Origin of the sequence: Peristeroidobacter soli (assembly GCF_004138485.1) — a bacterium.
In the GTDB taxonomy this organism is placed as follows: domain Bacteria; phylum Pseudomonadota; class Gammaproteobacteria; order Steroidobacterales; family Steroidobacteraceae; genus Steroidobacter; species Steroidobacter soli.
The window spans coordinates 1397443-1455113 of record NZ_ML142848.1; the positions used below are offsets into that span (position 1 = coordinate 1397443).

Sequence of the window (57671 nt, forward strand, 5' to 3'; positions counted from 1 at the left end):
AGTGCGCATCGTCGACTTCGGCACCGCCGCCGGTCCGAGCGCCAACGACTCCCGCATTCCGGCGGGCACGCCGACGTACGCGAGCCCGGAAGTGCTCAGCGGCGAAACCCCCGATCGACGCGACGACGTGTTCAGTTTTGCTTGCGTGGCGTACGAGCTCCTTACCGGCCAGCACCCGTTCGGCCGGCAGTCGTCGTTGCAGGCACGCGACGAGGCGAAGATTCCGCCGCGCGCATGGAACCTGTCGACCTCTCAATGGCTCTCTCTGCTCTCGGCCCTGTCGTGGAAGCGCGAGCAGCGTCCCGCGAGCGTCGAGGAACTGCTGACGCGCCTGACTCCCGAGCAGCCGGTGCTTGCCGCGCCGATGCCAGTCCACGTCGATCCTGAGGAAGTTGTGCCCGCCGAACTACCCGCAGACCTGATGCCCAAGCAGCGCAGCTGGGGATTCTTCGCCTTCATTGCAGCGGCGCTGCTGGTCACATACTTCGCCTTCCAGGCTCACAACACGCCCGACGATGGGCCGACGCCATCGCTCGTCCCGGCAACGACATCCTTGCCGGCCGTGCCAGAGCCGGCGGCAGCCAAACAACCCGAGGCAGTTGAACAGGCGACCTCCGCGCCAGCGCAAGAAGCCACGGACACGACTCCTGCCGACGACGCGAAAACAGCAGCACCTGCTGCCACAGCCAGCAAGCCAAAGCCCGCGGCACCGACCAGCGAGATCTCATTCGAATCTTCCAGCGTCGTGACCAGCGAGTCGTCGGTCGCCGCCGTGTTTCTGATCAAACGCTCGCAACCGTTATCGGGTCGCGCGAGCGTGAGCTGGAAGGCTGTGAGCGGCACGGCGGATGCGGGCATCGATTTCGCGTCCGATGCCTCGGGCACCGTGACGTTCGCCGACGGCCAGGCGCAACGGGCGATCTATGTGCCGCTGCGTAACGACCTGCTGAAGGAAGGCGACGAGACGTTCTACGTGGAGCTGTCCTCGCCCAAAGCCGCCAGGATCGGCAAGATCAGTCGCGCCGAAGCCGTCATTCGCGACGATGATTGAACGCTGCGTGGTTAACTACGAATCGCCACCGCCGCGACCTTCTTGCTCAGCACGTTCACTTTCTTCCCATACATCCTGAACAGAATCCGCATGCCCAGCTCCAGCACGCTGGTCACGGCCAGGCCGACATAATTCAACGGATTCTTCCAGAACACATACAGCTTCAACGCGAACGGTTTGATGTCGCGAAAGCCGCCCAGCTGCAACAGCTGGCCGAGGCTGTATTCCGTGACGATGTAAAAATGATCAATGTTGTGAGCAAGGTTTTCAGCGCCGACGAACGGGTTGGCGCCGTTCATCGCATACACGATCACCCGACCGTTCGGGCGCAGCGCGGCGTGACACAGCTGCAGGAATTCGATGGTCTCTTCGTGAGTGAGATGATTCAGTTCCTGCTCGGGAATGATGACGTCGAACTCCCCCCGGCACTTCTCCAGATAAGGAAACGCTTCGGCCGCCTCGCACGGCAAGTTACGACGACGCGCATGCTCGACCTTGGCCGGATCCGAATCGATGCCTACGACGGCCTTATAGCCGGCCTGAGCTAATACATTGACCAGATAGCCCGGCCCACAACTCACCACCAGAATCCGGGTGCCCTTGTCGGCCGGCAGATGGGACAGGTAGTTGGCCCGGTAATAGGCCGCGAACGAGCTGTAGCCCGCCTCGATGTTGGCAGGCGCCTGCCAATACGAATCGAACGGTTCCAGGCGCGCCGCCAGCACCCGACGTTGTGGCACCGCGCGTTCGGTAACGATGGGCTGAGCACTCATGAGCCAATTTCCCCAGAGACTTCTGACCGCGAGGTCATTCGGCTAAATCGTTGACGGCATCAATAGTTCCCCGAAATTACATGAGTTGGCCGCGGCGCTGGCGGCATGGAACTTGCTCGTTTTCGCGGACAATGCGCATCCTTTTCTGTAACTACGAATATCCACCGCTGGGCGGGGGTGGCGGCGTCGTCATGGCGGCGCTCGCGAGACAGCTGGCCCGTCGGCACGAAGTGACAGTGCTCACGTCCCGAGCCGGCGATCTGCTTTCCGAAGATCGCGACGGCGGCGTGCGCGTGATGCGGGTCCCGGTGTTCTTTCGCCGTGAGCTGGCGGTGGCGAACTTCCCGTCCATGGCGGCGTATCTGCCGACAGGATTTTTCCGTGGCCTGCGCTTCAACAGGAATGACTTCGATGTGATCAACACCCACTTCGTCGTTCCGACCGGTCCGCTCGGCCATGCACTGGCCCGCTGGCACGATGTGCCCAATGTTTTGTCGGTCCATGGCGGCGATCTGTTTGACCCCAGCAAAGGCAGCTCGCCGCATTTGCATGCACCGCTGCGCTCGGCCGTTCGTTGGATGCTTCGCGCCGCTGACGATGTCGTCGGTCAGTCTCGCGACACCGTGCGCCATGTGACGGAGCTCTACGGCGTGCAGCGTCCGGTCGAGCTGATTCCTCTCGGGATCGACCGGCCGCCGCCGGTGAGCGCCGCGGCTCGTCAGGATCTGGGACTGCCGAACGATGCGTTCGTGATGGTCACCATCGGCCGGCTGGTCGCGCGCAAGGCGACAATACAGCTCATCGACAATTTCGCCGCGAGCAATATCGCCAATGCGCATCTGGTGATCGTTGGCGACGGGCCGGATGCGCCTGCCGTCGAGAAGCGCGCGACGGAGCTCGGCGTTCGCAACCGGGTGCACATGCTTGGACAAGTCTCGGACGCGGAGAAATACGCGGCGCTGTCCGTTTCCGATGCATTCGTCACGGCCAGCCAGCATGAAGGCTTCGGCCTGGTGTTCCTGGAAGCCATGGCGTTCGGGCTGCCCGTGCTGTGTTACGACCGCGGCGGACAGACGGACTTCCTGGTCACGGGCGAGACCGGGCAGGTCGTCAAGCTCAACGATCAAGAAGCGTTCGTGCATGCCTTGCTCGAGCTGCAGCAGGACCGCGAAGCACGCGAGCGCCAGGGTCGTCACAACCGGAAACTGGTCGAGAATTATTTCATCGATACCTGCGCCGCCCGTTACGAAGCCATCTTCGAACGCGCTATCGATGGCTCGCGCCGGGCGGCCGGCAAGAAACAGCGCCGCCCGATCAACACTCTCGACGCCGCCTCCAACCAACCCCCAACCGCTAACCGCTAACCGCATGTGTGGCATTGCTGGCATCATCAATTCCGACCCGCAACGGGAGCACGCGCTCAAGCGCATGCTCGGTGCGCTCGAGCATCGCGGCCCGGACGGCGAAGGCATTCATCACGACCCGCATGCGACGCTGGGCCATCGCCGGCTGTCCATCATCGATCTGGCCGGCGGACGACAGCCTCTGTACAACGAAGATCGCTCGCTGGTGCTGGTCTGCAATGGCGAGATCTATAACTACCGCGAGCTGCGTCAGCGTCTGGAGCAGGACGGTCATCGCTTTGCGACGAACAGCGACTGCGAAGTCATTCTCGGTCTGTACGAACGTCACGGCGACCGTCTGGTCGATCACTTGCGCGGCATGTTCGCGTTCGCTTTGTGGGACACGAAGCGCAAGCGGTTGCTGGCCGCGCGCGATCATCTGGGACAGAAGCCTTTCTTCTATAGCGCCGGCGAACAGGGTTTCGCCTTCGCGTCCGAGATCAAGGCGCTGCGAGCGCTGGACCGGCGCCGGCAGCGGATGAATCTCGCGGCGCTGGATCAATATCTCGCCCTGCGGCTCATCGATGCGCCGCTGACCATGTACGAGGGCATTCATAAACTGCCGCCAGGTCATCTGCTGTCGCTCGAATCGGGCGGCACGCCGCAAATCCGTCGTTACTGGCATCTGCAACAGAACCCCAAGCTTGCAGGCACCGAAGAACAGTTGCTCGACGAGTTGCAGGCCAGGCTGCAGGAGACGCTTCGGCTGCACATGGAGAGCGATGTGCCGGTCGGCGCGTTCCTGAGCGGCGGCATGGATTCGAGTCTGCTGGTCGCGATGTTGTCGCGGGACTTGAAGGTCAAGCATCTGCCGACCTTCACCATGGGCCTGAACTATCAGCGTTTCGACGAAGCGCCCGCCGCTCGCGCCGTCGCGAAGCTGTTTGGCACCGAGCACCATGAAGAGCGCGTGCAGCCCGAGATCGCCGCGCATCTACCCGATCTGGTGTGGGCCCTCGATGAGCCGTCGGATCCACTGTCACTGTGCACCTGGCTGCTGGCGAAGTTCACGCGTCGGCACGTCAAGGTCGTGATCGGCGGCGACGGCGGCGACGAATTGTTCGGCGGCTACGATCGTTATTACGGCAATCTGTACGCCGCTCGATACAGCCGATTGCCGGAAACCTTGCGTCGCAAGCTGCTGGCGCCGGCGATGGCGATGATTCCCGAGTCGGGCTGGTACAAGAGCATCGGCCACCAGCTGCGCTGGCTGCATCACTTATCGTTCCATTCGGGCAGCGCGCGTTACGCGGCGAGTCTGAATTACTTCTATTTCGACCCCACGCGCCGCCGCCAGTTGTACTCGCGTGATGTCCAGCACCGCTGGCCGAATCTGGATGCGGAAGCGGCCATCCGCCGGCCGTATGAAGAATCGGAAGGCGGCGATCTGGATCGAATGCTGTACGCCGACAGTCTGGTGCGGCTGCCCAATCATCCGGTGATGATTACCGATCGGATCTGCATGGCTCATGGCCTGGAAGCCCGCAGCCCGTTCATGGATCACGAGCTCGCAAGCTTTGCCGCGCGCTTGCCGTCAGCGATGAAAGTGCGCGGCAGCACCTTGCGTTATATCCAACGCAAACTGGCGGCGCGTTATCTGCCCTCGGAAATTCTGGATCGTCCCAAGCAGGGCTTCTCATCCGCCCTGCCCTATCTGCTCCAGGCCGAATACACGCGCCTGTACCGGTCCTGCCTGAGGCAATCGCAGCTGGTACAGGATCGCGTGCTCGACCGGCAGGCCATCGCGCAACTCGTCGACGAACATCTGGCCAAACGCGCCGATCACGGCAACCGCCTGTGGCTGCTGATCAACGCGGAGATCTGGTATCGCATGTCCATCCTCGGCCAGTCCAAAGAAGACTTGCGTCGCGAGCTCGCCGCCGACGAGCACGGCACTCGTCGCGCCAGCTGATCGCCGCTGTATCAGCAATGAAAACCTGGCTGCGGATCATCGTCACGCTGCTGTTGTGCGCGTTGCTGTTGATCTACGTCGTCGATGTGGACGCGGTGCTCGTGACCTTGGGCAATTCCGATCCGATGTGGACCGGCGTGGCCCTGCTGGCGTTCCTGATCGACCGCGTGCTGATGAGTTACAAGTGGGGGCTGCTGCTGAAGATTCGGGGCTACAGCATCTCTCTCGCACAGAAGCTGATGGTCTACTGTAGTGCCATGATGTGGGGCCTGGCACTGCCGAGCACGGTCGGCGCCGACGGCATTCGGGTCATGCTCGTGCGTCGCTTCGGCGTGCGCGTCGATGACACGCTGGCGACGATCCTGGTCGAGCGCGGCATTGGTTTCGTCGTCGCCTTGATGACCGCGGTCGCCAGCTTGATTCTGCTTCGAGCCATGCTGCCGAATGACACGGCGTACGACTATGCGCTCGCGCTCGGCGTGGCGGGGCTGCTGTTCGGGATCACCATCCTGGTGTTCTCATTTACCGATCACGCACTGAACTCGGTGCTCCGGCTCGTTCCCGCACGCTTCAGGGACAGCAAGGCCATGCGTCTGCTCGAGCGCCTGCATGAGGCATATGCGTCGCTGGCGTCCGATCGTCCCCGGATTGCGGCATTTTCGGTGCTCACCCTGGTCGAACACCTGGTCGTCATTGCTTGCTATGGGTTGGTCGCGCGAGCGCTGGAAGTCCCGTTCAATCCGGTATTCATGTTTGCCGCGGTGCCTCTGGCTATTCTGGTCTCGCGTTTGCCTATCTCTCTTGACGGTATTGGCGTGTACGAGGGCATCTTCATAGCCATCATGGCCCTCGGAGGCGTTAAGCCTGCAGATGCGCTCGCGGTGTCGCTAGCGGCCCGCGCTTTGCAGATCGTTGTATGGTTTCCATGGTGGTTGATGCTCGTGGCCCGCACGGGGGTCCGCCCGCCGGTAGCACCGGTGGCTGCAGCGAGCGAAAGTCCGAATATCAGAACATCGACATGAATGCACATGGCTCTGCGTTGACTGCCAAGCGTCAGCCTGGCACGGACAGTCCGTTGCGCGCGGATTTACGGCGTCGGTATGCGATGACCTCGGGAAGTACCCTGCGCCGGGTGCTGACGTGCGCTCGCGCGCCCGGCGTACATGCGGTGCTGGTGTTGCGCTTCGGGCAATGGAGCCGTCGCCGGCCCAAACTGTTGCGCCTCCTGTTCGACCCCGTTTATATGATTCTGGATTTCTTCATCCAGGCGCTGTGGGGAATCGAGATTCCACGGAGCGCGAAAGTCGGACCGGGTTTATATATCGGTCACTACGGTGGCATCACGGTGTCGTCGATCGCGGTGATCGGCCGCGACTGCAATCTTTCTCAGAACATCACGATCGGCGTGTCCGGTGCCGGCAAGAAACGCGGCGCGCCGACCATCGGTGACAATGTCTATATCGCGCCGGGCGCGCGGCTGGTCGGCAAGATCAACATCGGCCACAACGTGAAGATCGGCGCCAACGCGGTGATTCACAAGGATCTGCCGGACAACGCCATTGCGGTGCTCGACCCGGGCTTCAAGATCATTTCCTACGCCGGCAATCGCCCGGCGCACCAGGCCGAAGAGGAACCGGAGGCCTAGGGAAGCTCCGATTAATCGATTTCCCTGACCTCAGCAATGTTGCAACTGGTTGAAATGCTCCGCCGAGCGAAGTTGCCATCGGCGAAGCATGGCAATTGATCGGATGTTCCCTAGAAAACACCAACCCCAGGCCTTGTCATAGCCTGGGGTTGTTTTCCCCCTGAGCCCTTTTGGGAGCTTCGACTCAGCGGGCGTACGAGTAGTACGCCCCGTCGTCTTGCGCCTCGGATCGGTTCAACACCACCCCCAGCAAATTCATTTCCTGCAACAGCGACTTGGCGCTCTTCAAGGAATCGCGGCTGGTGAGCCCTTCGGCGACCACGAGCAGCATGCCGTCCACTTGCGGCGAAAACGCCAGCACGTCGTCAGAGGCGAGCACGGGCGGCATGTCGAAGATCACCACCCGGCGCGGCGTCTCCGCTTCCAGTGTCTGCACCAGCTCATCCATGCGGGGCGACGCGAGCAGCTCCGACGCGTTCGCGACCGTCTGGAAATTGGGAATGATGGCGAGCCGGTCCATGCCGGCCGGCGAGTACATGATCTGCTCGAACGTCGCATCGCCGAGCAGAAAGTCCGTCAGGCCGCGCTCGCCGAGACTGTTGTTCAGCCCCAGATAGCTGGCCACCTTCGGGCGATGCAGATCCAGGTCGACCAATACCACCCAGGTGTTCGGATCCTGCGCGAATGCCATCGCCAGGTTGATCGAAGTGAGTGTTTTGCCTTCGCCGGGGGTCGCGCCGGTCACCGCGAAGGAATGCCATTGATTGGCTTCCAGCCGCCGTAGCAAACGAGTGCGCAGGATCTTGTAACCACGCAGCGCGCCGGGGTCGGTTATCTGCGGCAGGATGCTGTTGTCATCCAGCACGGCCCGGTCCAACGTCACCGGCTGGAAACGCCGGACATTCGCTGTTTCCGTGGCAGGAGGCGGCACGCGTCGCAGCCGAGGGCGGCCTGACGGCTGCTGCCCCATCGGCGCAGGCCGTTGATAGCGTTCCGCGGTCTTGCGCACTGCCTCTTCGATAATGCTCATTTGCGTGCTCTCGTGACTTTCAAATTCAGGCTACGAACCTAACGACCACGGCGAATATCATGATCGCGATTGCCGCCACCGCCGTAGCAGCATACGCCGGTGTCCCACCCTTGCGCTTCTTGGCACCGGGACGCTTGATGACAGGCACCGAAGCCAGCGGTGCGACGCCCAGAATGTCCTGAATATCGCGCGCACTGCGCACCGTGGAATCGAACAGCTGGGCGAGGATCACCGTGGTGATCGAGGCGATCGTGGCCAGCACCGCTGCGATGATCATGATGGCGATGCGCTGGGGCTTGGCCGGATCGTCGGGAATCTTCGGCGACGACTTCACCTGGAATTTGTCGGCCGTGCCGCCGGCAATCGCCGCCTCGCTCACTTCCGCATCCATCTGACGCTTCAGCAGCTCGTCGTACTTGGCACGCGCGCCGGCGAGATCGCGAGTCACAGCCTGATACTCACGCTCGACTTCGGGCGCCGCGACGATACGTCCTTCCAGACCGCTCAACTTGGTACGCAAATCCATCGCACGCGCCTGCAAAGCGGCCAGCTGCGTGTCGGTGGCGTTCAACTGCGTCTGCAGCTGCATGGCCATCGGTGAATCGGCGGCAGTGCTGACATCGGCGGTTTCACCGGAAGCGATGCGTGCCTCCAGCGACTGGATGTTGCGCTGGATACGCTGCACGTCCGGATGATCTTCGCTGTAGCGCTGGCGCGCTTCGGCGAGGATGGAACGCTGCGTCTGCAATTGGGCCTTCAACGACAGGCCGGCGCCGGAGCCGCCCGCCTTGAGCTGATCGATCTGACGCCGCAGCATGATCAGGTCCGGATGGCTCTGATCGTATTGCACGCTCTTGCGGGCATATTCGTCTTCGAGCGCACGCAGATTGCCGGCCTCGGGACTGGCCGACCGCGCCTGCGCCAGCTGGGAAACCAGGAACACGCGCTCACGACGCAGCGCCTGCATCTGCGACTCGACGTTGTTGATGTCGTTCTCGGTGCGATCCATCACGTTGAGATTCATCTCATTGAGCTCGGGCAGCTTGCCGGAGTTCTTTTGTTTGAACTCGGCCAGCCTGGCCTCGAGCTGGCCGACATGCGTCCGCATGCGCTCGGCTTCACCCGCGAAGAATTTCGCCCGGCCGCCGGCCTGGCGCTGCCGATCGTTGCGATTCTCGGCGAGGAAGGCGTTGACCAGCCATTCCGCGCCTTCCTGGGCACGCTGCGGCTGTTTGTTGTCGTAAGCGACGCTGAACGCCGTCACCACATCGCGTTCGCGACCGGTGTTGGGATCGAGAATCGGCACAGTGACGATGTCGACTTTGATGTCACCGCGCAGCTCCTGAAGCGCGCCGGCGGGATCGTCCGCCTGATCGTCATATAGCTTGTGCTCGGCCAGCAGCTTCGCGAGATTGCGATCGCTCAACACCACCGTGCTCAGGCTGCGCACGTACTGATCCGCGTACGGCGACTCTTCGGGATCCTGCGCCAGCGCATTCGGGTTTTGTTTGACCGCCTGCGCGCCTTCGATCTCGATCTGCCCTTCCGAGCGATACACGTCGGGCAGCGCCAGCGCCAGCGTCGCGCCGATCGCGAGGATGGGCAGGCCCACCATCAGCAACAGCTTGCGTCGTCTGCGCAGGGCGCCCAGATAGTCGCCGATGCCGGAGCTTTCCGGCTCCAGGCCGGGATAGGGAGGAGGCGTCTGCATCTGAGTTGGAGTTACTGACATACAGCTGCTTGGTTTGTTACTGAGCGCGTTTCGGTTCGTACACGATGCCGATCAGGAAGTTGTTGGAGTCGGCATCCGAAGGCTCGTCTTCGTATTCCTGCCACCGATAGTTGTAGCTGCCCACCAGCGACCATTGCCGCATCCAGCGCCACTCGAAGCCCAGTTCGCCAATGGCGTATTTGCGGGTGGGATAAGTGCCGTTCTGGGTTTCCTGGTCCTGGGAGAGGCGAGCCCCGGCGCGCAGGGCAAAGCGTTGCGATACGTCGTGATCGACCCTCAGACGCAACTGATAACGCTCCACCACGGTTCCCGCGGAAACCGGCCCGACGCTGCGGGTCAGGTCCACGAACAAGGTATTACGTTGAGTCGACCACTGACCGCCGGCACCGGCGATGACGTTGGTATCGCTCGGGCCGTTCTCCGGCTTGGTCTGCTGAGCACCTACACGGATATAGGCGCGCGAGTTCTCAGAGTACTGTGTATTCCATTCAACCTCGCCGCCGTAGGCGTCGGTCTTCTCGGTGGTTTCGTACTGGAAACCCAGGGCGCGCACCCACAGCGTCGAACGTTGCGTCGTCAGGAACCCGAATGCCCCGCCCGCGCCGAACTCGCTGAAATCCCGTTGCGCGCCGGGGACTTGATTGTCGAAATTGGCTTCAAGGTAGTGCGCATCCAGGGCCATCCGGTAGCGCTGCGTCAGGTCATACTCGAACGACGGCGCGATCCGGAAGAAGTCGCGGCGGTTGCGAACCAGGAACCGTCCCGAATCGCCCGTGCCGGGCTCTCCGAGGTCGCCGCCCGCGTTCGTGCCCGGCAGCTCGCTGTCCACCACGTCTTCCTGCGAATACAGGAACGGCACATTGATGCGTCGGCGCGGTGTGACATCGGAGAAGCCGCCGTCCAGGTAATAGTCGTTCGAGTCTTCGTCCTTTTCGTTCGGAAAATAGGTTGAGTTGATCCGCGGCGTGATCTCGAAGTTGGTGCGAGGGTCGATCGTTCTGAAAGTCACACCGACGTCCGCCTCGGCACCCGACACTTCAACTTCGCCCCCCGGCTGCTCGAGGTGATAGTTGTCGTTGTAGCGATAGCCCGCCTGCACGCGAGGCGAGACTTCCCAGTTCGCCGCGCCGGCGCTGCACGCAGCTAGCGCCAACGGCAAGCTGGCCCAGTAGCGCCCGGGCAAACGCTTACGGCACAACAACGATATCTCCCGCGATCAGCTCGATGTTGGTTTCGAGCTTCTTGCCGCGAACCACTTCCGGATAACGGAATGCCATCGCGGTCTGTTTATCGCCCTGCCCGCGCAATACGATGATGTCGTTGGTGGCGGCGAACGGCGTCATGCCGCCGGCCATGCTCAACGCCTGCATGATGTTGACGCTGGGGTTGACGATGAATTCGCCGGGCTTGTTGACCTGGCCGAGCACGAAGATCTTGTTGCCCTTGATCTCCTGCACCGACACGGTCACCACCGCGCCGGAGATATATTTGGTGAGCCGGTCGGCCACCAGCTTGTTCAGATCGGCGACGGTCTTGCCGCGGGCATCGACTTCGCCCACCAACGGAAATGAAAAGGCGCCGTCCGGACGCACCAGTACCTGACGCTGCAGGTCGGGCTCTTTCCACACCGAGATCTCCAGTGTGTCGCCGGGCTTGATGACATACGACGCTTGTTGCGCGTGCGCGGCCTGCAGGCCCAGCACACACATCACCAGCGTCGCCCAGACCCCTCGCATTCTCGTCATCGATTCTGCTCCGTAAGTTACGTGCTTGTTACGTTGGCCTAGCCTTTGCAGGTCACGTGCCAACGACGCAGTGTGTCGTTGGATGGCGGCACCGCGGTGTGGATACGAGCATTCAGCGCCGCGTTGTCACTGTGACGATGCAATGACGTGCGTGTGAGAAGAGTTCCTGCAGATTTGTGTCCACATGGGTGGTGTTACGCGCAGGGCGGGGTTGTAAGAACGTCGGGAATGACAGGATGACTGGTGCAAAAGTTACAACTGAACTGACTCAACCGACCGCCGCTTCAGCAGCGCCTGAGACGCCGCGTCCGAGGCTTTCGGTGATCGTGCCGCTGTACAACGAGCAGGAGAGCATTCGGCCGCTGTACGCGGCCATAGTGCAGGCTCTGGGCGATATCGGCTGCACCTTCGAGATGGTGTTCGTCGACGACGGCAGTCGCGACGACACGGCCGAGATTGCCCGACAGATCGCCCGCTTCGACTCGCGACTGCGGCTGGTGAAATTCCGCCGCAACTATGGCCAGACGCCGGCGATGGCCGCGGGCATCGAGCATGCGCGAGGCGAAATCCTGGTCACCATGGACGGCGATCTGCAGAACGATCCGGCCGACATCAAACATTTGCTGGAACAGATCGAGGCCGGCTACGACATCGTGGTCGGCTGGCGTCACAATCGACAGGACAAACTGGTCACGCGCAAGATTCCATCGCGCATCGCCAATGTTTTGATCGGTAAAGTCACCGGCGTGCCCATCCGCGACAATGGCTGCTCGCTCAAGGCATTCCGCGCCGAGCTGATCAAGAGCATTCCGCTCTACTCGGAAATGCATCGTTTCATACCGGCCATGGCGTCGATCGCCGGGCCACGGGTCGCGCAGATTCGGGTGCGCCATCACGCGCGCCGCTACGGCCAGTCCAAATACGGCCTGTCGCGCATCTACAAAGTTCTGCTGGATCTGATGGTCATCAAGACCGTGACCACGTTCGCGTCGCGGCCATTGCGCTGGTTTGCCCTGCTGTCGGTGCCGCTGTTCCTCGGTGCGTTCGGCCTGCTCTCGCACACGTTCATCACGCTGCTCACCGACCGGGGGCAACTGTCGCTGCCACTGGCCGGCACCGGAATTATTTTTTTGGCGTCGGGCACGATCCTTTTGTGCAGTGGCGCGTTAGCTGAGCTGATCTATTCGCGCGGCGACATCCGCGACAACGAGTTTTTCAGATTGACACAAACCATCCAGCGCCACCGGGGCGACGTTGCCAAGGCGCGGCCCACGCAACCAGTGACGACACTCTCATGAGCACTCAGCCCCTGACACCCTCACTGCCGTCCATTTCCGTCATCGTGCCCGTGTGCGGGCGCCGTTCGGAGCTGCGGCCCCTCTATTCGCAATACAAGGCCGGCATCGAAGCCATCGGCCTGCCGTACGAGTTCATCTTCGTCGTCGACGGCACCCGCACCGATGCCAGCCGCGCGCTGGAGGAACTGCTCAACGATGGCGAGGACCTCACCGTCATCAGCCTGACCCGCAGCTTCGGCGAAGCGGCCGCGCTGATGGCCGGCTTCGAGCGCGCCCAGGGCAGCGTGATCGTCACCTTGCCCGCCTATCACCAGATCGAGGCGCAGGACATTCCCACCCTGGTCGCGGCGCTCAGCGCCTCCGACATGGCGATCGGCTATCGCTCGCCGCGCTATGGGAACGCGTTCGATCGCATGCGTCGCAGCGCTTTCCACGGCCTGGTGAATTTCGTCACCGGCGCCCGCCTGCAGGATCTGGGCTGCGGCGCGCGTGCCATGCGCCGCCAGGTGTTCGAGGAAATGGATCTATACGGCGATCAGCATCGCTTCATGGCCATTCTCGCCACGCGCCTGGGATTCCGGGTCAGTGAAGTGGCCATGCGTCAGTCGCCGCTGGATCGCCTGCAGCGTGCCTACCGCCCCAAACAATATGCGCACCATGTGCTGGATCTGTTCAGCATCTTCTTCCTGGTGCGTTTCACCAAACGCCCGCTGCGGTTCTTCGGCATGCTGGGTGCCGCGACCTTCGGCATCGGCGCGGCGATCATCGCGTTCCTGAGCGTGCAGCGACTGTTCTTCGACGAGAAGCTCGCCGACCGGCCCGCGCTGTTGCTGGGTGCGCTGCTGGTCGTGCTGGGCATGCAAGTGTTCGCGCTCGGCCTGCTGGGCGAGCTGATCATCTTCACTCATGCGCGCGGCATGAAGGACTATCGGGTGCAGGAAGTGATTCAGTATCCCGATCAAAATCCCGGCACGGTGACTTCGTCCGTCGAGGTCACCGACGTGGAGGCCGGCGAGGGTCGCAGCAGAGAGATCCGGCACACCGAGCCGCCGGCAATGACCGCCTGAGTCTGCGTCGACGCGCCGGTTCGCTCCGGCGCCTCGCCCGTGGCGATGGTCAGTTTCACATCGTTCAGGACGCCCGCCGGCAGCTGCCCCGCTTCGGCCGTCGAATAAATCATGGTCACTTCCGACAAGCGCCGGATCGCGTTCGCCGCCTGAGTGCCGGTCAGGAAGTGCTGGGCGTGATGGATCAGAATGCAATGGGGCCGCCCGGCGCGATCATGCAGCGCCTGCAGCTGTAGCAACAACGCGTCGACGAACACCGGCCGCGTCTCGGGCGGCAAGGCCGCGAGATTGATTTCGATGCTATGACTCGGTGCTTCGAGCGCGGTCAGCACGTCCGTGAGCCTGGGAGCATCGTGAGCGTTACCCCAACTGCTCATGTCGGCGAACGAGGTGCGTGGCGACGCGACCGGCACATTCCGATCCGCACCGATCACACAGCATTGGTAGCCCTGCTGCATCAACTGCTCCAGCAGGCGGTTGCAGATCACAGTGCGGGCAACTTCGTCCGGCCCGCTGACGAGTACCGAGTCCTGACAGGGCGAAAGCAGGATCTCGCGGTCATCCTCACTCTTCCCCAGCACCACTCGCCGCCTTGGCACCGCCGCCGCGAGATCGGTCGCTATCAGCTCGCGCGCCAGCTCGAGAAAACCGTCGCAGTAGTCGCCTTCGGTCACCCGATCCGCTGCTTGCTTGATCGACTCGGCGGCATTGTTCACGACCACCGCGTGCTCGGCCGACGCCAGCAACGGCAGATCGTTCTCGGCGTTGCCGATCGCCACCAGGTTGTGACGGGAAACGCCCAGCTCACGCAGCGCCTCGTTCATGCCCGAGGCCTTGTCGATGCCGGGCGGCAGGATGAGCAGCGTGTCGTCGTTGGTCACCAGCTCGTAGTCCATGTGCAGCTTGAGCTTGCGCAACGCCTCGCGCGCCGCCTCGAAATATTTCGCAGCCGTGCTGATGATGGAGCTGCCGACGGCCAGCGGCGCGATCTGCCGGCGACGCAGCTCCTGCAACAGGATCTCCGGCGGCGCCTGGCCGAGAATCTCGGATTGCCGGGTCGCCGTTCGATGCAGAACCGCGCCGTTCTCGGCGACGATGTAATCGAACAGACGCGCTTCGGGGAAGACTTCCAGCACGCGGCGCAGCTCGCGACCGGTCACCAGAATCAGTTTTCGGCCGGTTGCCGACAGCTCACGCAAGACGTCGATGCAACGCTCGTCGCAGCGCCCATCGCGAGCCAGCGTTCCATCAAAGCCTGCGGCTAGCACCACGTAGCGAATGACCGTCGCCCTCAAATGAACAGCGTTTCGTAAGCCGCCAGCAGGCGCGGCACCTCATGTTCCCAGGCCAGCGAATTCTTGACCCGCTCGCGGCCCCACTCGCCCATCTGCTTGCGGCGGGGTTCGTCATCCAGCAAGGTCACGATCTGCCGGGCCATGTCGATGGGATCATTGCGCCTGGCATACAGCGACGCCTGCTGAGCCGACACGCGGCCCTCGGTCAGGTCGTACTGGACGATGGGCTTGCCCAGCGCCATGTACTCCATGATCTTGTTCATGGTGGATTTGTCGTTCATCTCGTTGGCGACATCGGGATTCACGCACACGTCCGCGGTGTTGAGCATGGCGAGCAACTCGGCATCGGGAACGCGACCGGTGAAGGTCACGTACTCGGCGATCTGCAGCTCCTGCGCGAGCTTACGCATCGCGTCCAGTTCCGTGCCGCCGCCCACCAGACCGAAATGAACATCCGTGCGCTTCATCTCGTGCACGATGTGATGGGCCGCGGTCAACAAACCGTCGATGCCTTCCTGACGTCCCATCACGCCCACATAGCCCACTAGATATTTCCGGCCTTGCTTGAGCTGCGGCTGCGGCTGCAACACTTTCAGGCGCCGCAAATCGGGGCCACTGCGCACCACGAACACTTTGCCCGGCTGCCGGCCGCCCCGCTCGATCGCGATCTTCTTGTACGACTCGTTGGTGGCGACACACACGTCGGCGGTGCGAAAGGTCCAGCGCTCCAGCGCCAGCATCAATTTGTAGAACACGTCGCGACGCTGGAATTTCGCCTCGTACAGCTCGGGATTGATGTCGTGGTGATCGAACAGGAATTTCTTGCCGAACAGCTTGTAGAAAGCGCCGATCAGAAAAATCATGTCGGGCGGATTGCAGCCGTGGATCACGTCGAAGCCGCGGCTGAAGCAGATCTTCAGCGACAGCAGAAACTCGGCCGCCAGCGCCCAGCTGTACTCCAGCGCGTAACCGAGCGCGCCATCGGCCTCGAACGGCATGGAGTGTCGATAGATGGCCACGCCGTCGAGTTCCTCGAAGCTCTTCTCGTAGCCCTTGCCCTTGGGACAGATGATCGACACCTGATAGCCATGTGCCTGCAAGGTACGAGCTTCCTGCCACACCCGCCGATCGAACGGCAGCGGCAGGTTCTCGACGATGATCAGCACACGACGGCGGCGGGCCAGCGCGACGTCGGCGCTCATGACCCGGGTCTGTTCTTCGCCATTCGACATGACCCGGTTACCAGCACACGCCCTGATACGCGGAACTGTAATTGTCGCGATCAGGCAGCACGGCGATATCCAGCAGGAGCTGATCGGGCCGCGTATGAGCCCGCAGCGCCGCCAGCACCTCGGGCGTCTTCATGGCCACGACCAGCACATCCGAGTCGCGCACCAGCGCATCGAGATCCGTGGTCATCAGCGAGGCGATATGAGGAATACTCTCTTCGATGAAGCGCCGGTTCGCACCGATCAGCCGGGCCACGTTGACCTGCGGATCGAAGATGCACAGCGGCAGGCCTTTGCCGATGAAGCGCTCGGCCATTACCACCATGGGACTCTCGCGCAGATCGTCGGTCCCGGACTTGAAGCTCAGACCGATCATGCCCACCGAACGGCGCCCGCTCGCCAGCACCCGATCCACAGCGTGATCAATATGTGCGGCATTGCTCGGCAGCAGGCTGTTGAGCATGGGCAGTTCGACATCGTTGTTCTTCGCCAGATACAGCAGCGCCTTCAAGTCCTTCGGCAGGCACGAGCCGCCGAACGCAAAACCCGGCCGCAGATAGGCGGATGAAATGTTGAGCTGCCGGTCCATGCACAGCAGCTTCATCACTTCATGCGGATCGACACCGGCCGACTGCGAGACGCGGCCGATCTCGTTGGCGAAGGTCACTTTCAAGGCGTGGAAAGCATTGCACGCATACTTGAGCATCTCCGCCGTGCGCACCGAGGTGTGCATGAACTCGCAAGGCAGGTGGCCGAAAATGCCACGCAACGCCTCGACGGCGTACTCGTCGTCCGCGCCCACGACCGTCAACGGCGGATTGTCGTAGTCATTGATCGACGTGCCTTCGCGAAGGAACTCCGGCTGAAAACACAGACTGAAATCGCGACCCGCCTGCAATCCCGAGGCAGCTTCGATGGCAGGCTTGATCACTTCGTCGAGCGTGCCGGGCTTCACCGTCGAACGGATCACGATGACGTGGCGCGTCGATTTCTCAGGCAGCACCGAGCCGATCTGCTCGGCGATGCGAGTGATGGCCCCAAGATCCTGATTGCCGTTCTGACGCGATGGCGTGCCCACGCAGACGAATGAAATGTCCGTGGCGAGGATGGCATCGCGCACCGAGTCGGTCACGCTCACCGCGCCGCCGCGCATCACGGCACGCGTCAATTCCTGGATCCCGGTCTCGACGATGGGCGCCTGGCCTCGACGCAGCAGCTCGAGCTTGCCCGGATCGATATCGACACCAAACATCTCGTGACCGTCACGCGCCAGACACGCCAGCGATACGGCGCCGACGTAACCCAGGCCGAAAATACTGATTCGACGCGGCGAGCCCGGTGCAATGTCTTCGTCCTGCGCGCTCTCCCGCAGCCAGCCACGGCGGGTCCGCGCATCGGCGCTCACGCTATCGATCTGCAACGCCATCATTTGTCTCCATGTTGGAAGTACCGAGCGACGCGTCGAAGCGTCGTCCAGTTCCCCTGAAGAATGGCAAGTTCTATGCCGCCGTTCCCTGCGACGCAGTGAGAATTTTTTTGTCGACCTCGAAGTGGGTCCGGATACGGAAATCCCAGGCTTTTGCGGCAGATGCTGCGTCAACCAATTCGACACCCAAAATTTCCTACAGTCATGGGGTCGAAAAAACTTTATTACAAAGGAACTCGACCATCGCTGGAAGAATTTGCATCTCACTAACGCGATGACAATCATGTCTGGGCCTGACTGGGGAGAGATTACACAGTGGACGCACCGATCACACTGCACGAAAACGGCCTGGGCAATCTTCTCGGACGATCGCCTGCCATGCATCAAGTGTTCGGCTTGATCAAACGGGTGGCGCCTACCGAAGCCACCGTGATGATCATGGGTGAAAGCGGTGTCGGCAAAGAGCTGGTCGCCGAATGCATCCACAACTTGAGCAATCGCGCGCAGGGTCCGCTGGTCGCCATCAACTGCGGCTCCATTCCCGGATCGTTGATCGAAGCCGAATTGTTCGGTTACGAGAAAGGCAGCTTCACCGGCGCATCCCGCTCACACGCCGGTGTGTTCGAGCGCGCCACGGGCGGCACGCTGTTTCTCGATGAAGTTACGGAGATGCCGCTGGACATGCAGACGCGTCTGCTCCGCGTGCTCGAGACCGGACGTTTCTATCGGGTCGGCGGTACGCAGGAGATCAAAACTGACATTCGTGTCGTCGCGGCGACCAATCGCAACGTCACCGAAGCAGTCGCCAATCGCCAGCTGCGCGAGGACTTGATGTATCGACTCGCTGTGTTCCCGCTACACATTCCGCCTCTGCGCGAGCGTCCGGGCGATGTGCCGCTGCTCGCTCAATACTTCTTGAGCACGCTCAATCGCGGCAGCGATGTGACCAAGTCGTTCTCGCCGTCCTTCCTGGACGCGCTCGGCTCGCGTCGCTGGCCCGGCAACGTGCGTGAGTTGAAGAACTCTGTCGAACGCAGCTTCATCCTCGCCGATGAAGTGCTGGATGTGGATCTGTCCGTCACGATGCCGGCGCCTACTCCGGAACCGCTCGAGGCCGCACGTCCGGCCGGCGTGCACGTGCCGCTCGGCTCGCGCCTGGACGAAGCCGAACGCTCGCTGATCGAAGTCACATTGGATTATTGCGAAGGCGACAAACGTCGCGCCGCGGCCGTGCTCGGCTGCAGCCTCAAGACGCTCTACAACAAGTTGAACAGCTACGCGCGGGAACGCGCCGAGAGCGAACAGAACCTCGGCCGTCATCATCTGCCCGGCGTCGGCGCGAGCGTGCCGTTGGCAAGCTAAACGTTTTGAGTTGAGACCAGCGCCAGATCCGCACCTGGCAGACCTGCCATCGGCCCTCTTCGGAGGGCCGATGTCGTATCAGCCCGCGGCGACGGGCGCGAGCACGACGATGCGGTCGCGGCTGGAGACGACCGAGCCGCCCGGCTTCTCGATGGTGACTGCAAACATCGCCGGATTGCGGACCTGCAGCTTGGCGGTGATGGGAATGATCACTTCGCCTTGCCCCGGTGGAATATCGAATACGCCACCGTCGATCGGATAGCGATCGTCGCGCGTGCCGTCGAAGATCCACAGCTGATATTGCAGCTCGTCGGTGTTGTTCGCCTGCAGGCCACGGAATCGCAAATAACCATTCTGGGTCCGCTGGTCCCACACCACGTCGCCAGTGACGCCGCTCGCTGCGGGATCCTGCGTGGTCTGCCAGGTCCGGGTCATCACACCTTGCTGAGCGAGCAGCTCTTGCCGCTCCTGTTCCAAAGTGCTGGCAACAGGAATCTCCGTCATCGGATCGCCGCCGGACTGCAGACGCGGCCACCAGCCAGCGAGCGCAATCAACACGCTTGCAGCGGCTGCGAACCAACCGGCTTTGCTGGCCCAGGATGAAGAAGACTTGCTCGGTGCCGGCGCCTTCGATACAGGCGCTGCACTGACAGCCGGCGCCGCCGTGGTCGAGCGCGTCCGACCGGCGATGCTGATGACTCGGGGCTGTGCCGAGCTCTGGCGCGGTGCTGGTTCCGGCATCGAAGCCGCCACCGTATCCGCCTGAGCCATCAAACGTTCGCGCAAGCTGTACGGCATTTCTTCGGGCGCGTTGTTCTCCACGTCGCTCGCGAGCAGCAACGAAGCAGCGGTGTATTCGAACCGGCCGGCATCCACATATCTCTCTTCGGAGAGCAGTTGTTTCAGCTCGGCGCGCTCGGAGGAATTCAAACCGTCCACAGCCCGCTGCACCAACAGCTCCACCAGCCGCGGGTTCTGCATGACTGAGTTGCTCATGAGCGCACCCCGTCGGAGGCAGCGTTCTGAATTCCCATCAACTCACGCACCTGAATCAATCCTCGCCGCATCATGGTCTTCACTGTACCGAGCGGCATTTGCAGCACATCGGCAATTTCCGAATGACTCAACCCCTGCAGAATTCCCAGCTCCAGCACCTGTCTTTGTTCAGGTCGTAACTGCATCACCGCGCGGGCCGCCGCCGAAGCTTCGGCACACACTTCGGCGCTGTTGCCTGGATCGGCCCAGCCCAGCGAATCGATATCGTCGGTGGATTCGGTGCGCGCCTGATGCGAGGCGCGGCGCATGCGGTCGATCAGACGACGGCGCGCGATGGTGGCGACAAAGACTTTCTCCGAGCCCTGATTGGGATCGAAGCGGCCGGCGCTGCGCCAGACATCGGTGAAGATTTCCTGCACGGCATCTTCGGCATCGGCGCGGGTGCGCGTCAGACGTCGAGCGATGGACCAGACGAGACTGCCGAACTGATCGATGCACTCGTGCACGGCACGCGCATCTCCTTGTGCGACTCGAGCGAGTACTGAGTCCGTCATTCGCGGGCGGCTCTGAGCTGAGGTGGTTCGCGTCGCATCGTCATTGGTCAGTGCGATTAGCGAAGAATAGGGAGCCGGAAGTATAGCGGAGACTGTCACGTCAGTTCGCCAGCCCGTTGATAAAGGTGAATGGAAAGGTCAGGTGCTCGCCACGACTTATTCGCGAGCACTCGGTCGATGGGATTCATTGACATCCGCGTCCGCCAACCACGTCACGTTTTTGCTGTGAGGGTTCAGCTTCATGGGGTGCTTGTGGTGGCGCGGAAAGGATCCTAGACTCTGTACCAGACGTTTGTCTGGTACCGCCCTGGCCAGGGCTCCACCGCCGACCGCCATGTCCGATCTCACCCGTAAACAATTGGAAGTATTGGCTTTTATCCGTCGCTTCATGGAACGCGACGGGTTGCCGCCAACCCGTGGGGAAATCGCCGAGGGGCTGGGGCTCAAGAATCGTCAGGGCATCGACCAGCATTTGCGCGCGCTGGAGAATAAAGGCGCGCTCGAGCTGGTGCCCGGCATTTCACGAGGCATTCGTTTGCGCGAGGAGCCGATCATCCCGCCTCCCGCCGCGATCACAAGGTCATCACCATCGAGCCTGCCGTTGTTAGGGCGCATCGCTGCGGGTGCGCCCATTCTGGCGAGCTCACATATAGAAGAGCATGTCGCTGTCGATGCCTCGCTGTTCAAGCCGCACGCCGATTTCCTGTTGCGCGTCCGGGGCGACAGCATGAAGGACGCCGACATCCTCGATCAGGATCTGCTGGCGGTTCATCGGACATCGCAAGCCAGCAGCGGCCAGATCGTGGTGGCGCGCCTGGTCGACGAGGACGAGGCGACGGTGAAGTACTACCGCCGGCAAGGTCACCTCGTGACGCTGGAACCCGCCAACGCGGCGTACCGGCCGATCGAGATCGATTTGCGTGAACAGGAATTGTCCATTGAAGGACTGGCAGTGGGGGTGATTCGCACCTCGCTGCCTCGTGTTCGATGAGCTGGAGGAGCGAAACATGGACCTAGAAATATTTTAGTGGCGCATTCGCCATGAGCGCGTCTGGTGCCGCAACAGTCACGAGCTCAGCTCGTGCAGAGAAACTGGAGCAACTGGCGCGGCTGTGTCGTAACGGCCGCGAAGGCCCGCCGCCACGCGTCGAGCCCAGCGGTTCGGTCAATCTCGACGCCGTGTTACCTGGCGGCGGCTGGCAATCGGGCACCATCGTCGAATTGATGCCCATGAGCGATGGCATCGGCGAGCTGCGCCTGCTGATGCCGGCATTGGCTAAGATCACGCACAGCGAGCGTCACGTGGCCATGATCGCGCCCCCTTATATTCCGTTCGCTCCAGCCCTGCTTCGCCATGGGCTGCGGCTGGAGCATTTTTGGATCATTCGCGCCCAGAGTGCCGCCGATATCCTATGGTCCGCCGAACAAACATTGCGCTGTAAATCGTTTGGCGCGGTGCTGGCGTGGCCATCCGCGATTCGCGATCGTGAAGTGCGGCGGCTGCAACTCGCGGCGGAAGCGGGCAATAGCATTGGGTTTGTTTATCGATCACCCAATGCGGCTCGCGAATCCTCGCCTGCCGCGGTCCGGCTGCGGCTGCAGGCGGACGCTGTCGGGCAACTGAACATCGATATCGTCAAATGCCGGGGCGCGCGAGCCGGCATGTCCGTGGGCATCGCTCCCGAACTGGCCACTGCCAGTGCGGAATGATGATTTCCCATGCTGTGGCTCTGTATCACCCTACCCCAGTTGCCTCTCGAGGCTTTGCAATGTGAGCACAGCGAGAAAGCCACGGTCGTAACGGTGTTGGAAGGCAGCGTTCGTTCTGTCGTTACCTGCAATCCGGCCGCCGAGCGTGTCGGCTTGAAACCGGCGATGAACTTCACGACCGCGCTGGCAATCCTGCCCGAGGTGATTGCCATGGAACGCCGGCTCACCGCCGAACAGTCAGCGCTGGAACGCCTGGCAACCTGGGCTTATCAATTCAGCGGCACGGTGATTCTCGGCGATATCTTCTCCGACCTGCAGCGCGCGCGAACCACTGCACTGTGGCTGGAAATCGGCGCGAGCCTGCGTTTGTTCGGCGGCTTCCGCAAGCTCATCGAGCACTTGGAAGCCGAGCTGGGCAAGTTGTCCTATAGCTATCAACTCGGTATCGCACCAACGCTGGAAGGCGCCGCGCTGCTGGCTCGCACCGGCGTGCGCGTCGCCATCACCACCGTGGCGGCACTGCGCGCTCGTATCGAAGCCGTGTCGGTGAGCTGGCTGAATCTGGATCCCTGGATTCCTCAGCAGTTGCAGACTGTTGGCGTCCGCACCGTCGGATTGATGGTGGCCTTGCCTCGCGACGGCGTGGCGAAACGTTTCGGCCCCGAGGTGTGCAATTACCTCGACCGCCTCACCGGCGCCGCGCCCGATCCGCGTCCCACTTATCGATTGCCGCCGCAGTATCACGCGCGTTTCGAATTCGAAGCGGAGCTTCACAACACCGAAGCGCTGCTGTTTCCGTTACGACGCATGCTGCGTGAGTTCGTCGGCTTCTTGCGGGCCCGTGACACCGGCGTTCAAAAGTTCACGCTGCGCTTCATTCATCGCGACGCTGTCGCGACCGTTATCACCGTCGGCCTGTCGATGCCCGACCGTAGCAGCGAACGTTTCCTGACCCTGGCGCGGGAGCGGCTCGAACATACGGCGTTGCCTTCGGGATCGGTTGCACTGGAACTGTCGACCGATGAGTTCGCCATGCCCACCGGGCTCCATATCGACATGCTCAGCGGCGCGACCGAGCAGAGCGAGGAGCTGGGTTACACCATCGACCGCATCGCTGCCCGCCTGGGAGAAAATCAGGTTCACGGCGTGCAGGCGGTCGCCGAGCATCGCCCGGAAGACAGCTGGTCGCACGCAGCGCCTGAAGACAAGCGTCAGCACCTGGATTTTCCCGACCGCCCGTTGTGGCTGCTGCCCGAACCCAAACCGCTGCAGATGAGCGGCATGCCGTCGCTGACCGGCGCCGAGCGCATCGAAAGCGGCTGGTGGGATGGCGGCGACATCCGCCGCGATTACTTCATCGCCCGCACTCAGCAGGGCGCCGCGCTGTGGATCTTCAAGGATCTGCGCGATGGCAGCTGGCATCTGCATGGGTTCTGGTCATGAGCCGGTACGCGGAGCTTCATTGCGTCAGCAACTTTTCGTTCTTGCGGGGGGCGTCGCATCCGGGCGAGCTGATTTATCAAGCTCACAACCTCGGTTATTCGGCGCTGGCGATTACGGATGAGTGCTCGATGGCCGGTGTGGTGCGCGCCTACGAAGCGGCACGCAAGATCGACTTCAAGCTGATCATCGGCTCGGAGTTTCGTACCGTCGAAGGAACCCATCTGGTGTTGCTCGCCCCGTCTCAGCGAGCCTATGCGCAGATCTGTCAGCTGATCAGCCTGGCGCGGGCCGAAGCAAAGAAAGGCACCTATCGATTGACCCGCAGTCAGTGCTCGTTGACCGACCTCAGCGAATGCCTGGCGCTCTGGGTGGCGCCACGCAACCCGGACAAGTCACTGGCGGGCTGGCTGAGAAATCTGTTTCCCGATCGATGCTGGATCGCCGTCGAGCTGCATCGACGGCCGGACGATGCCGAGCATCTCGCCACAGTAAAAGATCTCGGCGCCCGCATGAATATCCCCCTGGTCGCCAGTGGCGATGTCCACATGCATCTGGAGAAGCGACGCGCGTTGCAGGACACGATGACCGCCATTCGGCATGGCTGTACGGTGGCGACCGCCGGCCACAAGCTGTTTCCTAATGGCGAGCGGCATTTGCGCCCCTTGCCTGTGCTGGCCGATCTCTACCCGGCAGAGCTGCTGGAAGAAAGCGCCCGCATCGCCGCTCGCTGCCACTTCTCCCTCGGCAGCCTGCACTATCGATATCCTAGAGAAATCGTTCCGGAAGGATTCAGCGCGAGCCAGCACCTGCGCAACCTCGTCGAGCTCGGTGTGCGCAAGCGCTGGGCGAAAGGCGCGCCGGACAAAATTCGAGAAGTCATCGAGAAGGAGCTGGGGCTCATTGCACGGCTGGAATACGAGCATTTCTTTCTGACCGTGCATGAAATCGTCGAATACGCACGCGCCGCTGTCGACGACGATGGCAAGCCGAAGAAGCCCATTCTTTGCCAAGGCCGCGGCTCAGCCGCGAACTCGGTCGTTTGTTACGCGCTGGGCATCACGGAGGTGAAACCCGAGCAGATTTCGGTGCTGTTCGAGCGCTTCATCAGTGAAGAGCGCGGCGAACCGCCCGACATCGATGTCGATTTCGAGCATGAGCGGCGTGAGGAAGTCATTCAGCACGTCTTCCGGAAATACTCACGGAAACGCGCGGCCATTGCAGCCACTGTCATCAGCTATCAGCCGCGCAGCGCGATTCGCGATGTGGGCAAGGCGCTCGGCCTGCCAGAAGACATGCTGGGTCGCCTCGCCAAACAGCACGCCTGGTGGGACAACCCAGAGCGCATGAAAGCGAACATGGCCGCGCAGGGAATGCATCTGGATGGAGAAGTCGCGAAGCGACTGATTGCGCTCGTACAGCAGTTGCTGAACTTTCCCCGGCATCTGTCCCAGCATGTCGGTGGTTTTGTCATTGCCGAGCAGCCGATCAGCGAGCTGGTGCCCATCGAAAACGCGGCCATGCCCGATCGCACCATCCTTCAATGGGACAAGAACGATCTGGAGACCTTGAAGCTGCTGAAGGTCGATGTGCTCGCGCTGGGCATGCTGACAGCCATGCAGAAGACGTTCGACATGTTGCACGCGGTGGGCACCGGGCCGACGCGGATGGATCAAGTCCCGGTGGAAGACCCGGTGACGTACGACATGATCTGCAAGGCCGATACCATCGGCGTGTTTCAGATCGAATCGCGCGCGCAGATGAGCATGCTGCCGCGACTGAAGCCGAGGAAGTACTACGACCTGGTGATCGAGGTCGCCATCGTTCGTCCCGGTCCGATCAAGGGCGGCATGGTGCATCCGTATCTGCAGCGCCGGGAGATGAAGCCGGAAGACGTTCCTTATCCGAGTGAGGCGCTCCGTCCAATTCTCGAAAAGACTCGCGGCGTGCCCATCTTCCAGGAGCAGGTCATGCAGATCGCAGTGACCGCGGCCGGCTTCTCTCCTGGCGAAGCCGATGAGCTGCGTCGTTCGATGGGCGCGTGGGAACGCAGCGGGAACATGGCCATGTACCGCGAGAAGCTGATGCAGGGAATGTACGCGAGACATTACACCAATGAATTCGCTCAGCAGATCTACCAGCAGATCGAAGGCTTCGGCGAATACGGCTTCCCCGAATCTCACTCGGCATCGTTCGCGCTGCTCACCTATTTCTCGAGCTGGCTGAAGTGTCACCGGCCCGCGGCGTTCATCGCCGGGCTCATCAACAGTCAGCCGATGGGCTTCTATCAGCCGGCGCAATTGCTCGAGCAGGCGAAGCGGCAGCAGGTGAAAGTGCTGCCGGTCGATGTGACGGTGAGCGATTACGACTGCACGCTCGAACTCGATGGCATACGTACGCTTCCCGACGGAAGCAAGGGCCCGTGGTTTGCGATTCGCCTCGGCATGCGATTGATCAAAGGCCTGCGTCAGGAGGACGCGTTGAACGTGGTCGCCGCGCGCACGATCGCGCCATTCACTTCAGTGGAAGACGTCGCTTATCGCGCCCGATTGAAGTCGCGCGCCGCGAAGGCGCTCGCGACCAGCGGTGCGTTTCGCAGTTTGAGTGAACATCGAAATCAGGCGTTGTGGAGTGCGCTCGGGATCGAGAGTCTGCCTGGCGCGTTGGCGGGACATGCGGCAGCGGAAGCCAACCCGCAGTTGCCGATACCCACCGAGTGGGAAGAGATTCAGCGCGACTATCGACAGATGGGATTGAGCACGGGTCGCCATCCGATGGCATTCCTTCGAGCGAAGCTGCGTGCCTCAGGAATTGCGACTCGACGAGAGCTCGACTCGATGCGCAACGGGCGAACGGTGCGCGTGGGCGGCCTGGTCACGCATCTTCAGCATCCGCAAACCGCGAACGGCGTGATCTTCGCGTCGCTGGAAGACGAGACCGGTATCAACAACATCATCCTCTGGCCGGCGGTCTTCGAGCTGTATCGACAACGCATCCTGCAGTCGAACTTCATGGTCGTGACGGGGGAATTGCAAAGCATGGAGTCGGTCGTGCACGTGGTGGCGACCGAGGTGGAGGACTATTCCCACTGGGTGAGAACGTTGCCGCGCAAGTCGCGCGACTTCCACTGAGAAAAGAAACGAAGGGTCTTATCTAGCTGGCGGCGCGCAGCTGATTGAAGTGCTGAGCGGCCATGTCCTTGCGAAGGACTTTGGTGGCTTCGGCACGCTGACGCCTGGAAGCGTTCACGGCGGCCTTGGCGACTTTCACATCGATGACCTGGGCTTTGACCAGCCGGCGGCGTTCGAGCGTGTTCATTGTTGGCAACCCCTGATTACTGAGCAGCAATTGGTAGGTTGTAGCGATTACAAGTCTGAAAAGTGATGAGCAAAAAGCCCCGCCGGATTACTCCGGCGGGGCTTGTCGCTTATTTAAGAGCCTGGCAGTGACCTACTCTTGCATGCCCGCAGGGCACACTACCATCGGCGCACAGCATTTTCACTTCCGAGTTCGATATGGGATCGGGTGGTTCCTGCTTGCTATTGCCGCCAGGCAAACTGGCTCACGTCGTGGTCGACATTGCTATCGGCCACAGTGAATTCGGAGTTGTTTCGACACACAGTGTCAGCGAACAAGATTCAAAGAATCAATGTCACTTCGATGATCAACAAGCGCCATAACACGCCCAAGCTGATTGGGTGTTATATGGTCAAGCCTCACGGGCAATTAGTACTGGTTAGCTCAATGCATTGCTGCACTTACACACCCAGCCTATCAACGTCGTAGTCTTCGACGGCCCTTTAGGGGAATCGAGTTCCCAGGGAAACCTAATCTTGGGGGGGGCTTCGCGCTTAGATGCTTTCAGCGCTTATCCCGTCCGTATATAGCTACCCGGCAGTGCCACTGGCGTGACAACCGGAACACCAGAGATACGTCCATCCCGGTCCTCTCGTACTAAGGACAGCTCACCCTCAAGTTTCCAACGCCCACGGCAGATAGGGACCGAACTGTCTCACGACGTTCTGAACCCAGCTCGCGTACCACTTTAAATGGCGAACAGCCATACCCTTGGGACCTGCTACAGCCCCAGGATGTGATGAGCCGACATCGAGGTGCCAAACTCCTCCGTCGATGTGGACTCTTGGGAGGAATAAGCCTGTTATCCCCGGAGTACCTTTTATCCGTTGAGCGATGGCCCTTCCATACAGAACCACCGGATCACTAAGACCTACTTTCGTACCTGCTCGACCTGTCCGTCTCGCAGTTAAGCACGCTTATGCCTTTGCACTCTAGAGCGCGATGACCGACCGCGCTGAGCGTACCTTTGCACTCCTCCGTTACTCTTTGGGAGGAGACCGCCCCAGTCAAACTACCCACCATACACTGTCCCCAATCCGGATTACGGACCAAGGTTAGAACTTCGAACATCCCAGGGTGGTATTTCAAGGTTGGCTCCACCCGAGCTAGCGCCCAGGTTTCATAGCCTCCCACCTATCCTACACAGGAAGGTTCAAAGTTCAGTGTAAAGCTGTAGTGAAGGTTCACGGGGTCTTTCCGTCTTGCCGCGGGAACGCCGCATCTTCACAGCGATTTCAACTTCACTGAGTCTCGGGTTGAGACAGTGTGGCCAGCGTTACGCCATTCGTGCAGGTCGGAACTTACCCGACAAGGAATTTCGCTACCTTAGGACCGTTATAGTTACGGCCGCCGTTTACCGGGGCTTCGATCAAGAGCTTCGCCTTGCGGCTAACCCCATCAATTAACCTTCCGGCACCGGGCAGGCGTCAGACCCTATACTTCCACTTGCGTGTTCGCAGAGTCCTGTGTTTTTGATAAACAGTCGCAGCCACCGATTACCTGCGACCTTCAACAGCTTCTGGAGTAAATCCATACACCGTCGAAGGCATACCTTCTTCCGAAGTTACGGTATCAATTTGCAGAGTTCCTTAACCCGAGTTCTCTCAAGCGCCTTGGCAGATTATCTGCTCGCCCACCAGTGTCGGTTTACGGTACGGTCCAATGTGATCTGAAGCTTAGAGGCTTTTCCTGGAAGCGGGGCGTTACTCACTTCGGCTCGCGTGGAGCCTCGTCATCACACCTCGGAGTTATGAGCTGCCGGATTTGCCTGGCAACTCCTCCTACATGCTTAAACAGGGAACCAACCCCTGCTGAGCTAGCCTTCTCCGTCACCCCATCGCAATCACACCGGGCACAGGAATGTTGACCTGTTTTCCATCGGCTACACCTTTCGGTCTCGTCTTAGGAACCGGCTCACCCTGCTCCGATTAACGTTGAGCAGGAAACCTTGGGCTTTCGGCGTGCGGGTTTTTCACCCGCATTAACGTTACTCATGTCAGCATTCGCACTTCTGATACCTCCAGCACACCTCACAGTGCACCTTCGCAGGCGTACAGAACGCTCCCCTACCACCTCACTTGCGTGAGATCCGCAGCTTCGGCTCATGGCTTGAGCCCCGTTAAATCTTCCGCGCGGGCCGACTAGACCAGTGAGCTATTACGCTTTCTTTAAAGGATGGCTGCTTCTAAGCCAACCTCCTGGCTGTCTATGCCTTCCCACATCGTTCACCACTTAGCCATGAATTCGGGGCCTTAGCTGGCGGTCTGGGTTATTTCCCTCTTCACGACGGACGTTAGCACCCGCCGTGTGTCTCCCACCGGTTCACTTCCTGGTATTCGGAGTTTGCATAGGTTTGCTAAGTCGGGATGACCCGCTAGCCTAAACAGTGCTCTACCCCCAGGAGTGCTCGATGAGGCACTACCTAAATAGCTTTCGGGGAGAACCAGCTATCGCCGGCCTTGATTAGCCTTTCACTCCTATCCACAGCTCATCGACATACTATTGCAACAGTAGTTCGTTCGGACCTCCAGTGAGTATTACCTCACCTTCATCCTGGCCATGGATAGATCGACCGGCTTCGGGTCTATTCCCAGCGACTGATTCGCCCTATTCGGACTCGGTTTCCCTACGGCTCCCCTATACGGTTAGCCTCGCCACTGAAAATAACTCGCTGACCCATTATACAAAAGGTACGCCATCACCCTTGCGGGCTCTGACTGCTTGTACGTATGCGGTTTCAGGTTCTATTTCACTCCCCTCTCCGGGGTTCTTTTCGCCTTTCCCTCACGGTACTGGTTCACTATCGGTCGATAGAGAGTATTTAGCCTTGGAGGATGGTCCCCCCATGTTCAGGCAGGATTGCACGTGTCCCGCCCTACTCTTTGTTGGTCATCGACTTTGCCTTTCGTGTACGGGGCTATCACCCGCTATGGCCGGACTTTCCAGACCGTTCCACTAAGCTCGATCGACTGGTTCCAACTGGGCTGTTCCGCGTTCGCTCGCCACTACTTACGGAATCTCGGTTGATTTCTTTTCCTCTGGGTACTGAGATGTTTCAATTCCCCAGGTTAGCTCTTGCAACCTATGTATTCAGTTGCAAGTACTGCCGAAGCAGTCGGTTTCCCGATTCGGAGATCTGCGGGTGAGTTTGTTTGCCAACTAACCGCAGCTTTTCGCAGGCTACCACGTCCTTCATCGCCTTCTATCGCCTAGGCATCCACCACATACGCTTATTCACTTGACCATATAACCCCAATGAGCCTGGTGTTATACGTTGCTGATTCTCGAATGCGACATGATTCTTGAACTCTTGAGATTTCCAAACGTCGCTTATTTCTAAGCGTCGTTCGGATCCATCATGATTTCGCTGAATCTGATGCGTCAAAACAACTTCCGAATTTTTAAAGAGCACCGTAACAAGTGCCGTTAAGACACTTGCGACGTAAAGCCACGCATATACCCAGCGGATATATGAGTCGCTTCACGCACTGGTGAAACATTCCCGAGGCATTCATGATTTTCATCATGAAAGTAGACAATTGGTGGAGCCAGTCGGGATCGAACCGACGACCCCCTGCTTGCAAAGCAGGTGCTCTCCCAGCTGAGCTATGGCCCCTGATTAGCCTTCTAAAGACTGGTGGGTCTGGGAGGATTTGAACCTCCGACCTCACCCTTATCAGGGGTGCGCTCTAACCAACTGAGCTACAGACCCGGATAGTGATAAAGACCGGGCCAGTCTCACGGGAACCGATTCTTACTGAACAGATAACTTGTGCTGGGAACTCGCGGCAGCTGTATAGCTGAAGCAGAGTCATTTAAAGGAGGTGATCCAGCCGCACGTTCCCGTACGGCTACCTTGTTACGACTTCACCCCAGTCATTGACCACACCGTGGTAAGCGCCCTCCTTGCGGTTAGGCTACCTACTTCTGGTGCAATCAACTCCCATGGTGTGACGGGCGGTGTGTACAAGACCCGGGAACGTATTCACCGTGACATCGCTGATTCACGATTACTAGCGATTCCGACTTCACGCAGCCGAGTTGCAGACTGCGATCCGGACTACGACCAGCTTTTTGGGATTGGCTCCCCCTCGCGGGTTGGCAACCCTTTGTACTGGCCATTGTAGCACGTGTGTAGCCCTGGTCATAAGGGCCATGATGACTTGACGTCATCCCCACCTTCCTCCGGTTTGTCACCGGCGGTCCCCTTAGAGTTCCCACCTAAATGCTGGCAACTAAGGGCAAGGGTTGCGCTCGTTGCGGGACTTAACCCAACATCTCACGACACGAGCTGACGACAGCCATGCAGCACCTGTCTCCAGGTTCCCGAAGGCACTCCCACATCTCTGCAGGATTCCTAGGATGTCAAGACCAGGTAAGGTTCTTCGCGTTGCATCGAATTAAACCACATGCTCCACCGCTTGTGCGGGTCCCCGTCAATTCCTTTGAGTTTCAACCTTGCGGCCGTACTCCCCAGGCGGAGAACTTAACGCGTTAGCTACGACACCGAAGGGCAGACCCCTCCGACATCCAGTTCTCATCGTTTATGGCGTGGACTACCAGGGTATCTAATCCTGTTTGCTCCCCACGCTTTCGCACATGAGCGTCAGTATTGGTCCAGGAAGTCGCTTTCGCCACTGATGTTCCTTCAGATATCTACGCATTTCACCGCTACACCTGAAATTCCACTTCCCTCTCCCATACTCTAGCTAGACAGTCTCGACTGCAGTTCCCAGGTTAAGCCCGGGGATTTCACAATCGACTTGAAAAGCCGCCTACGCGCGCTTTACGCCCAGTAATTCCGATTAACGCTCGCACCCTCTGTATTACCGCGGCTGCTGGCACAGAGTTAGCCGGTGCTTCTTTAGTTGGTTACGTCAAGGTCGCGATGTGTTAAACCGCAACTTTTCTTCCCAACCGAAAGGGCTTTACAACCCGCAGGCCTTCTTCACCCACGCGGCGTCGCTGGATCAGGGTTTCCCCCATTGTCCAATATTCCCCACTGCTGCCTCCCGTAGGAGTCCGGACCGTGTCTCAGTTCCGGTGTGACTGGTCGTCCTCTCAGACCAGTTACGGATCGTCGCCTTGGTAGGCCGTTACCCTACCAACTAGCTAATCCGACTTGGGCTCATCTGTTAGCGCCAGGCCTTGCGGTCCCCGGCTTTCCACCGTAGTGCGTATGCGGTATTAGCACGAGTTTCCCCGTGTTGTCCCCCACTAACAGGCAGATTCCCAAGCGTTACTCACCCGTCCGCCGCTCGTCAGCATGTATTGCTACACCTGCTACCGCTCGACTTGCATGTGTTAGGCACGCCGCCAGCGTTCAATCTGAGCCAGGATCAAACTCTTCACTTAAAGGCTTTGAGACCTTCAATTTAACGAAGAGGTTATCCAAAAAAGCTTTACTGGCTAATTTTGGAAACTCATCGTCGAAGTTGGCTTCGCCAACGAACCGACGCGAGTCCCCACACAAGTTATCTGTTTCAGTTTTTAAAGAGCGTCGCCTTCTGGAGGCGGCTGCCGTTGCGCGGTGGCTAGGCAGAAGCGGAACTCTAAGCTGCTTCGTTCGTTTCGTCAACCCCTCGATTTTTTATTTCGAGGTGTCGGCGTCCTTCCGAACCAGCTTCCTCGCAACCAGTTTTGCAACCGGCGTCCGCTGCGAGGGGGCGCATCTTACTGTCTCGTTTTCTGCCGTCAACCCCTTCGAATTTTTTATTTTCGAGGTGTCGACGAGCGCTTCGATCCAGCTCCTTCGCAGGCTGTTTTTCAACCAGCACCCGTTGCGAAGGCGGCGCATCTTACTGTCTCGTTTTCTGTCGTCAAGCCCCTCGAATTTTTTATTTTCGAGGCGTTGGCGACCGGTCGAATTCAGCGTCTTCGCAGCCCGTCTTTCAACCGGCGCCCGCTGCGAAGGGGGCGCATCTTACTGTTTGGTTACAGGGCGTCAACACCCTGCGTGGAATTTTTTTCCGGTGCGTTTCGCCCGTGGAAAACATGGTTATTTCTTCGCCACGTCGAAACCTTATTTCGCGGCCGTCGCGTGAATTTGCAAGAGCAAACGGGTGGCTCGAAGAATTTTTTTTCGATCGCGACAGTGCCCTTGCCGTACTCCCAAGGGCACTCGAATCTGCCAAGGCGAATCGCCCGGCTTATGTCGCAGCCCGCACGACCTCGATATAGGCGAAGCCGCGTTTGCCGACCTGGAACAGACGCGCCGCCCCCGGCTCGAGCTGCAGCTTGATGTCCTCGACGCGTTCGCCGTCGATGCGAACGGCGCCGCCCTGGATGAGTCGATTCGCGGCCGAGGTGCTCTCGGCGAGCCCCGCTTGCTTGATGGCCGCAGCCACGCCAATGCTCGCCCCATCGATCGTGACCGTCCTGGTTTCGATGTTTTCGGGAATCTCCCGACGCTGACTGCGAGAAGTGAAGTTCTGTCGCGCTTGTTCGGCAGCCGCGGCCCCGGCAAAGCGCGTGGTGATCTCCATCGCCAGCTCGAATTTGACCTCCATCGGATTGCGGCCCTCGGCGATCTGCTGCTTGAAGCTCGCCAGATCCGCATTGGGACGGAACGACAGCAGCTCGAAGTAGCGCCACATCAGCTCGTCCGAGATCGACATCAGCTTGCCGAACATGCCGTCGGCGTCTTCGTTCACGCCGATATAGTTGCCGAGCGACTTCGACATCTTGTTGACGCCGTCGAGCCCCTCGAGCAACGGCATGGTGAGCACGACCTGCGGCTCCTGGCCGAATGCCTCCTGCAGCTGGCGCCCCATCAGCAGGTTGAACTTCTGATCGGTGCCGCCGAGCTCGACATCGGCCTTGAGCGCGACCGAGTCGTAGCCCTGCACCAGCGGATACAGGAACTCGTGAATGGCGATGGGCTGGCCGCCCTTGTAGCGCTTGCTGAAGTCGTCGCGCTCCAGCATGCGGGCCACCGTGCTCTTGGCCGCCAGCTGAATCATGCCGGCCGAGCCGAGCTGACTCATCCAGCGGGAATTGAAATCGACCGTGGTCCGGTGCGGATCCAGGATCTTGAAAATCTGGTCCTGATAGGTCTTGGCGTTGGCCTGCACGTCCTCGGGCGTCAGGGGCGGCCGGGTGGCGTTGCGGCCGGATGGATCACCGATCAATCCGGTGAAATCTCCGATCAAGAAAATCACCTCGTGGCCGAAATCCTGAAAGCGGCGCATTTTGTTGATCAGCACCGTGTGCCCGAGATGCAGATCGGGCGCGGTGGGATCGAAACCGGCCTTGATCCGCAGCGGCTGGCCCCGTTTCAGCTTGGTCAGCAGCTCCGACTCCAGCAGAATTTCGTTGGCTCCACGCTTGAGCTCGGACAATTGTTCTTCGGCGGAAAGCATCGGATTTCCAGCGTGCCGCGAAGGGCACGGTAATGATGGTTGAATGGGATGGTTAGGATTGTTTCGCGTCTGAACGATCGTGAACAGGACCCAAAGCTCAGGTTGATGGGTTGATCAGTAGTTGACGCAGGCGCTGTGATTCTTCAAATTCGCGACTTGGTTCATTTACTTTAACTTATTTACGCAAGCTCATGCGCGAGTCCAGGCAATCGGCACAACTCGGATTTCGTAAGGGATTTCAAGCCAATCCCACCGCCGCGCCGACCGCCCGGACCGCGTTCGATTACAAGCCGCAAGCGTCTCGCCGCGGCAATCATGCGCGCTGGTTCATCTCGGGTCTGGCGCTGCCGCTGATCGGCGGCCTCATTGCGTACGGCCTGGCGACTCGCGACGGTTCGTTTTTTTCGCCGCGCCCGGCGAGCGTCGATCTGGACAACCTGCCGCCGATGGAAATCGCCGATGTGGCGATCCCGGCCGAGGAAATGCCCTCTTCGCTGCTCGGGGACACGGTCGAGTACGTGGTCCGTCGCAACGACACCATGGATCGCATCTTCCGGCAGCTGAAGCTGAACCTCACCGACCTCGCCACGATTCGCGACATGCCGAGCGTGCAGGCGCAGCTCGATCAGCTGCGCGTCGGCGACATCATCACGCTGGTTCATGACGAAGGCCTGGTGCAGTCGTTGACCCGCCGCATCAGCGAGACCGCGATTCTTTCGGTGACGCGCGCCAACGAAGGCTTCAATGCCGAGGTGATCGAGACGCCGCTGGACATTCAGCAGGTGCAGGCCGAAGGCACCATCGATTCGTCGCTGTTCGTCGCGGCCCGCGCCGCCGGCGTCAGCCCCGAGCTGATCCTGCAGATGGCCAACGACATCTTCGGCTGGGACATCGACTTCGCGCTCGATATCCAGCCGGGCGACAAGTTCAACCTGGTGTACGAGCAGAAGTATCGCGACGGCAAGTTCATCGGCAACGGCCGCATCCTGGCCGCCGACTTCGTCAACAACGGCACTTTGCATCGCGCGGTCTGGTTCGAGTCCAAGGACGCCAAGGTCGCCGATTATTTCCGTCCCGACGGTCGCAGCGTGCGTCGCGCCTTCCTGCGCGCACCGCTGGAGTTCACGCGCATCAGCTCGAACTTCAATCCGGCCCGTCGTCATCCCATCCTGAACACCATTCGCGCCCACAAAGGCGTGGATTACGCAGCTTCGACCGGCACGATCATCAAAGCGGCGGGCGACGGCAAAGTCGCTTTCGTCGGCACCAAGGGCGGCTACGGTCGCGTGGTGATTCTCGAGCACGGCGGCGGCGTCTCGACGCTGTACGGACACATGTCCCGCTTCGCCAGCATTCGTAACGGTCAGCGCGTTCGCCAGGGCTCGACCATCGGCTACGTCGGCAGCTCCGGCGCCGCGACCGGCCCGCATCTGCACTACGAATACCTCGTGAACGGCGTCCACAAGAATCCGCGCACGGTTCTGCTGCCGGAAGCCGCGCCGATCTCCGACGGCTATCGCGCCGAGTTCCTGTCCACGTCCGGCCTGCTGTTCGCGAAGCTGGATCGCGGCGGCGCCGCGACGGTCACCACGGCCGCGCTCACTCGCTGAGATTTCCAGACCAGATCGCGACTTTTGCAGTCGCGATCGCGCGACATGGCGCGCGTGTAACACAAGCCCCGGGGCGCCCGTAGTATTCTCGATGTCCCCCAAGTAACGGGACCTCGGCGACCGCGGCTATGCTGGATGTGAATCTCAAGGCTCCCGAGCACTACATCAATCGGGAACTGTCCTTTCTCAACTTCAACCAGCGCGTGCTCGCGCAAGCTCACGACGAGCGCCTGCCCTTGCTGGAGCGGATCCGGTTCCTCGGCATCTCCTGCTCCAATCTGGATGAATTCTTCGAGATCCGGGTCGCCAGCCTCAAGCAGCGCCAGGAGCTCGGCTCACTGACCGGCGGCCCTGACGGCATGACCGTACCCGAGCAACTGGTCGCGATTCACGAGCGCGCCGCCGCTCTGGTGAAGGATCAGTACGAACTGCTCCACGAGCTGGTGTTTCCAGACCTGGCCACGCAGGGCATCCAGTTCGTCAACGCCAAGACGCTGACTCCGGCGCAGCGCAAATGGGTCGGCGATTACTTCGCCAAGGAAGTCGAACCGGTGCTGACGCCGCTCGGCCTCGATCCCGCCCGCCCCTTCCCGCGCATTCAGAACAAGAGCTTGAACTTCATCGTGCGCCTGTCCGGCAAGGATGCGTTCGGTCGCGACGCCGAGCTCGCGGTCGTGCAAGTGCCGCGCTCGTTGCCTCGAATCATTCGCCTGCCGCCGACCACAGGCGAGCCGGGCAAGACGTACTTCGTGTTCCTGTCGGCGGTGATTTCGAGCTTCGTCGCGCAGCTGTTCAGCGGCATGAAGGTGGAAGGCACCTGGCAATTCCGCGTCACACGCAACAGCGATCTGTTCGTCGACGACGAAGAGGTGGACAACCTGTTGCGCGCCATCGAAGGCGAGCTCGCGCAACGGCGTTACGGCGCGGCCGTGCGGCTGGAAACGTCGATCGACTGCCCGGAAGACATCAGCAACTTCCTGCTGCGTCATTTCGCGCTCAAGCGCGACGATCTGTATCAGGTCAACGGCCCGGTGAATCTCAACCGGCTGATGGCCATCTACGATCTGGTCGACCGGCCGGATCTGAAATTTCCGCCTTACACCCCATGCATTCCGAAGCGGCTGGTGGCGAAGGAGGACATCTTCGCGGTCATGCGCGAAGGCGAGGTGCTGCTACACCATCCGTTCGAGTCCTTCGCACCGGTCATCGACTTTCTGCGCCAGGCCGCCGCCGATCCGGACGTGCTGGCGATCAAGCAGACACTGTATCGCACCGGCCCGCAATCGCCAGTCGTCGATGCGCTGGTGGACGCGGCCCGCGCGGGCAAGGAAGTCACCGTCATCATCGAGCTGATGGCGCGTTTCGACGAAGCGGCCAACATCCAGCTCGCGACTCGTCTGCAGGAAGCCGGAGCGCACGTCATGTACGGCGTCGTCGGTTACAAGACGCACGCGAAGCTGATCATGGTGGTCCGTCGCGAGCGTGGAAAACTGCGTCGCTACTGTCATTGCGGCACGGGCAACTACCATCCCAACACCGCGCGCGTGTACACCGACTACGGTCTCTTCACCTGCGATGAGGCAGTCGGCGAGGACCTGCACGAACTGTTCTTGCAGCTGACGAGCCCCACGCGCGTCGCGTCGATGCAGAAAATCCTGCAATCGCCGTTCACGCTGCACGAAGGCCTGCTCGAAAAGACCCGCCGCGAGATGGCGTTCGCGCGCGAGGGCAAGCCGGCGCGCATCATTGCCAAGATGAATGCGCTCATCGAGCCGCAAATCATTCAGACGCTCTACTCGGCCGCGATGGCCGGCGTGAAGATCGATCTGATCGTGCGCGGCATCTGCGCGCTGCGCCCGGGGCTGCCGGGCATCTCCGAGAACATCACGGTGCGCTCGGTGATCGGCCGCTTCCTCGAACACTCGCGCGTCTACTACTTCCACAACGACGGCAGTCCGGAAATCTTCTGCGCCAGCGCCGACTGGATGGAGCGCAACTTCTTCCGTCGCATCGAAGTGTGTTTCCCGATCGAGCGCAAACAGCATCGCGATCGGATCGTCGAGGATCTGCAGACTTATCTGGCGGATAACGAGCAGGCGTGGGTGCTACGGCCGGACGGCCAGTACGAGCGCGCCAATGCGAACGGCGCGCCGACCGTGATCGCGCAACAAGTACTGATGCAGCGGTATACGGACTGCAACGATTAGCGCGAGCGGCTAGCTGACGCGAAGGCGGATGCCGGCCGCCTTCAGATACTCGATCTCGTTCTCGAGATCGGCCGCGGTCAACGGATGGGAATCGAGCCAGCCCCTGGGGAAGGTGATTTCCATGGCTCGCGCGCGCGGCAGTAGCACGATGTTCGGCAACACCTCAGCGCTACGTCCCCGATGTAGCAGCACCGCGAGCCGCAGAATCAGGATCAAGAATTGCGCCTTGATGTGCCAGGGCGGCATCAATTCCTGGAGCGTGTCGAGCTGCAGCTTGCGACGGTGCGCGCCGACAATGTACGCGAGGATCCTCTGCTCTTCCTGCGGGAAGCCTGGCATATCCGCGTACTCCAGCAGATACGCGCCATGCTTCTGGTAGTGCGAATGCGAGACATCGAGACCGATCTCGTGCAAGCGCGCGGCACACGACAGCGCCATTTCCGCGAACGGATCGTCGAGCTCCCATGCCGTCTGGGTCTGACGTAAGAAGTCGAGCGCAGTGGCTTCGACGCGTGCGGCCTGCGCGAGATCGACGTGATAGCGCCCTTGCATGGCGCGCACGCTGCGCAGACGCGCGTCTTCGTCGGTGAAACGACCGACCAAGTCGTACAGCAAGCCCTCGCGCAATGCGCCGTCGGCCGCCTTCATCGTCTTGATGTCCAGCACGCTGAGCACTTCCGCGAGAATGGCCAAGCCGCCAGGGAACACCGGCAAACGCTCGTCCGTCAGCCCGGGCAGCCGCAGCTTCGACAGCTCTCCTGCGCGCAGCATCTGCTCGATCAGCACTTCGATGCCTGCGGGAGTAATGATTCCGTCGCCGTTGGAACGCGCACGCAGAACGTCGCTCACCGAGCGAATCGTGCCCGAGGAGCCGACCGCATGATCCCAGCCGTAGCTCTTGAAGGTCGTCTGCACCGGCTCCAGCTCGAGTCGCGCGGCGAGCCGGGCCCGCTTCATGCGCTTCTCGGTGATCACGCCGTCGCTGAAGATGCGCGAACTCATGCTCACGCAGCCCATGTGCAGACTCTCAAGCTTCTTCGGCTGCTGGCCTTCGCCGATGATGATCTCGGTGCTGCCGCCGCCGATGTCGGCGACCAGGCGTCGTCCGGGCTCGCTGGGCATGGTGTTCGCGACGCCGAGATAAATCAGGCGCGCTTCTTCGATGCCGGAGATGACTTCGATGGGATGACCGAGCGCGGAGCGCGCGCGATCCAGGAAAGCGCCTTTGCGCTTGGCCTTGCGCAGAGTGTTGGTGCCAACGACGCGCACGCTCTCGGCCTTCATGTCGCGCAGTCGCTGGCCGAATCGCTCCAGGCACGCGAGCGCGACGTCGATGGCCTCGCGCTTCAGGCGGCCTTGCTCGTCGAGACCGGCGCCGAGGCGCACGCTTTCGCGCAAACGGTCCTGGATGATGAGCTGCCCGTGCATGTGACGGGCGACGACCATGTGAAAACTATTCGACCCCAGATCGACGGCCGCAATGACGTCGGGAATTTTGCGCGCCATTGCAGAACCCATCCCACCTGAAGTTGAAAAAACTTTGCCGGCGGAATGTTAATCGATGAAGCATCCAACTGCAGCGGCAACTTCGCCGCGGCCGGACGCTTACATGTTGAACGACGAGCCGCAGCCGCAGGTGGTGCTGGCGTTCGGATTGCGAATGACGAACTGCGCGCCTTCGATGTCTTCCTTGTAGTCGATCTCGGCGCCGGCGAGGTACTGAATGCTCATCGGATCGATCAGCAGCGTCACGCCGCCGTTCGCGACTTGGGTGTCGCCTTCTTCCAGGTTCTCGTCGAATGTGAAGCCGTATTGGAAGCCCGAGCAGCCGCCCCCCTGCACGAACACGCGCAGCTTCAGGTTGGGATTCGACTCTTCACGGATCAGCTCGCTGACCTTGGCGGCCGCGGCGTCGGTGAAGACCAGGCTGGGCGCCCCGAGGCCCGGAGCGAAACTGGAAACAGCGGATTCAGTGTTCATGGGGCCACATTGAGGGCATCGGGGACTGAATCAAGTGTAGCGCAGGCATCGCCAGGAACGTGAAAATGCCGCCAAACCTTTGAGCTATAAGGCCCTCAGCCCGCGGAATCAGCGGTCGCATCGCCCGGTGCCGGCTTGATTTCAGGCTCGGCCTTGCCATTGCGACGGGGTTCGTGGATCAGCTTGCCGGTGATCTCCGCACCCATCTCCATCTCGATCAGCGCGTAATACACGTTGCCGGTGACCCGGGCGGTGGCACCGAGCTCGACGCGCTCGTGCGCCAGGATGTCGCCTTTCACGGTGCCGTTGAGAATCACATTCGGCACGGCCACCGAGCCTTCGACCACGCCACTGTCGCTGACACTGAGCGTCGCGCCGGAGTCGGCGGGCGCATCGACATTGCCTTTCACGTGGCCGTCGACATGGAAGCCGCCGGCGAACTGCACGTCGCCGATGATGCGCGTGCCGGCGCCGATCAGCGTATCGATGCGATGGGGTTTGGGTTTACTACGGTTGAACATGAAGTTTGTCTCAAGTAGCCGTCCCTGGAGCCTCGGCCAGCCAGTACCTCCGTGTACTGTCGTTCGCGCGGTTCGAGGCGACGTTAAGTCGCCTCGAAAAGACACCCGCGCTCACCCCTCGGCCTGCACTTGCCAAGGATACGATTCTCGCACAGGGTCCATGCGCGCCGTGCGCACCTCGACCGTGACCGCCCGCGGCTCGAAGCCGTCCGGCAGCACGATGTCCTGTTCGAGATTCTGAAAATAGCGGAATTGAAACGGCAGCTGGCCGTCCGCGCGGCCGGTCTCGGCGGCCTGCGACAGCGGCAACTGCACCGGCTTGTTGTCGCGCACGCCTTCGAGCTGCACCACCACCGAGCCCGACACCACGTTCTCCTGACGCATCGACTGCACCAGCACCAGCCGCAGCCGGAAATGGTGCTCGGCCGCGCCCGGCAGCACCTGGAAGCGTTGAATGCGCAAGCCACCGATGCCGTCTTCCGGCGACACGATGCCGCGATAGAAGGTCAGCTGCTCGCGATGCTTCAGAACCTGCGCCTGCAGGTCGGCAAGATTCTTTTCGACATCCGCATAGGCCTTGTTCTCGACCTTGCGATCCAACTCCGCGGCGGCCACCGCCACGCGCAGTTTCTCGTTCTCGTCCTGGAGCGTCTCGATCTTGGCGTTCAGCTCGCGACGCTGCTGAATCTCGGCGAACTTGCTGTAACCGCCCTCGAACCGGCCCCATTCATACATCAGGTAGAACGCGATCAGCCCGCCCAGCACACCCCCGATGAGCACGGCTCGCCGCCGCCAGGTCGGATGCTGGCGGATGACGAAGGCGCCGGTGCGCAGGGGGACGAAATCGGGCATTACGGCTCGGCGTTGCGAATTTGACGGAAGCTGGTGAAATTAGAGCACAGCCGCCGCGCCTCGATTGAGAAGCGCCGCAAAGAATCCCGTCCCCGCCCGCACTCGCGAGCGCGCGATTGCGGCGATCACGCAAAGCGCGCTGAGGCCAAGGCCGATGCGCAGCGGCGGCGTCGGTCCCACCATTTATGAAAAAAGGTCGTTCATGCTCTGGCTCAAGGCGTTGCACATTATTTTCGTAATCACCTGGTTCGCCGGGTTGTTCTATCTGCCGCGACTATTCGTGTATCACGCGGCACTTGGAGGCAGCGATCCGGCGGGCGCGGAACGATTCAAGATCATGGAACGCCGGCTTTTCACCATGATGACGATCGGCGCGGTGCTCGCGATCCTGTTCGGGGGAGCGACGCTGGGGAAGGTGCCGGGCTTCATGCAGATGGGCTGGATGCACGCCAAGCTCACCCTGGTGGCCGGGCTCATCGGGTATCACGTCTGGTGCTACCGCCTGCTGACTGCATTTCGCGACAACCGGAACCGGCATTCAGAGCGCTGGTACCGCGGCTTCAACGAGGTGCCGACCCTGTTCCTGTTCGGCATCGTCATCCTGGTCGTCGTTAAGCCGTTCTAATTGGTCGCCTTGTCGAGAGCGGCTTTTTGCTGACGCTGGGCCAGACTGCGTAAATATTTTTCTTCCTGAGACCACTCAGGCAGCGCCGGCGGGTCCTGCGGGAAGGCGGTGCGCGCGAGCTCATCGAGGGCGCGGGCATAGACGGCACGCTTGAAGTAGATGACCTCGCGCACCGGCGTCCAGTAATCCACCCAACGCCAGCTCTCGAACTCCGGCTCGCCATTGGAGACCAGGTCGAAGCGGTCCTCGGTGCCGGTGAACCTGAGCAGGAACCAGCGCTGTTTCTGCCCGATACAAGGCGGGTGGCTGTTCTTGCGCACGTATTGCTTGGGCAAGCGATAGCGCAGCCAGTTGCGGGTGCCCGCGATCAGCTTCACGTCGTGGGGATCGAGCCCCACCTCTTCCTTGAGCTCGCGGTACAAGGCCTCTTCGGGGGTTTCGCGCTGTTGGACGCCGCCTTGGGGGAATTGCCAGCCGCGGCCGCCGGTCCGGCCGCCGAGGAAGACCTGGCGATCCTCGCGCATCAAGACGATTCCGACATTGGCGCGAAAGCCGTCTGCATCGATGAAATCGGTCATGGAACTGAGAAAAAATCGGATTCAGGCGATTGTTCCACAGCCCCCCGCCGATTCACCAGCTCATCTCAAGCAGCCGTCCCTGGATCGACGTCGGCCGTTACATCCGTGTACCGGCGTTCGCGCGGTTCGAAGCGACGTTAAGTCGCTTCGAAAAGACATCCGCGCTCACCATCAGTCCCGGGCGAAAGCCACCACATGGTCGGGCTCGATACGAATGCCGATGCGCTCACCGACCGCGTGGTCGTGATGGCTCGGTACCAGCGACAAAAGCTGCACACCGCTCGCGAGTTTCAACGTATAAAGGAACTCCGCTCCTCGGAACGCGCGCTGACAGACCTCCGCGCGCAGCTCGCTGGCGTCGTCGTGAATGACATCGTCGGGACGTAGCAACAGGTCGACCTGCCGGCCGGTCTGCCACTGCCCGTTGCCATTCGCACGAACCACGCCGAGCTCGGTACGCACCGAGCCGGCGGCAACGATCTCGCCCGGAATGAAAACGCCCTGACCGATGAAATCGGCGACGAAGCGCGTCTCGGGTCGATGATAGAGCTCATACGGCGTGTCCCACTGCTCGAGCTTGCCGTCCTTCATCACGCCCACGACATCGGCGACCGCGAAGGCTTCCTGCTGATCGTGAGTCACGAGCAAAGCCGTCGTGTTCAGCGTCTTCAACACGGACCGCACTTCGACACTCAGGCGCTCACGCAGCTCGACGTCGAGACTGGAGAACGGTTCATCGAGCAACACGATCGCAGGTTCCGGCGCCAACGCTCGCGCCAACGCCACGCGCTGTTGTTGCCCGCCGGACAACTGATGGGGGTAATGGCTCCGGTGCTCCGCCAGGCCGACGGTTTCCAATATCTCTTCGGCACGCCGCTTGCGCTTGCTTCGATCCAGACGGTGCAGGCCGAACGCGACGTTGTCGAGCACCGTCAGATGCGGAAACAACGCGTAGTCCTGAAACACCATGCCGATCTGCCGGCTTTCCGGCGGCGAATTGAATTCCTTGGAAGCGAGCACGCGACCGTGCGCGCGAATCTCGCCGGCATCGACCGGCTCGAACCCCGCGATACAACGCAACGCCGTCGTCTTGCCACAGCCACTCGGCCCCAGCAAACAACCGATCGAGCCCTTCGCCAGGCGCATCGACAAGCCATTCACGGCGGAGCGCTCGCCGAAGCGACGGACGATGTTTTCCAGCTCAAGCCACATGCGCACCTCTGCGGGTCAGCATGGCGGCGGGGATGAGTCCGACGAGCACGATGGCGACCGCCGGCAACGCGGCGCGCTCCCACTCACCCTCGGAGGTCATCTCCCACACGCGCACCGCCAGCGTGTCCCAGCCCGGCGGACGCGTGATCAACGTGATCGGCATTTCCTTCATCGCGTCGACGAACACCAAGGTCGCCGCCGTCGCGAGACTGGTTCGCAGCAGCGGCACGTGAACTTTACGAATCAGATCGGTGCCGACCACGCCGAGACTGGCAGCGGCTTCGTCGATACTGCGAGTCACTCGCTGCAAACCGCTCTCGACCGGATTGAATCCCACCGTGAGAAAGCGAGCGAGATACGCGATGAGCACGGCGAGCAACGTGCCCTGGAGCAACAGCACCGGCGCCGACTCACCCAGCCACGCGCGCAACCAGCTCTGCAGCTGATTGTTCAACAACACCAGCGGCACAGCGATGCCAACAGCGAGCACGGTTCCCGGAATGGCATAACCCAACGTCGCGAGTCGCACGAGCACGCGGATCGACGTCGTCGATCTACGTCGCTCGATGTATGCGAGCGCCAGGCTCGCAGCCACGATGACGATCGCCGCGCTTGCCGCGAGCATCAGACTGCGCGCGATGAATCCCCAGTAGCGGCTGTCGATGTCGCCAACGTTTTTGATGGACCAGATCAACAGCTGCAACAGCGGCAACGCGAAGGCGAGCGCCAACACCAGCGTCGCGGCGACGAATGCGCCCCATCTCGCGACGGGCCCAAGGTTCATGCGCGTTGCTTCACGCGTCATATCGCGACTACTCGAAAAACGCGCGCCCGCTCGCGAACCACGCTCGAGTGCGAACGCCGCGATCACAAACAGCAGCAGCACACCGGCCAGCTCCAACGCTGCGCTCACGGAGAACATGCCGAACCATGCGCGATAAATCGCGGTCGTGAACGTGTTGTAGTTGAACACCGAGACGGCGCCGAAGTCGGCCAATGTTTCCATACAGACCAACGCGATGCCGGCCGCGATCCAGGGACGCGCCATCGGCAGAGCCACTTTCCACGTCGCCGCGCCTCGCCCGATTCCCAACATCTGCGCCGCTTCGAGCGCGCGCCGGCCTTGAGTGAGAAACGCCGTCCTCGCCAACAGATAAACGTACGGATACAACGCGAGCGACAGCACGATGATCACGCCGCCCGTCGAGCGGATCTTCGGCACCCAGGCGGAAGTGCCGGTCAACGCGCGCAACCAGCTCTGCAGCGGACCGGAGAAATCGAGAAAGCCCACCGCGACGAACGCCAGCACATAGGTGGGAATGGCCAGCGGCAACAACAGTGCCCAATCGAAAAAGCGCCGGCCGGGAAACTCACAAATCGACGTGAGCCACGCGAGCGCCGTGCCGACGATGCCGCTCAACAGCGCGACACCGATCAGCAACTTGATCGTGTTGACGGTGACTTCGGGCAGCACATAACGCGACAGGTGCGCCCAGACTTCGGCTTCAGGCGAGATCGTCGCGTGCGCAATGACCAGCAGAGGCACGAGCGCGGGCAAGCACAGCACGACCGCGAGCACCATGCTCCACGGGTCGCGCCACGCGCGCCGCGTTTCGGGCTGCATCATTTAAAACTCGGGATCGGGCATTACGCTGCGCCGTCCTGCTCCGCGTAAGCCCAGGGTGTCCATCCATGGCCACCCGCTCGGCGGAGCGAAGCAGCGCTTCGCTGAAAGCCACCGCCAAGCCCTGCCACGACCCTCGTGCGAGCTAGCAAAAAGACGCGACTTTGCTGCTCGCCGCCGCTCGTGGCGGCGGGGTACGTCCCTATACCCGGGTGACACTCGGAACCCAATGTTCATACTTGCAACTGGTCAGCGATAGCCCACCCGATCCATCAACTTCACCGCCGTGGCCTGCAGCTCGCCCGCCTGCGCCACGTTCATCGGACTGCGCTTGAAATCGCCCCATGCCTTCACGATCGGATCGGGCTCGATGCCGGGGCTGGCGGGATATTCCAGATTCTGACCCGCGAAGAACGACTGCGCCTCAGGCTGCGACAACCATTCGAGGAATTTCTTCGCCTGCTCGCCGCGCGGCGCGTGCGCCGTGACACCGGCGCCAGAAATATTCACGTGAACGCCCTGCCCCGCCTGATCGGCCCAGAACAGCTTGATCGGCAGATCCGGCTTATCGCGCAACAGTCGGCCGAAGTAATAGGTGTTCACCAGACCCACGTCGCACTGACCGGCGGCGATGGCTTCCATCAGCAACGTATCGTTGGAGAACGGCTCGGCGGCCAGATTCGCCACCCAGCCACGCACGATCTCTTCGGTCTTGGGCTCGCCGAACTCGGCGATCAGCATCGCGACCAGCGATTGGTTGTAAACCTTCTTCGACGTGCGCAGGCACAGCTTGCCCTTCCAACGCTCGCCGCCGAGTGACGCATAGTCGCTCAACTCTTCCGGCTTCACACGCTCTGTGCTGTAAACGATGGTGCGCGCGCGGATCGAAAAGCCGAACCAGCGGCCCTGCGGATCGCGCAGGCTCTCGGGAATGTTTGCGTTGAGCACTGCCGAATTCACCGGCTGCATCAGGCCGAGATCGGCGGCATGCCACAGCTCACCGGCGTCCACGGTCATCAGAATGTCCGCCTGTGAATTCGCGCCCTCGGCGTTCAAGCGCTCGATCAGCGGACCGGCGTCGTCGGTGACGAAGCGGATCTTCTGGCCGGTCTCGGCGGAGTAGCGATCGAAGATGGGCTTGATCAGTTGCTCGTTGCGAGCCGAATACACGACCAGCTCGGAGGGTTGCTTGGCACAGCCGACGAGTCCTGCCGCGAGCATCAGCGCGCCGAGCATTGGCGCAAACACACCGAACCTTACTGCCATGACCCGCGGAACCTCGATGCAATCAATGCGAATGAATCGCATTTAATCACGTTTTGGAGTTGGGACCCACCCCCTAACCCCTCCCGTGCACGCGCGGGGGAACTGGTTTTTTATTTTTTGGCCGGCGGGGATCGAAGAATCGGCTCAGCCGCAGGGCTTATCGGGCATCTCTTCGCCGTTGGCGAGCGCGGCCCGGTTGCGGCCGGCCTGTTTCGCCCGGTACAGCGCGGCATCGGCATCGGCCAGCAGCCGCTCGGCAGCCGCCTTGAGGTCGGCCTCGTCGCGCGAGACCGTGATCCACGCGACGCCGATGGACACGGTCATATTCAACGCCACCCCGGACGGCAGGATCAGCGGGGTCTCGCATACGGACGTGCGGATGCGCTCCGCCAGGCACGCCGCCTGCTTCGTAGCGATCGCCGGTGCCAGCACCACGAACTCGTCGCCGCCGAACCGGGCCGCGGCATCGCTGCCGCGGATGTGCGCATCGACTCGCTGCGCGGCCTCGCGCAAAGCCATGTCGCCGGCGAGGTGGCCGTGCTGATCGTTGATCTGTTTGAAGCGGTCCAGGTCGATGACCAGACACGTGAGACTGGTGCCTTGGCGCTGCGCGCGGGCCAGCTCTTCTTTGAGCCGCGCGTTGAGATAACGGCGGTTGTGCCAGCCGGTGAGAAAGTCGGTCAGCCCGCTGCGGACCAGGCGCGCGCGGTTGATCGTGTTCTCGATCGCGAACGATGCGATCACGCCGAGGTGCGCGAGGAAGTCGGTCGCGAGATGCCGTGAGAAACGTTTCTCGTCGACGCTGCCGAAGTTGAGGCTGCCGAGCAGACGATCCTGCCGGCGCAACGGAATCAGCGCGGCGCTCTTCAGACCCGGCGTGCCGGGGAACAGCAGCTGATGATCGCAGCCCATATAGGGCCCGAGCCACGGCCGGTGAAATGAATTGAACTGCGGCGCCATGCCCGCGAGGCTGTCCGTGAACAACACCTGCGGAAAGTCTTCCAGCTTCACATTGTCGGCGATCAGCAGATGACGGATCTCGTGCTGAGGATCCAGCAACAGCAACGTCACGGACTCGAGCGCGTACGATGCTTTCAGCCCTTTGCAGATAGCGTCGAACAGCTGCGACATGTTCTCGGCCTTGAGCAGTTCGAGTTCGCGCTCCTGACTCCGCCGCAGCAGCTTTTCATTGGTCGCAGCCTCGTCCATGAGCGCGGCGATTCGCCCGCGCAATTCGCGGATCTCTCCTTGGAGATCCCGGGCCGACATCTATGTGTGCCTCACTGACAGAGAGCTAATCATTCCGCACACGGCCCGCCAGATACTCGCGGCCCTGCTGCATCATGGCGGTGAACTCCGGCGCGTCGCCGGTCGACACCGAGTGCCACAACTTCTCCACGGCTTTGCGTAACGCCAGCAGCGATTCGCGGCCATAGTCGTTCAGATGCTGGATTTCGAAATATAGATCGGGACTCTCGGCCGCCACGCGGGTCGCGACATCGACCTGCGCGTCGTAGGTCGTGCTGGACAGTTGCGCGAGGCGCGGCGCCGCTTCCCCGCTCTCGGCGAGCGCGGTGAAGAACGATATGTTCAACGCATGCGACAGACCCAGCACGTAAGCGATCAAGCGGTCGTGCTCATCGAGACCCATGACTGCTTGTTGGGCCATGGTCGAGCCAAACAGTTCCTGCGCCGCGGTCACCGCTTCCTTGTTGCCCACATCGATGAAGATGACGTGCCGGCCCGACAACAGCTCGGTATCCGGGCCGAACATGGGGTGCACGGACGTGACTTTCACGCCGGCGCTTTTCAATGCATCGATGCCTTGTCGCAGCGGAGTCTTGAGCGAGCCGATGTCGAAGACGATGCCGCGCGGCTTGCGCTCGGCCAGTTCCTGCAACACCACGTTCGCTATCTTGAGCGGTGTGGCGACCACGATCAGATCGTAGTCGAGCGCACTTTCGCGCCAATCCGCGATGTACGCATATGCCGCGTTGTCCGGGCGGCGCGCCGGATCGGCCACGGTCACGGTGTATCCCTGCGAGGCCATGAAATCGCTGAACCAGCGGCCCATCTTGCCGGTACCGCCGATGATCAGCGCGGTCTTACCGCCGCCGCGACCGCCGGCGACAACGCGAATGCGCTCCTGCGTGGTGAGCGAGCCACGGATCAACAGCCGCATGACCTGTTCCGCCAGCGCCGGAGAAATGCCGAGGGACTCGGCCGTGGCACGGGCGCGCATCACGACCTCGCGCTCGCGGGTGTAATCGCGCGTTCCCTTGCCTTCGGCCTGTTTGGCCTCGGCGACCTCGCGGCTGAGCCGCTGGCGCTCGGCGACAAGCGCGAGCATCTGCCGGTCCAGCTCGGACAGACGTTCGCGAATTTCTTGCAGATTCATGGGGATTTGGATCCGGCGCACGTCAGGGTGCTGACGCCTTTTACCAACCCGCGAGCGCGCGCTGCAAGTTAGCGCCTCATAAAATCGGTGCGCGGAATGGCATAATTGCGACATGGCCGCCGACGAACTGCTTCCCGAACCCCTGCCCGCCGATCCTTTGCCCATGTTTGCGACATGGTTCAGCGATGCGCGGGCGCGCAACGTGCAACCAAACCCGGACGCGATGGTGGTCGCGACGGTGGGCGAAAACAGTGCACCCTCGGCGCGCGTCGTCCTGTGCAAGCGACTGGTCCCGGACCAGGGCTTCGTGGTGTTCTTCACCAACTACGATTCGCGCAAAGGCCGCGAGCTGGAGGAGCATCCCCGCGCCGCGGCGGTGTTTCACTGGGACACGATGCATCGGCAAGTCCGGCTGGAAGGGCCGATCGTGCTGTCGCCGGCCCCGGAGAGCGATCAATATTTCGCCAGCCGCGCGTTCGAAAGCCGTGTCGGTGCTTGGGCCAGCCGCCAAAGTGAACCGCTTGCGTCGCGCGATGCGCTGGCCGCGCAGGTTCAAGCAGTGAAAGAGCGACTGGGCCTGCAGAAGGCGACCGAAGGCGAAGTGCCGCGGCCACCGCACTGGGGTGGCGTCCGACTGTGGATCGATTCGATCGAACTATGGGCGGAAGGCGCCGGCCGCATCCACGAGCGCGCGCGCTGGACGCGGCCGCTCACGAAGAAAGATGAGTTTTCGTTCAGCGCCGGTCCCTGGACCGGGACGCGGCTGAATCCCTGAGCCCGCCACTGTCGTCCGGCCCTTCGGGCCGGCGACCAGCCGAACCTCGCTTGCGCGACTTAGCGCCGTGCCCTTCCAAGCCGGCCGCGGCAACTCAACCTCTGACGCGGCCACAACGCCGTGCCCTTCCAAGCCGGCCGCGGCAACTCAACCTCTGACGCGGCCACAACGCCGTGCCCTTCCAAGCCGGCCGCGGCAATTCAACCTCTGACGCGGCGACAACGCCGTGCCCTTCCGAGCCGGCCGCGGCAACTCAACTTCTGACGCGGCCACAACGCCGTGCCCTTCCGGGCCGGCAGCGCTAATACAGGTCTCAACGCGACTCTAGACGCCGCGCCCCTTTCCGGGCCAGCGAGCCGGGTCAAAACAAACGATGTGGCTGCGTTATTTGACGACCTTCAAGGTCGGTTTGGAACGCTTGGGCTGCTCCGGGCTGCCGGCCGGGGTTTCCGTCGGCGCAGTCGGTGGCGTCGGCGGCGGCGCGTCGGCTTCCGAGAAAATCATTCCCTGCCCCGTCTCGCGCGCATAGATACCGAGTACCGCCGCAATCGGCACCATCACGTCGTGCGTAACCGCGCCGAATCTGGCTCGGAACCGGACCAGGTCATTCCCCAGGCTGAGGTTGCTGGTCGCACTGTTGCTCACGTTCAGGATGATCTTGCCTCCCTGAACGTACTGGCGCGGCACTTCCACGCCTTGTAACGAAGCATCGACGACTATGTGGGGAGTCTGATCGCTGTCACTGATCCATTCGTGCATGGCACGCAATAAATAGGGACGACGCGATCGAACTGGAGCATCTGCCATGAGTACCGCCGCGGGCTTTAAGCGCGCATTTCCTGCTCGGCGCGCGACAGACTGTGCCGGAACGCAGGCCGAGAGAACAACAGGTTGGCGTACTTGGTAATGGGTTGCGCCTGCGCTGGCAAGTCGATTTCCCAATACAACAGGCGCCACAGGATGGGAGCGATGGTGGCATCCACCAACGAGAATTCGTCCGACAGGAAGTACGGCTTGGCCTTGAACACGTCGGTGCTGGCCAGAATGCTGTCGCGGAGGATTTTGCGCGCCTTCTGGCCGTTCTTGCGATCCGAGGGGTCGTCGATCTGCTGCGCGAGGCTGTACCAGTCCCGCTCGATCCGATACAGCGCCAGCCGGAATTGCGCGCGGGCCACCGGATCCACGGGCATCAGCGGCGGATGCGGGAAGCGCTCGTCCAGGTATTCGATGATGACGCGGGAGTCGTAGAGCACCAGATCACGGTCCACCAGAGTGGGGACCGTGTGGTATGGGTTCAGGTCGAGCAGGTCCTCGGGCAGGTTACCGCCCTGCACGTCGATGGTCTCGACATGAATGCTCTTCTCAGCAAGGACGATCCTGGTGCGGTGGCTCCAGGGATCGTCGGCGCGCGAGAAGAGCGTCATCATGGCAGTACGCTCCAGACAGCTCTGACCGAACGCGCCGTAGCACCCACGCGGGGCGCTACTTGACGTCCTTCCAGAACTCCTTCTTCAGGAAGTAGGCGAACAGAAAGAAGACTATCAGGAATGCCAGCACGCGCATGCCCAGATTGCGCCGTTCGATCTGCATCGGTTCGGCGATGTAGTCGAGGAAATTGACCGTGTCGCGGACGAATTGGTCGTACTCCTGCGGCGAAAGGCTGCCTGGTTTCGCCAGTTCGAATTCCTTGAACTTCTTGTGGACCGTGTTGTGTTCCGCATCGCTCTCGCCATCATAGACCGCCTGCTGCAAACCTTGCAGCTCCCACAGCACGTGCGGCATGGCGGTGCCCGGCAGGATCAGGTTGTTGGTACCCGTCGGCCTGCTCGGATCCAGATAGAACGACTTCAGGAAGGAGTAGATGTAGTCGGCCCCACGGCTGCGCGCAATGAGGGACAGGTCCGGCGGCGTGGTCCCGAACCAATGATTGGCATCTTCCGGCTTCATGCCGATCTTGATGGTGTCGTGGATTCGCTCACCCACGAACATCAGGTTGTCAGTCACTTGCTTTTCGCTCAGTGACAGGTCTTTCGCCAGACGGCTGTAGCGGACGTACTTCGCTGAATGGCAGCCACTGCAATAGTTCACGTAGTTGCGGGCGCCGCGCTGGAGCGAGGCGACATTGGCAACGTCGTTGCGCGCCAGTTGCATGGCCGAGTTATGGCCTTCCGCCGCCGCGCCGACCGCGGACCACGTCAGAGCGGACAGGCCCACCACACCCAGAACCAGCTTATGGAAACTCTTCTTCATCATGGCTTCGGCTAGATGCTTAGTGGGCATGGTAGGTCACGCGTTCCGGCACAGGCTTGGTCTGGTCGATCCTCGTGTACCAGGGCATGAGCAGGAAGAACGCGAAGTAAACGACCGCGAAGAAGCGCGCCGCCAGGGTGTACTCCGGAGTCGCCGGCTTCAGGCCGAGGTAGCCGAGCGCGATGAAGCTCACGGCGAACGCGCCGAGGAAGCCGCGCCACAGCCAGCCGCGATAGCGCACCGACTTGACCTTGGAGCGGTCCAGCCACGGCAGGAACACGAACAACACCACGGCCGCGCCCATCAGCGCGACACCCATCAGCTTGTTCGGAACCGCGCGCAAGATCGCGTAGAACGGCGTGAAGTACCACACCGGCGCGATGTGCTCTGGCGTCTGCAGCGGGTTGGCCGGATCGAAGTTGGCGTGCTCCAGGAAGTAGCCGCCCATTTCCGGCGCGAAGAACAGCACCAGCGCGAACACCATCGCGAACACGACGAAGCCCACCAGGTCCTTCACGGTGTAATACGGATGGAACGGAATGCCGTCCACCGGATGACCGTCCGGGCCCTTCAGCTTCTTGATCTCGACACCGTCAGGATTGTTCGAGCCCACTTCGTGGAGAGCGAGGATGTGTGCGATCACCAGGAACACCAGCGCCAGCGGCAACGCGATGACGTGCAGCGCGAAGAAGCGGTTCAGCGTGATGTCGGAGATGTAGTAGTCGCCGCGGATCCACTCGACCAGCGACTCACCGATGCCGGGAATCGCGCCGAACAGCGACACGATCACCTGCGCGCCCCAGTAGGACATGTTGCCCCAAGGCAGCAGGTAGCCGAAGAACGCCTCGGCCATCAGACACAGATAAATCAGCATGCCGAAGATCCACACCAGCTCGCGCGGATTCTTGTACGAGCCGTACATGAGGCCGCGGAACATGTGCAGATAGACGACGATGAAGAACGCCGATGCGCCGGTGGAATGCATGTAGCGGATCAGCCAGCCCCACTCCACGTCGCGCATGATGTACTCGACCGACGCGAACGCGTCCGCGGCCGAGGGCTTGTAGTTCATCGTCAGGAAGATGCCCGTGACGATTTGCAGTACCAGCACGACCAGCGCGAGCGAGCCGAAGTAGTACCAGAAGTTGAAGTTCTTCGGCGCGTAGTACTCGCTGACGTGTTCCTTCCACGTGCGAGTCAGCGGGAAGCGCGCGTCGATCCAGTCGACGAGCTGACCCATCTTGCCCTTCTCCGGCATGGTGGCGCTCATTATGCAACCTCCGCGTCAACGCCGATCTGCACCACGCCGTCGGTAATGAAACGGTATGGCGGCACTTTGAGATTCAACGGCGCGGGCACGTCCTTGAACACGCGGCCGGCCAGGTCGAACTTCGAGCCGTGGCACGGGCAGTAGAAGCCACCCGGCCAGTCGGCGCCGAGCTCGGCGTCCGCGGGCTGGAAGCGGCTCATCGGCGCGCAACCCAGATGCGTGCACACGCCGACCAGCACCAGATATTCGGGCTTCAGCGAGCGCACTTCGTTCTGGGCGTACTTGGGCTGGTCGGACTGCTCCGACTTCGGGTCGCGCAGGCGCTCCGCGAGCGTGGGATCCTCGAGCTGCTTCATCATCTCGGGCGAGCGACGCACGATGAAGATGGCCTGGCCGCGCCAGTTCACCTTGACCATGGAGCCGGACTCGAGCTTGCTGATGTCCTGTTCGACCGGCGCGCCCAGCGCCTGCGCGCGAGCACTCGGCTTCCAGGACGCGAGGAACGGGACAGCGGTCATGGCGGCACCGGCTATGCCAGTGACGGTTGTCGCGACCAGCAGGAAATGGCGCCGGCCGCCATCCACCCCATCTTTATCTACTTCTGACATCCACAATCTCCGCGAGGCATCTGTCGCACGCGCAACCTCACCCGAGCCCTTGAAGCCCAGCGAGGTTTCAAACGTTCAAGGAATTCCGCATTATACACATATCGCTCAGCGCACTTTGAAGCGCCCCCGGTCATCACCGGTACTCTTATTCGAGCCGTATCCGTGCCCACCGTGCCGCAGACCCTGTTGTTCCTGCTGAAATGGACCTTGGTGGGCCTGGCCATCGCCGCCGTACTGCTGCTGGTCCGACCGGCGCAGACCGTGCCATCGGCCGCGCCCGTCACGCATGAATCCCCTGCTTCGCCCGTGGCTTTCACGCCGCGCGAGGGCGAATTGCGCCGGTCTTTTGCCGATGCGGTCAGCCGGGCCGGACCGGCCGTAGTTAACATTTACACGGCGCGCGTGGTCGCGAACGCGCCGGGCACGGCCACCAATGGTCGCCCGCTGTTACGACAGAATCCGGCCCAGGTCCGGCAGCGCGTGGAAGGCAGCCTCGGCTCGGGCGTCATTGTCGATTCCGACGGCCATCTGATCACCAACGACCACGTGGTCCACGGCGCGGATCAGATCCGCGTGCAGCTGGCCGACGGCCGCGTGGCCACGCCGACTATCGTAGGCACCGATCCGGATACCGATCTCGCGGTCCTGCGCGTGGATCTGGAGAACCCGCCGGTCATGCCCATGGGCCGCTCCAATGTCCTGCGCGCGGGCGATGTGGTGCTCGCGATCGGCAATCCGTTCGGGCTCAGTCAGACAGTGACCCAAGGCATCGTCAGTGCCACGGGCCGGGGTCGACTGGGCGTCACCGATTTCGAGGATTTCATTCAGACCGACGCGGCCATCAATTTCGGCAATTCCGGTGGCGCGCTGATCAACACGGACGGCGAATTGATCGGCATCAACACCGCGGTGCTCGCGCAGACGCTGGGCACGGACGGCATCAGCTTTGCGATTCCCGTGAACATGGTGCGCGGGGTGATGGATGAAATCATCGCGCACGGCCGCGTGCGGCGTGGGTGGCTGGGCGTGTCTTCGGAAGAGCTTCCTCGGACAACAGCGGCGGCGCTGGGCATCGATCCGCCAGTGGCCTTGCGCATCAGTTCAGTGGATCCGCTCGGCCCGGCCGCCAAGGTCGGCATGCGAGTGGATGATCTGGTGACTCACCTGAACGGTCAGCAGATCGTGAATGCGCAGGAGGCCTTGAATCGTGTAGCCGCGATGTCGCCCGGCTCGGTGCTGGAAATCCGCGGCCGGCGGGGGCGCTCGCCGCTGTCCATTGAAGCGACGCTCGAAGAACGGCCGCCTCGCGGGTCGCGCTGAAGAGGCGTCGGTTCTTGCACGGCGCCGAGGGGGTATTCCTCCTCCCGGCACCGCGCTCGCCCGTCGCGCATTGCGCTCCGAGGCGCACGTCCCTGGTGTGCGCTGATACGAAAACACGTCCCTGTATTTCGAATCTGCCGGGAGGAGGAATACCCCCTCGGCGCCGCGCTGATCGCGCGATGTAATGGCCACCGTAAGAGGGGAGTTGATAGCCACGGCGCATGCTTGTCCGGGCCGGGTGAAAGGGTGAAATTAACCTCCATTCTCTTCCGAGCCCGCGAACGGTGAAGTCAACCTCCACTTCTTTCGAGCCGGCGAACGGTGAAGTCAACCTCCACCTCTTCCGAGCCGGCGAACGGTGAAGGCAACCTCCACCTCTTCCGAGCCGGCGAACGGTGAAGGCAAACCTCCACCTCTTTTCCGGGCCCGCGCCGTGGCGAACGAAAAAACTGTGGCTGCGTCAGGCGATGCGCTTGATTTGCGCGCCGATCTGCTCGAGCTTCTCTTCGATGCGCTCGTAACCACGATCAATGTGGTAGATGCGGTGAATCTCCGTCGCGCCCTGCGCGACGAGCGCAGCTAACACGAGGCTGGCCGAGGCGCGCAGATCTGTGGCCATCACGGGGGCCGCCGTCAGGCGCTCGACGCCGCGGATGATCGCGGTATTGCCTTCGATTCGAATGTCCGCGCCGAGACGCCGCATCTCCAACATGTGCATGAAGCGGTTCTCGAAAATCGTCTCCACCACCGTCGCCACGCCCTCCGCGACCGTATTCAACGCCGCGAACTGCGCCTGCATATCCGTCGGGAACGCGGGATAAGGTGCGGTCCGCAGATCGACCGACTTCGGCCGGCGGCCGCGCATATCCAAATCGATCCAGGTGTCGCCGATTTCGATGTGCGCGCCGGCCTCACGCAGCTTCAACAACACCGCGTCGAGGTGATCCGGCCGCGTGCCTTTGATCTTCACATGACCGCCGGTGATCGCGCCGGCCACGAGATACGTGCCAGTCTCGATGCGATCCGGCAGCACGTCGTAGCTCGCGCCATTCAAGCGCTCGACGCCGGTGACGGTAATGACATCCGTACCCGCGCCGCTGATCTTCGCGCCCATGGCGCTGAGGAAATTCGCGAGGTCGACGACCTCGGGCTCGCGCGCGGCGTTTTCGATGACGGTCTGCCCTTCCGCCAGGGTCGCGGCCATGAGCAGGTTCTCGGTCCCCGTGACCGTCACGGTCTCGCACACGATGCGCGCGCCTCGGAGGCGATCGGCCTTGGCGCGGATGTAACCATTTTCGATCTGGATGTCCGCGCCCATCGCGCGCAGACCATCGACGTGGATATTCACCGGACGCGCGCCGATGGCGCAGCCACCGGGCAGCGACACATCGGCCTTGCCGAAGCGGGCCAGCAGCGGCCCCAGCACGACGATCGACGCGCGCATCGTACGCACCAGCTCATAAGGCGCGACGAAAGCATTGGCGGTGGACGCATCGACCTCGACCCGCATGCGGTCGTCGATGGTCACGCTCACTCCCATGCGACCGAGCAGCTCGATCATGGTCGTCACGTCCTGGAGATGCGGCACGTTGCCCACCGACACCGGCCCCTCGGCCAGCAGGGTCGCGGCCAGAATCGGCAGCGCGGCGTTCTTCGCGCCGGAGATCCGAACTTCGCCGTGAAGCGGCTCGCCGCCCTGAATCAGCAGCTTGTCCATGGAATTACTTCTGTTGCTGATTATTCTGTTCGGAGGGCGCGAACGCCTGGATGCTGAGCGCGTGGATTTCACGGCCCATCAGCTGTCCGAGCGTCGCGTACACCAGCTGATGGCGCTGGATCATGCGACGGCCCTCGAACTGCGCGGCCACGATCACCGCTTCAAAATGAGTGTCGTCGTCGGATGCGACGCGCACTTGCGCACCGGGCAATCCGGTCTGGATCAGCGCTTGGACCTCGGCGGCATTCATCGATGCTTGGCCCCTCGGGAGCTTACAAAGGGCCGACATCTTATCTGATCCCCGAGGCACTCCGCCGCGCTGATTCGAGCTTCGCGCGACATGCAGTCGTGACCGATACCACGCGTAACTCTTTAATCAGGCTGAGTACACGGCACACATGCCGCGCTATCATTCATGGATGCGATCTTTACCGACGTCCGCCCCGCTCGATTCTGAACAGTTGCTCACGCG

The 57671-nt window shown here is 61.6% G+C and carries 47 protein-coding genes, 2 tRNA genes and 3 rRNA genes (2 of these 52 only partly in view); 18 read left to right on the forward strand and 34 right to left on the reverse strand.

From position 1 onward, the window contains the following. Window positions 1–1051, forward strand: partial view of a protein kinase domain-containing protein gene (locus EKO19_RS05860; protein ID WP_129775427.1) — the end only. Its footprint begins 1778 nt before the window's first position; only the last 1051 of its 2829 coding nucleotides appear in the window; its start codon lies beyond the left edge, outside the window; it ends in the stop codon at window positions 1049–1051. 11 nt (window positions 1052–1062) lie between these two features. On the opposite strand, the gene EKO19_RS05865 is transcribed toward EKO19_RS05860, so the two are convergent. Beyond that, a complete protein-coding gene (locus EKO19_RS05865) occupies window positions 1063–1824 on the reverse strand; it encodes a class I SAM-dependent methyltransferase (protein WP_129775428.1) in 762 nt (253 codons plus the stop codon). 131 nt (window positions 1825–1955) lie between these two features. Between EKO19_RS05865 and EKO19_RS05870 the strand changes: the two genes are divergently transcribed. Genes EKO19_RS05870 through EKO19_RS05885 form a run of 4 tightly spaced genes read left to right on the forward strand, consistent with a single transcriptional unit; the run spans window position 1956 to window position 6784 of the window. Then, window positions 1956–3188, forward strand: coding sequence for a glycosyltransferase family 4 protein (locus EKO19_RS05870; protein WP_175596964.1), 1233 nt, complete (start codon window positions 1956–1958; stop codon window positions 3186–3188). A gap of 4 nt (window positions 3189–3192) precedes the next feature. Beyond that, on the forward strand, window positions 3193–5139 hold the full coding sequence (gene asnB, locus EKO19_RS05875; protein ID WP_157995129.1) for an asparagine synthase (glutamine-hydrolyzing): 1947 nt from the start codon (window positions 3193–3195) through the stop codon (window positions 5137–5139). 17 nt (window positions 5140–5156) lie between these two features. Beyond that, a complete protein-coding gene (locus EKO19_RS05880) occupies window positions 5157–6161 on the forward strand; it encodes a lysylphosphatidylglycerol synthase transmembrane domain-containing protein (RefSeq protein WP_129775431.1) in 1005 nt (334 codons plus the stop codon). Next, complete coding sequence (locus EKO19_RS05885) at window positions 6158–6784, forward strand: serine O-acetyltransferase (RefSeq protein WP_157995130.1); 627 nt, start codon at window positions 6158–6160, stop codon at window positions 6782–6784. Before EKO19_RS05880 ends, EKO19_RS05885 begins: the two co-directional genes overlap by 4 nt. A 184-nt stretch (window positions 6785–6968) precedes the next feature. Here the strand turns inward: EKO19_RS05885 and EKO19_RS05890 are convergent, their stop codons facing one another. The 4 genes from EKO19_RS05890 to EKO19_RS05905 are packed head-to-tail and all read right to left on the reverse strand — an operon-like array spanning window position 6969 to window position 11291. Continuing rightward, window positions 6969–7814 carry a CpsD/CapB family tyrosine-protein kinase gene (locus EKO19_RS05890; RefSeq protein WP_129775433.1) on the reverse strand — a complete coding sequence of 282 codons (846 nt, stop codon included), beginning with the start codon at window positions 7812–7814 and terminating at the stop codon, window positions 6969–6971. Window positions 7815–7839: 25 nt separating this feature from the next. Continuing rightward, window positions 7840–9546: a GumC family protein gene (locus EKO19_RS05895; protein WP_129775434.1), complete on the reverse strand. Its 1707-nt coding sequence runs from the start codon at window positions 9544–9546 to the stop codon at window positions 7840–7842. A gap of 16 nt (window positions 9547–9562) precedes the next feature. After that, window positions 9563–10747 carry a porin family protein gene (locus EKO19_RS05900; protein WP_157995131.1) on the reverse strand — a complete coding sequence of 395 codons (1185 nt, stop codon included), beginning with the start codon at window positions 10745–10747 and terminating at the stop codon, window positions 9563–9565. Next, window positions 10734–11291, reverse strand: coding sequence for a polysaccharide biosynthesis/export family protein (locus EKO19_RS05905; protein WP_217705131.1), 558 nt, complete (start codon window positions 11289–11291; stop codon window positions 10734–10736). Before EKO19_RS05905 ends, EKO19_RS05900 begins: the two co-directional genes overlap by 14 nt. 236 nt (window positions 11292–11527) lie before the next feature. Here EKO19_RS05905 and EKO19_RS05910 point away from each other — a divergent pair, with 236 nt between their 5' ends. Together EKO19_RS05910 and EKO19_RS05915 are read left to right on the forward strand one after the other, a co-directional pair. Beyond that, on the forward strand, window positions 11528–12589 hold the full coding sequence (locus EKO19_RS05910; RefSeq protein WP_129775436.1) for a glycosyltransferase family 2 protein: 1062 nt from the start codon (window positions 11528–11530) through the stop codon (window positions 12587–12589). Then, the gene (locus tag EKO19_RS05915; RefSeq protein ID WP_129775437.1) at window positions 12586–13656 is read left to right on the forward strand and encodes a glycosyltransferase; all 1071 of its coding nucleotides are present in this window, start codon (window positions 12586–12588) and stop codon (window positions 13654–13656) included. Before EKO19_RS05910 ends, EKO19_RS05915 begins: the two co-directional genes overlap by 4 nt. On the opposite strand, the gene EKO19_RS05920 is transcribed toward EKO19_RS05915, so the two are convergent. The 3 genes from EKO19_RS05920 to EKO19_RS05930 are packed head-to-tail and all read right to left on the reverse strand — an operon-like array spanning window position 13548 to window position 17609. Further along, the gene (locus EKO19_RS05920) at window positions 13548–14927 is read right to left on the reverse strand and encodes an HAD hydrolase family protein (protein ID WP_157995132.1); all 1380 of its coding nucleotides are present in this window, start codon (window positions 14925–14927) and stop codon (window positions 13548–13550) included. The genes EKO19_RS05915 and EKO19_RS05920 overlap by 109 nt on opposite strands. A gap of 20 nt (window positions 14928–14947) precedes the next feature. Then, window positions 14948–16183, reverse strand: coding sequence for a glycosyltransferase family 4 protein (locus tag EKO19_RS05925; RefSeq protein ID WP_217705132.1), 1236 nt, complete (start codon window positions 16181–16183; stop codon window positions 14948–14950). A 7-nt stretch (window positions 16184–16190) separates the two neighbouring features. Then, window positions 16191–17609 (reverse strand): nucleotide sugar dehydrogenase, encoded by a 1419-nt coding sequence (locus EKO19_RS05930; RefSeq protein ID WP_217705133.1) that lies wholly within the window; start codon window positions 17607–17609, stop codon window positions 16191–16193. 312 nt (window positions 17610–17921) lie between these two features. Between EKO19_RS05930 and EKO19_RS05935 the strand changes: the two genes are divergently transcribed. Further along, on the forward strand, window positions 17922–18968 hold the full coding sequence (locus EKO19_RS05935; RefSeq protein WP_175596965.1) for a sigma-54 interaction domain-containing protein: 1047 nt from the start codon (window positions 17922–17924) through the stop codon (window positions 18966–18968). 78 nt (window positions 18969–19046) lie between these two features. Here the strand turns inward: EKO19_RS05935 and EKO19_RS05940 are convergent, their stop codons facing one another. Beyond that, on the reverse strand, window positions 19047–19964 hold the full coding sequence (locus EKO19_RS05940) for an anti-sigma factor (protein ID WP_129775440.1): 918 nt from the start codon (window positions 19962–19964) through the stop codon (window positions 19047–19049). After that, window positions 19961–20518, reverse strand: a complete 558-nt coding sequence (locus EKO19_RS05945; protein ID WP_129775441.1) for an RNA polymerase sigma factor — start codon at window positions 20516–20518, stop codon at window positions 19961–19963. Before EKO19_RS05945 ends, EKO19_RS05940 begins: the two co-directional genes overlap by 4 nt. A 334-nt stretch (window positions 20519–20852) precedes the next feature. Between EKO19_RS05945 and lexA the strand changes: the two genes are divergently transcribed. Genes lexA through EKO19_RS05965 form a run of 4 tightly spaced genes read left to right on the forward strand, consistent with a single transcriptional unit; the run spans window position 20853 to window position 26799 of the window. Beyond that, a complete protein-coding gene (gene lexA, locus EKO19_RS05950; RefSeq protein ID WP_129775442.1) occupies window positions 20853–21509 on the forward strand; it encodes a transcriptional repressor LexA in 657 nt (218 codons plus the stop codon). Window positions 21510–21559: 50 nt separating this feature from the next. Beyond that, entirely contained in the window at window positions 21560–22228 is a 669-nt protein-coding gene (gene imuA / locus EKO19_RS05955) for a translesion DNA synthesis-associated protein ImuA (protein WP_129775443.1), read from the forward strand. Window positions 22229–22237: 9 nt separating this feature from the next. Beyond that, on the forward strand, window positions 22238–23671 hold the full coding sequence (locus EKO19_RS05960) for a Y-family DNA polymerase (protein ID WP_129775444.1): 1434 nt from the start codon (window positions 22238–22240) through the stop codon (window positions 23669–23671). Beyond that, complete coding sequence (locus tag EKO19_RS05965) at window positions 23668–26799, forward strand: error-prone DNA polymerase (RefSeq protein ID WP_129775445.1); 3132 nt, start codon at window positions 23668–23670, stop codon at window positions 26797–26799. Before EKO19_RS05960 ends, EKO19_RS05965 begins: the two co-directional genes overlap by 4 nt. A 22-nt stretch (window positions 26800–26821) precedes the next feature. Here the strand turns inward: EKO19_RS05965 and EKO19_RS38175 are convergent, their stop codons facing one another. The 7 genes from EKO19_RS38175 to tyrS form a co-directional block, all read right to left on the reverse strand. After that, window positions 26822–26986, reverse strand: a complete 165-nt coding sequence (locus tag EKO19_RS38175) for a hypothetical protein (protein ID WP_157995133.1) — start codon at window positions 26984–26986, stop codon at window positions 26822–26824. A gap of 119 nt (window positions 26987–27105) precedes the next feature. Continuing rightward, window positions 27106–27221: ribosomal RNA gene (gene rrf / locus EKO19_RS05970) — 5S ribosomal RNA — on the reverse strand. A 152-nt stretch (window positions 27222–27373) separates the two neighbouring features. Further along, window positions 27374–30269 (reverse strand): 23S ribosomal RNA (locus tag EKO19_RS05975). A 296-nt stretch (window positions 30270–30565) separates the two neighbouring features. After that, window positions 30566–30641 (reverse strand) — tRNA-Ala (locus EKO19_RS05980). Between the two features lie 19 nt (window positions 30642–30660). Further along, window positions 30661–30737 (reverse strand) — tRNA-Ile (locus tag EKO19_RS05985). 105 nt (window positions 30738–30842) lie between these two features. Further along, window positions 30843–32380 (reverse strand): 16S ribosomal RNA (locus EKO19_RS05990). Together the 16S, 23S and 5S rRNA genes with 2 tRNA genes alongside form the textbook arrangement of a ribosomal RNA operon. Before the next feature lie 794 nt (window positions 32381–33174). Further along, complete coding sequence (tyrS, locus tag EKO19_RS05995) at window positions 33175–34386, reverse strand: tyrosine--tRNA ligase (protein ID WP_129775446.1); 1212 nt, start codon at window positions 34384–34386, stop codon at window positions 33175–33177. A gap of 191 nt (window positions 34387–34577) precedes the next feature. On the opposite strand from tyrS, the gene EKO19_RS06000 reads away from it, so the two are divergent. Together EKO19_RS06000 and ppk1 are read left to right on the forward strand one after the other, a co-directional pair. After that, window positions 34578–35996 carry a peptidoglycan DD-metalloendopeptidase family protein gene (locus EKO19_RS06000; RefSeq protein ID WP_129775447.1) on the forward strand — a complete coding sequence of 473 codons (1419 nt, stop codon included), beginning with the start codon at window positions 34578–34580 and terminating at the stop codon, window positions 35994–35996. 128 nt (window positions 35997–36124) lie between these two features. Then, on the forward strand, window positions 36125–38203 hold the full coding sequence (ppk1, locus tag EKO19_RS06005) for a polyphosphate kinase 1 (RefSeq protein ID WP_129775448.1): 2079 nt from the start codon (window positions 36125–36127) through the stop codon (window positions 38201–38203). A 9-nt stretch (window positions 38204–38212) separates the two neighbouring features. On the opposite strand, the gene ppx is transcribed toward ppk1, so the two are convergent. The 4 genes from ppx to EKO19_RS06025 all read right to left on the reverse strand — a co-directional run bounded on the left by ppx (window position 38213) and on the right by EKO19_RS06025 (window position 41556). Continuing rightward, complete coding sequence (ppx, locus tag EKO19_RS06010; protein ID WP_129775449.1) at window positions 38213–39709, reverse strand: exopolyphosphatase; 1497 nt, start codon at window positions 39707–39709, stop codon at window positions 38213–38215. 99 nt (window positions 39710–39808) lie between these two features. Continuing rightward, window positions 39809–40183 (reverse strand): iron-sulfur cluster insertion protein ErpA, encoded by a 375-nt coding sequence (gene erpA, locus EKO19_RS06015; RefSeq protein ID WP_129775450.1) that lies wholly within the window; start codon window positions 40181–40183, stop codon window positions 39809–39811. Between the two features lie 95 nt (window positions 40184–40278). Further along, window positions 40279–40704, reverse strand: coding sequence for a bactofilin family protein (locus EKO19_RS06020; RefSeq protein WP_129775451.1), 426 nt, complete (start codon window positions 40702–40704; stop codon window positions 40279–40281). 111 nt (window positions 40705–40815) lie between these two features. Then, on the reverse strand, window positions 40816–41556 hold the full coding sequence (locus tag EKO19_RS06025) for a DUF6776 family protein (RefSeq protein WP_129775452.1): 741 nt from the start codon (window positions 41554–41556) through the stop codon (window positions 40816–40818). A 202-nt stretch (window positions 41557–41758) separates the two neighbouring features. Here EKO19_RS06025 and EKO19_RS06030 point away from each other — a divergent pair, with 202 nt between their 5' ends. Continuing rightward, window positions 41759–42181: a CopD family protein gene (locus EKO19_RS06030; protein ID WP_129775453.1), complete on the forward strand. Its 423-nt coding sequence runs from the start codon at window positions 41759–41761 to the stop codon at window positions 42179–42181. Here the strand turns inward: EKO19_RS06030 and EKO19_RS06035 are convergent. The 6 genes from EKO19_RS06035 to EKO19_RS06060 all read right to left on the reverse strand — a co-directional run bounded on the left by EKO19_RS06035 (window position 42178) and on the right by EKO19_RS06060 (window position 49259). Next, window positions 42178–42759, reverse strand: coding sequence for an RNA pyrophosphohydrolase (locus EKO19_RS06035; RefSeq protein WP_129775454.1), 582 nt, complete (start codon window positions 42757–42759; stop codon window positions 42178–42180). The two genes, EKO19_RS06030 and EKO19_RS06035, sit on opposite strands and share 4 nt — an antisense overlap. A 171-nt stretch (window positions 42760–42930) precedes the next feature. Beyond that, window positions 42931–43971, reverse strand: coding sequence for an ABC transporter ATP-binding protein (locus EKO19_RS06040; RefSeq protein ID WP_129775455.1), 1041 nt, complete (start codon window positions 43969–43971; stop codon window positions 42931–42933). Beyond that, the gene (locus EKO19_RS06045; RefSeq protein WP_217705135.1) at window positions 43961–45598 is read right to left on the reverse strand and encodes an ABC transporter permease; all 1638 of its coding nucleotides are present in this window, start codon (window positions 45596–45598) and stop codon (window positions 43961–43963) included. Before EKO19_RS06045 ends, EKO19_RS06040 begins: the two co-directional genes overlap by 11 nt. A 246-nt stretch (window positions 45599–45844) precedes the next feature. Next, window positions 45845–46861 (reverse strand): Fe(3+) ABC transporter substrate-binding protein, encoded by a 1017-nt coding sequence (locus tag EKO19_RS06050; RefSeq protein ID WP_217705136.1) that lies wholly within the window; start codon window positions 46859–46861, stop codon window positions 45845–45847. 144 nt (window positions 46862–47005) lie between these two features. Then, on the reverse strand, window positions 47006–48130 hold the full coding sequence (locus EKO19_RS06055) for a GGDEF domain-containing protein (protein ID WP_129775456.1): 1125 nt from the start codon (window positions 48128–48130) through the stop codon (window positions 47006–47008). 25 nt (window positions 48131–48155) lie between these two features. Continuing rightward, window positions 48156–49259 carry a prephenate dehydrogenase/arogenate dehydrogenase family protein gene (locus EKO19_RS06060; RefSeq protein ID WP_175596966.1) on the reverse strand — a complete coding sequence of 368 codons (1104 nt, stop codon included), beginning with the start codon at window positions 49257–49259 and terminating at the stop codon, window positions 48156–48158. 112 nt (window positions 49260–49371) lie between these two features. Here EKO19_RS06060 and pdxH point away from each other — a divergent pair, with 112 nt between their 5' ends. Continuing rightward, window positions 49372–50034 (forward strand): pyridoxamine 5'-phosphate oxidase, encoded by a 663-nt coding sequence (gene pdxH, locus EKO19_RS06065; protein ID WP_129775458.1) that lies wholly within the window; start codon window positions 49372–49374, stop codon window positions 50032–50034. Window positions 50035–50418: 384 nt separating this feature from the next. Here pdxH and EKO19_RS06070 read toward each other — a convergent pair whose 3' ends face one another. From EKO19_RS06070 to petA, 5 genes are read right to left on the reverse strand one after another with little or no spacing between them, the layout of a single operon-like run. Then, complete coding sequence (locus EKO19_RS06070; protein ID WP_129775459.1) at window positions 50419–50841, reverse strand: ClpXP protease specificity-enhancing factor; 423 nt, start codon at window positions 50839–50841, stop codon at window positions 50419–50421. 17 nt (window positions 50842–50858) lie between these two features. Next, on the reverse strand, window positions 50859–51458 hold the full coding sequence (locus EKO19_RS06075; RefSeq protein ID WP_129776016.1) for a glutathione S-transferase N-terminal domain-containing protein: 600 nt from the start codon (window positions 51456–51458) through the stop codon (window positions 50859–50861). Between the two features lie 58 nt (window positions 51459–51516). Next, window positions 51517–52314, reverse strand: a complete 798-nt coding sequence (locus tag EKO19_RS06080; protein WP_217705138.1) for a cytochrome c1 — start codon at window positions 52312–52314, stop codon at window positions 51517–51519. Then, on the reverse strand, window positions 52304–53524 hold the full coding sequence (locus EKO19_RS06085; protein ID WP_129776018.1) for a cytochrome b: 1221 nt from the start codon (window positions 53522–53524) through the stop codon (window positions 52304–52306). Before EKO19_RS06085 ends, EKO19_RS06080 begins: the two co-directional genes overlap by 11 nt. Window positions 53525–53553: 29 nt before the next feature. Further along, the gene (gene petA, locus EKO19_RS06090; RefSeq protein ID WP_129775460.1) at window positions 53554–54162 is read right to left on the reverse strand and encodes a ubiquinol-cytochrome c reductase iron-sulfur subunit; all 609 of its coding nucleotides are present in this window, start codon (window positions 54160–54162) and stop codon (window positions 53554–53556) included. Window positions 54163–54324: 162 nt separating this feature from the next. Here petA and EKO19_RS06095 point away from each other — a divergent pair, with 162 nt between their 5' ends. Further along, window positions 54325–55482: a S1C family serine protease gene (locus EKO19_RS06095; protein ID WP_217705139.1), complete on the forward strand. Its 1158-nt coding sequence runs from the start codon at window positions 54325–54327 to the stop codon at window positions 55480–55482. 460 nt (window positions 55483–55942) lie between these two features. Here EKO19_RS06095 and murA read toward each other — a convergent pair whose 3' ends face one another. Next, on the reverse strand, window positions 55943–57199 hold the full coding sequence (gene murA, locus EKO19_RS06100; RefSeq protein ID WP_129775461.1) for a UDP-N-acetylglucosamine 1-carboxyvinyltransferase: 1257 nt from the start codon (window positions 57197–57199) through the stop codon (window positions 55943–55945). Window positions 57200–57203: 4 nt separating this feature from the next. Further along, window positions 57204–57449 carry a BolA family protein gene (locus EKO19_RS06105; protein ID WP_129775462.1) on the reverse strand — a complete coding sequence of 82 codons (246 nt, stop codon included), beginning with the start codon at window positions 57447–57449 and terminating at the stop codon, window positions 57204–57206. A gap of 169 nt (window positions 57450–57618) precedes the next feature. Between EKO19_RS06105 and EKO19_RS06110 the strand changes: the two genes are divergently transcribed. After that, window positions 57619–57671, forward strand: the 5' end (the start) of a protein-coding gene (locus tag EKO19_RS06110; protein WP_217705140.1) for a KpsF/GutQ family sugar-phosphate isomerase. Its footprint extends 946 nt past the window's final position; 53 of the gene's 999 nt are visible here — the first part of the coding sequence; it begins with the start codon at window positions 57619–57621; the stop codon falls past the right edge of the window.

Excerpts from the sequence above, each read along its gene's own strand:
- EKO19_RS05865 (WP_129775428.1), bottom strand. The coding sequence starts at position 1,824 with ATGAGTGCTCAGCCCATCGTTACCGAACGCGCGGTGCCACAACGTCGG.
- EKO19_RS05870 (WP_175596964.1), top strand. The coding sequence starts at position 1,956 with ATGCGCATCCTTTTCTGTAACTACGAATATCCACCGCTGGGCGGGGGT.
- asnB (WP_157995129.1), top strand. The coding sequence starts at position 3,193 with ATGTGTGGCATTGCTGGCATCATCAATTCCGACCCGCAACGGGAGCAC.
- EKO19_RS05880 (WP_129775431.1), top strand. The coding sequence starts at position 5,157 with ATGAAAACCTGGCTGCGGATCATCGTCACGCTGCTGTTGTGCGCGTTG.
- EKO19_RS05885 (WP_157995130.1), top strand. The coding sequence starts at position 6,158 with ATGAATGCACATGGCTCTGCGTTGACTGCCAAGCGTCAGCCTGGCACG.
- EKO19_RS05890 (WP_129775433.1), bottom strand. The coding sequence starts at position 7,814 with ATGAGCATTATCGAAGAGGCAGTGCGCAAGACCGCGGAACGCTATCAA.
- EKO19_RS05895 (WP_129775434.1), bottom strand. The coding sequence starts at position 9,546 with ATGTCAGTAACTCCAACTCAGATGCAGACGCCTCCTCCCTATCCCGGC.
- EKO19_RS05905 (WP_217705131.1), bottom strand. The coding sequence starts at position 11,291 with ATGACGAGAATGCGAGGGGTCTGGGCGACGCTGGTGATGTGTGTGCTG.
- EKO19_RS05910 (WP_129775436.1), top strand. The coding sequence starts at position 11,528 with ATGACTGGTGCAAAAGTTACAACTGAACTGACTCAACCGACCGCCGCT.
- EKO19_RS05915 (WP_129775437.1), top strand. The coding sequence starts at position 12,586 with ATGAGCACTCAGCCCCTGACACCCTCACTGCCGTCCATTTCCGTCATC.
- EKO19_RS05925 (WP_217705132.1), bottom strand. The coding sequence starts at position 16,183 with ATGTCGAATGGCGAAGAACAGACCCGGGTCATGAGCGCCGACGTCGCG.
- EKO19_RS05930 (WP_217705133.1), bottom strand. The coding sequence starts at position 17,609 with ATGATGGCGTTGCAGATCGATAGCGTGAGCGCCGATGCGCGGACCCGC.
- EKO19_RS05940 (WP_129775440.1), bottom strand. The coding sequence starts at position 19,964 with ATGAGCAACTCAGTCATGCAGAACCCGCGGCTGGTGGAGCTGTTGGTG.
- EKO19_RS05945 (WP_129775441.1), bottom strand. The coding sequence starts at position 20,518 with ATGACGGACTCAGTACTCGCTCGAGTCGCACAAGGAGATGCGCGTGCC.
- lexA (WP_129775442.1), top strand. The coding sequence starts at position 20,853 with ATGTCCGATCTCACCCGTAAACAATTGGAAGTATTGGCTTTTATCCGT.
- imuA (WP_129775443.1), top strand. The coding sequence starts at position 21,560 with ATGAGCGCGTCTGGTGCCGCAACAGTCACGAGCTCAGCTCGTGCAGAG.
- EKO19_RS05960 (WP_129775444.1), top strand. The coding sequence starts at position 22,238 with ATGCTGTGGCTCTGTATCACCCTACCCCAGTTGCCTCTCGAGGCTTTG.
- EKO19_RS05965 (WP_129775445.1), top strand. The coding sequence starts at position 23,668 with ATGAGCCGGTACGCGGAGCTTCATTGCGTCAGCAACTTTTCGTTCTTG.
- EKO19_RS38175 (WP_157995133.1), bottom strand. The coding sequence starts at position 26,986 with ATGAACACGCTCGAACGCCGCCGGCTGGTCAAAGCCCAGGTCATCGAT.
- tyrS (WP_129775446.1), bottom strand. The coding sequence starts at position 34,386 with ATGCTTTCCGCCGAAGAACAATTGTCCGAGCTCAAGCGTGGAGCCAAC.
- EKO19_RS06000 (WP_129775447.1), top strand. The coding sequence starts at position 34,578 with ATGCGCGAGTCCAGGCAATCGGCACAACTCGGATTTCGTAAGGGATTT.
- ppk1 (WP_129775448.1), top strand. The coding sequence starts at position 36,125 with ATGCTGGATGTGAATCTCAAGGCTCCCGAGCACTACATCAATCGGGAA.
- ppx (WP_129775449.1), bottom strand. The coding sequence starts at position 39,709 with ATGGCGCGCAAAATTCCCGACGTCATTGCGGCCGTCGATCTGGGGTCG.
- erpA (WP_129775450.1), bottom strand. The coding sequence starts at position 40,183 with ATGAACACTGAATCCGCTGTTTCCAGTTTCGCTCCGGGCCTCGGGGCG.
- EKO19_RS06020 (WP_129775451.1), bottom strand. The coding sequence starts at position 40,704 with ATGTTCAACCGTAGTAAACCCAAACCCCATCGCATCGATACGCTGATC.
- EKO19_RS06025 (WP_129775452.1), bottom strand. The coding sequence starts at position 41,556 with ATGCCCGATTTCGTCCCCCTGCGCACCGGCGCCTTCGTCATCCGCCAG.
- EKO19_RS06030 (WP_129775453.1), top strand. The coding sequence starts at position 41,759 with ATGCTCTGGCTCAAGGCGTTGCACATTATTTTCGTAATCACCTGGTTC.
- EKO19_RS06035 (WP_129775454.1), bottom strand. The coding sequence starts at position 42,759 with ATGACCGATTTCATCGATGCAGACGGCTTTCGCGCCAATGTCGGAATC.
- EKO19_RS06040 (WP_129775455.1), bottom strand. The coding sequence starts at position 43,971 with ATGTGGCTTGAGCTGGAAAACATCGTCCGTCGCTTCGGCGAGCGCTCC.
- EKO19_RS06045 (WP_217705135.1), bottom strand. The coding sequence starts at position 45,598 with ATGATGCAGCCCGAAACGCGGCGCGCGTGGCGCGACCCGTGGAGCATG.
- EKO19_RS06050 (WP_217705136.1), bottom strand. The coding sequence starts at position 46,861 with ATGGCAGTAAGGTTCGGTGTGTTTGCGCCAATGCTCGGCGCGCTGATG.
- EKO19_RS06055 (WP_129775456.1), bottom strand. The coding sequence starts at position 48,130 with ATGTCGGCCCGGGATCTCCAAGGAGAGATCCGCGAATTGCGCGGGCGA.
- EKO19_RS06060 (WP_175596966.1), bottom strand. The coding sequence starts at position 49,259 with ATGAATCTGCAAGAAATTCGCGAACGTCTGTCCGAGCTGGACCGGCAG.
- pdxH (WP_129775458.1), top strand. The coding sequence starts at position 49,372 with ATGGCCGCCGACGAACTGCTTCCCGAACCCCTGCCCGCCGATCCTTTG.
- EKO19_RS06070 (WP_129775459.1), bottom strand. The coding sequence starts at position 50,841 with ATGGCAGATGCTCCAGTTCGATCGCGTCGTCCCTATTTATTGCGTGCC.
- EKO19_RS06075 (WP_129776016.1), bottom strand. The coding sequence starts at position 51,458 with ATGACGCTCTTCTCGCGCGCCGACGATCCCTGGAGCCACCGCACCAGG.
- EKO19_RS06080 (WP_217705138.1), bottom strand. The coding sequence starts at position 52,314 with ATGCCCACTAAGCATCTAGCCGAAGCCATGATGAAGAAGAGTTTCCAT.
- EKO19_RS06085 (WP_129776018.1), bottom strand. The coding sequence starts at position 53,524 with ATGGGTCAGCTCGTCGACTGGATCGACGCGCGCTTCCCGCTGACTCGC.
- petA (WP_129775460.1), bottom strand. The coding sequence starts at position 54,162 with ATGTCAGAAGTAGATAAAGATGGGGTGGATGGCGGCCGGCGCCATTTC.
- murA (WP_129775461.1), bottom strand. The coding sequence starts at position 57,199 with ATGGACAAGCTGCTGATTCAGGGCGGCGAGCCGCTTCACGGCGAAGTT.
- EKO19_RS06105 (WP_129775462.1), bottom strand. The coding sequence starts at position 57,449 with ATGAATGCCGCCGAGGTCCAAGCGCTGATCCAGACCGGATTGCCCGGT.